Annotated in this window: 26 protein-coding genes and 1 pseudogene (1 of these 27 running past the window's edge); 13 read left to right on the top strand and 14 right to left on the bottom strand. The window is 65.2% G+C overall.

The features are described 5' to 3' along the window. Positions 1 to 8,146, bottom strand: partial view of a type I polyketide synthase gene (locus GF068_RS38705; RefSeq protein WP_170319936.1) — the 5' portion only. 4,979 nt of this gene lie to the left of the window's left edge; 8,146 of the gene's 13,125 nt are visible here — the first part of the coding sequence; the start codon lies at positions 8,144 to 8,146; its stop codon lies off the left edge, out of view. A 163-nt stretch (positions 8,147 to 8,309) separates the two neighbouring features. Here GF068_RS38705 and GF068_RS38700 point away from each other — a divergent pair, with 163 nt between their 5' ends. Continuing rightward, positions 8,310 to 9,422: a zinc-binding dehydrogenase gene (locus tag GF068_RS38700; protein WP_170319935.1), complete on the top strand. Its 1,113-nt coding sequence runs from the start codon at positions 8,310 to 8,312 to the stop codon at positions 9,420 to 9,422. On the opposite strand, the gene GF068_RS38695 is transcribed toward GF068_RS38700, so the two are convergent. The 3 genes from GF068_RS38695 to GF068_RS47275 all read right to left on the bottom strand — a co-directional run bounded on the left by GF068_RS38695 (position 9,417) and on the right by GF068_RS47275 (position 10,957). After that, the gene (locus GF068_RS38695) at positions 9,417 to 9,581 is read right to left on the bottom strand and encodes a hypothetical protein (RefSeq protein ID WP_153824582.1); all 165 of its coding nucleotides are present in this window, start codon (positions 9,579 to 9,581) and stop codon (positions 9,417 to 9,419) included. The two genes, GF068_RS38700 and GF068_RS38695, sit on opposite strands and share 6 nt — an antisense overlap. Positions 9,582 to 9,692: 111 nt before the next feature. Beyond that, positions 9,693 to 9,917: an acyl carrier protein gene (locus GF068_RS38690; protein WP_153824581.1), complete on the bottom strand. Its 225-nt coding sequence runs from the start codon at positions 9,915 to 9,917 to the stop codon at positions 9,693 to 9,695. After that, the gene (locus GF068_RS47275; RefSeq protein WP_153824580.1) at positions 9,917 to 10,957 is read right to left on the bottom strand and encodes a 3-oxoacyl-[acyl-carrier-protein] synthase III C-terminal domain-containing protein; all 1,041 of its coding nucleotides are present in this window, start codon (positions 10,955 to 10,957) and stop codon (positions 9,917 to 9,919) included. Before GF068_RS47275 ends, GF068_RS38690 begins: the two co-directional genes overlap by 1 nt. A 413-nt stretch (positions 10,958 to 11,370) precedes the next feature. Here GF068_RS47275 and GF068_RS38680 point away from each other — a divergent pair, with 413 nt between their 5' ends. The 6 genes from GF068_RS38680 to GF068_RS38655 all read left to right on the top strand — a co-directional run bounded on the left by GF068_RS38680 (position 11,371) and on the right by GF068_RS38655 (position 17,543). Beyond that, positions 11,371 to 11,694 carry a DUF6312 domain-containing protein gene (locus tag GF068_RS38680; protein ID WP_153824579.1) on the top strand — a complete coding sequence of 108 codons (324 nt, stop codon included), beginning with the start codon at positions 11,371 to 11,373 and terminating at the stop codon, positions 11,692 to 11,694. 59 nt (positions 11,695 to 11,753) lie between these two features. Then, positions 11,754 to 12,038 carry a DUF6200 domain-containing protein gene (locus GF068_RS38675; protein WP_153824578.1) on the top strand — a complete coding sequence of 95 codons (285 nt, stop codon included), beginning with the start codon at positions 11,754 to 11,756 and terminating at the stop codon, positions 12,036 to 12,038. A 100-nt stretch (positions 12,039 to 12,138) separates the two neighbouring features. Beyond that, on the top strand, positions 12,139 to 13,194 hold the full coding sequence (locus GF068_RS43935) for an AarF/UbiB family protein (RefSeq protein WP_153824577.1): 1,056 nt from the start codon (positions 12,139 to 12,141) through the stop codon (positions 13,192 to 13,194). Between the two features lie 571 nt (positions 13,195 to 13,765). Beyond that, the gene (locus tag GF068_RS38665; protein WP_170319933.1) at positions 13,766 to 15,115 is read left to right on the top strand and encodes an FAD-dependent oxidoreductase; all 1,350 of its coding nucleotides are present in this window, start codon (positions 13,766 to 13,768) and stop codon (positions 15,113 to 15,115) included. Positions 15,116 to 15,123: 8 nt separating this feature from the next. Next, positions 15,124 to 15,996: a 50S ribosomal protein L11 methyltransferase gene (locus tag GF068_RS38660; RefSeq protein WP_153824575.1), complete on the top strand. Its 873-nt coding sequence runs from the start codon at positions 15,124 to 15,126 to the stop codon at positions 15,994 to 15,996. Positions 15,997 to 16,025: 29 nt separating this feature from the next. Beyond that, a complete protein-coding gene (locus GF068_RS38655) occupies positions 16,026 to 17,543 on the top strand; it encodes a type 2 periplasmic-binding domain-containing protein (RefSeq protein ID WP_153824574.1) in 1,518 nt (505 codons plus the stop codon). A 27-nt stretch (positions 17,544 to 17,570) separates the two neighbouring features. On the opposite strand, the gene GF068_RS38650 is transcribed toward GF068_RS38655, so the two are convergent. From GF068_RS38650 to GF068_RS43930, 8 genes and pseudogenes are all read right to left on the bottom strand, one after another. Further along, positions 17,571 to 18,593, bottom strand: coding sequence for a prohibitin family protein (locus GF068_RS38650; RefSeq protein ID WP_153824573.1), 1,023 nt, complete (start codon positions 18,591 to 18,593; stop codon positions 17,571 to 17,573). Positions 18,594 to 18,883: 290 nt separating this feature from the next. After that, entirely contained in the window at positions 18,884 to 19,495 is a 612-nt protein-coding gene (locus GF068_RS38645) for a YcjF family protein (RefSeq protein WP_153824572.1), read from the bottom strand. Between the two features lie 54 nt (positions 19,496 to 19,549). After that, positions 19,550 to 21,244 (bottom strand): cyclic peptide export ABC transporter, encoded by a 1,695-nt coding sequence (locus GF068_RS38640; RefSeq protein ID WP_170319932.1) that lies wholly within the window; start codon positions 21,242 to 21,244, stop codon positions 19,550 to 19,552. Positions 21,245 to 21,248: 4 nt separating this feature from the next. Next, on the bottom strand, positions 21,249 to 23,027 hold the full coding sequence (locus GF068_RS38635) for a carbamoyltransferase family protein (protein WP_153824570.1): 1,779 nt from the start codon (positions 23,025 to 23,027) through the stop codon (positions 21,249 to 21,251). Positions 23,028 to 23,040: 13 nt separating this feature from the next. Next, entirely contained in the window at positions 23,041 to 23,751 is a 711-nt protein-coding gene (locus tag GF068_RS38630; protein WP_153824569.1) for an aspartate/glutamate racemase family protein, read from the bottom strand. Then, on the bottom strand, positions 23,748 to 37,172 hold the full coding sequence (locus GF068_RS38625) for a non-ribosomal peptide synthetase (RefSeq protein WP_153824568.1): 13,425 nt from the start codon (positions 37,170 to 37,172) through the stop codon (positions 23,748 to 23,750). Before GF068_RS38625 ends, GF068_RS38630 begins: the two co-directional genes overlap by 4 nt. Further along, positions 37,172 to 47,080, bottom strand: a complete 9,909-nt coding sequence (locus tag GF068_RS38620; protein ID WP_153824567.1) for a non-ribosomal peptide synthetase — start codon at positions 47,078 to 47,080, stop codon at positions 37,172 to 37,174. Before GF068_RS38620 ends, GF068_RS38625 begins: the two co-directional genes overlap by 1 nt. A gap of 169 nt (positions 47,081 to 47,249) precedes the next feature. After that, a pseudogene (locus GF068_RS43930) lies at positions 47,250 to 47,618 on the bottom strand (transposase); the annotation flags it as partial. 506 nt (positions 47,619 to 48,124) lie between these two features. On the opposite strand from GF068_RS43930, the gene GF068_RS38610 reads away from it, so the two are divergent. The 3 genes from GF068_RS38610 to GF068_RS38600 all read left to right on the top strand — a co-directional run bounded on the left by GF068_RS38610 (position 48,125) and on the right by GF068_RS38600 (position 52,404). Then, a complete protein-coding gene (locus GF068_RS38610; RefSeq protein WP_240808060.1) occupies positions 48,125 to 49,264 on the top strand; it encodes an ATP-binding protein in 1,140 nt (379 codons plus the stop codon). Positions 49,265 to 49,785: 521 nt separating this feature from the next. Then, the gene (locus GF068_RS38605) at positions 49,786 to 50,802 is read left to right on the top strand and encodes a cytoplasmic protein (protein WP_153824565.1); all 1,017 of its coding nucleotides are present in this window, start codon (positions 49,786 to 49,788) and stop codon (positions 50,800 to 50,802) included. 57 nt (positions 50,803 to 50,859) lie between these two features. Beyond that, positions 50,860 to 52,404: a tyrosine-type recombinase/integrase gene (locus tag GF068_RS38600; RefSeq protein ID WP_153824564.1), complete on the top strand. Its 1,545-nt coding sequence runs from the start codon at positions 50,860 to 50,862 to the stop codon at positions 52,402 to 52,404. A gap of 146 nt (positions 52,405 to 52,550) precedes the next feature. Here GF068_RS38600 and GF068_RS38595 read toward each other — a convergent pair whose 3' ends face one another. Both GF068_RS38595 and GF068_RS38590 read right to left on the bottom strand, forming a co-directional pair. Continuing rightward, on the bottom strand, positions 52,551 to 53,720 hold the full coding sequence (locus tag GF068_RS38595; RefSeq protein WP_170319930.1) for a tyrosine-type recombinase/integrase: 1,170 nt from the start codon (positions 53,718 to 53,720) through the stop codon (positions 52,551 to 52,553). A gap of 67 nt (positions 53,721 to 53,787) precedes the next feature. Beyond that, the gene (locus GF068_RS38590; RefSeq protein ID WP_153824562.1) at positions 53,788 to 54,015 is read right to left on the bottom strand and encodes a hypothetical protein; all 228 of its coding nucleotides are present in this window, start codon (positions 54,013 to 54,015) and stop codon (positions 53,788 to 53,790) included. 1,160 nt (positions 54,016 to 55,175) lie between these two features. Here GF068_RS38590 and GF068_RS38585 point away from each other — a divergent pair. From GF068_RS38585 to GF068_RS38575, 3 genes are all read left to right on the top strand, one after another. Next, on the top strand, positions 55,176 to 55,691 hold the full coding sequence (locus tag GF068_RS38585) for a hypothetical protein (RefSeq protein WP_153824561.1): 516 nt from the start codon (positions 55,176 to 55,178) through the stop codon (positions 55,689 to 55,691). Between the two features lie 428 nt (positions 55,692 to 56,119). After that, positions 56,120 to 57,226, top strand: a complete 1,107-nt coding sequence (locus GF068_RS44610; RefSeq protein WP_206079647.1) for a hypothetical protein — start codon at positions 56,120 to 56,122, stop codon at positions 57,224 to 57,226. After that, positions 57,223 to 57,671 (top strand): transglutaminase-like domain-containing protein (locus GF068_RS38575; protein ID WP_170319929.1); only part of this gene is annotated, 449 nt, incomplete at its 3' end. The genes GF068_RS44610 and GF068_RS38575, both read left to right, overlap by 4 nt.

Raw genomic sequence — 57,671 nt, 5'->3', positions numbered from 1 at the left:
CCCCCTTCGATGCCCCCACCACAGCGGCGCGATGCTCGTGATGCGTGCGACGTACACTCGTGGCGTATGCGATGTCGCTCAACGATATCTGCCCGCTGCGCGCTTCGTCCTTCAACCAGTCACGGTACGCCGTCGCGAGCGCCCGCAGCGCGGGCTGGCTCTTCGCCGAGAGCGGCAGGAGGTAACTCGATCGGGCGGGCACCTCTCTCGCGGGCTCGGCGGGCGCTTCTTCCACGACGATGTGCGCGTTCGTCCCGCTGATCCCGAACGCGCTGACGCCCGCGCGCCGCGGCTCGACTCGACGCTGCCAAGGGGTGTTTTCGGTCGGAATGACGAACGGCGTCCCGTCCAGCGACATCCGCGGGTTGAGCGTCTCGAAGTTCAGGTTCTTCGGGACAACCCCACGTCCGAGGCAGAGGATTGCTTTGATCAAACCGCCGATCCCCGCCGCCGCCTCCATGTGGCCAACGTTCGTCTTCAAAGCCCCGAGCATGCAGAGCGAGCCGTCCCGGCGGGGCACGCCGAGCACCGCCCGTAGCGCCTCGAATTCGATGGGATCCCCGAGCGACGTTCCCGTCCCGTGCGTCTCGACGTACCCGATGTCCTCCGCCGAGACGCGCGCGCTCTCGAGCGCCGTCCGCAAGAGCGCCTGTTGCGAGAGCACGTTCGGCGCCGTGAGGCCCGTCGAGCGGCCATCCTGGTTCACCGCCGAGCCGCGGATCACCGCGAGAATTCGATCGCCGTCCCGCTTTGCGTCCGAGAGCCGCTTGAGCAAGACAGTCCCCGCGCCCTCGGCGCGCACGAAGCCGTTCGCGCGGGCGTCGAACGTCTTGCACCTCCCGTCCGGTGCGAGCGCCTGCGTCTCGCCCACCAGGGTCATGAACGTCGGATCGAGGATGAGCCCGACGCCCCCCGCCACGGCGAGATCGCTCTCCCTTTGACGAAGGCTCTGGCAAGCGAGGTGCACGGATACGAGCGACGACGAGCACGCGGTATCCACCACGACGCTCGGCCCCTCGAAACCGAACGCGTACGAGATCCGTCCCGCGGCCGTGCTGAACACGGTCCCCATCGCGGCGTACATGTCGAGCTCCGTCCCCTCGCGGACGATATGCGCGTAATCCGCGCTGTACATGCCGACGAAGACGCCGGTCTTGCTGCCGAGGAGCGCCTCGACGTTCTGACCGCCGTGCTCGAGCGCCTCCCACGTCACCTCGAGCAGCAGCCTCTGCTGCGGATCGAGGCACATCGCCTCGCGGGGCGAGATCCCGAAGAACGCGGCGTCGAAGCCGTCGACCGCGCCGATCAAGCCCGCCCATTGGAGCTCGGGCCGGTCGCGGGGGATCGCCTCGGAAGGCCATCGCTCGCGCGGGATACGCGCCACCCCGTCGACGCCCCCGAGCAGGGCTTCGAAGAACGCATCCGGACCATCGCCCCCGCCGGGGAACCGGCAACCGATGCCGATCACCGCGATCGGCTCGAACGGCTCGGCGTCCTGCACGATGACCGCGGGCGCGACGGGACGATTTTTCTGAATCGCAGCGGCCTGCTCTTGCGGGCTCGGCTCGGCGACGGGCGCCGGCTCCACTATCGGCAGCAGGTACCGGGCGAGCGCGGCCACGTTGGGGTAGGTGAACGTGACCGTCGCAGAAAGCCGCACGCCGAGGCTCGACTCGAGCCGATTGCGCAGCTCCAGGGTCATCAAGGAATCCATGCCGAGGCTCGTCAGCGCCGTGCTCCGGTCGATCCGCGCCGGGTCGAGATGCAGCACCAGCGCGACCTGCTCCAAGACATGCTTCTCCAGCAGCGCCGGCCGCTCGTTCGCAGGCGCGGCCTCGAGCAAACGCCGCGCGCTCTCCGTCCCCCTCGCGCGGCGGCCTCCCGCGTGCTTCGTAATCTCCGCGAAGAAGGGCAGGCCCGCGGCGCTCGGGTGGAACTCCACCCATTGCCGGACGTCGAAGCGGACCACGCCCACCGCGACGCGCGACGCACACAAAACCCGTTCGAGCGCGAGCAACCCTTCGTCGACGGTGAAGCTGCCGATCCCCCGGTGCGCGAGCCGCTTGCCGCGGTTCGCCTCGGCCGCCGCGAGGCCTACGTCGGCGAACCCGCCCCACTGGATGCTCGTCGTGCGAAGGCCCCGGCGCTGGCGCTCCTCCGCGAGCGCATCGAGCAGCGCATTCGCCGCGGTATAATTGCCCTGCCCCGGCGAGCCGACGAGCGCCGCGACCGATGAATACAGCAGGAAAAAATCGAGGTCCCGGTCCCCGAGCGCCGCGTGCAGGTTCAAAGCGCCGAGGGCCTTGGGGGCGAAGACGTTGCGGAAGCTCTCCTCGGTCAGCTCGAGCAGCGTATGGTCGTCGAGGACGGCGGCGGTGTGCGCGACGCCCGCGAGCGCGGGCATACTCTCCGCGAGGCGCGCGAGGAGCGCATCGACCTCCTCGCGCCGCGACACGTCCACCGAGGCGACGAGGATCTCGGCGCCCACCTCACGCATCGCCGCGATGGCGCGCGTCGCCTCCTCGCCGGGGCTGCGACGCCCAACCAGCGCGAGGTGGCGCGCCCCCTTGTCCACCATCCACCGCGCGAGCGAGAGCCCGAGACCGCCGAGGCCGCCGGTGATCAAGTACGTACGGTCCGCGCGGAGCTCGATCGCGCGAGCCTCGTCGCCCTCACGCGCGAACGAGCCGCGAACCAGCCGGGCCGCATGACGATCGGCGCCCCGGAGGGCGATCTGATCCTCGTGGCTCCTCGAAGCAAGCTCACGCGCGACGCGTTCTGCCTCGCCTGCGGGCTCGCTCGGATCGAGATCGAGCCTCGCGCATCGCAACGTGGGGTGCTCCAGGGCGGTGGTCTTTCCGAGCCCCCAGAGCGGCGCCTGGAGGACCGAGACGGGATCGCCCGAATGCACGGCCTGCGCCCCTCGCGTGACCAGGAAGAGGCGAGGCGTGTCTCGGAACCCATGACGCACGAGGGCCTGCGCGAGGAACGTCGCGCTCACGGTGCCCTCCACGAGGCTCTCCCCCGCGGCCCGTTCGAGCGGCGCGGCGTCCAGAGCCAGGAGGTGGGCCGCGCCTACGCAGCGCCCTTCCTGCCCGAATGCCTCGTCGAGTACCTGTCGATAATCCTCCGGTCTGCGGAGATCGATCCGGTAGTGATCCGGCTCGAGACGCTCGTACGACGCGCCAGCGTAAACGCACACGCACCGTTGCCCCTGCGTGGTGAGTTGCGCCCGCAAAGCGGCGCCCGCGCCGCCACGATCCATGACGATCAGCCACGCGCCTCCGCTCGGCCACTTCACCTCCTTCAATGGCTCGACGCGGCGCCAGACGACCTCGTGCACGCACCCGTCGAGCGGATCCTTCGCGCCCGCGAGTGAGGGGAGTTGTCGCAACTGAAGCCGCTCGACCTCACAAAACACCCGCCCCTCGTCATCCACGATTCGAAGGTCGAACGCCTGCACCTCCGCCTCGCCTTCGCGTGGCTCGCAGCGCTCGGCCACGACCCAAGCACCTCGGCGAAGCCCCGGCCGAGCGACGAGGCGATCGAGCCCGACAGGCGCCATCGTCGCCGTGGGGGCCTCCAATGAGACCAGCGTCATCGCGATTTGAAAGCAGGCGTCGAGCAGCGGAGGCGCGAGCATGTACCCGGCATCGTCCACTGTCGCAGGCAAATGCACCTGGCCGAGCGCCGTCCCCCCGCCGGCCCATAACCCCGTCAAACCCTGGAAGGCCGGACCATACGCGAGCTCTCGCGCGCGCATTTTCTCGTAATGATCCGCCGCGGCCATCTCCTCGAGGCGTCCCTTCAGCGCCGCCGGCTTCTCGACGGCTCGCGCGGCTGGCCCGCCCGCATCCGCGAGGCTGACGTGACCCCTCGCGTGGGTCGTCCATGTTTGTCCGTCTTCGCCCTGGCTCGCGATCTCCAGCGCGAAGGCCCCCTCGCCCTCGTTCGTCAAGACGACCTGCGAGACCCGCTCGCCGCCCTCGTCGAGCGAGAGCATCCGCTCGAACGAGATGCCCGAGAGGACGAGTGCCGAGTCGCCGAGCAGCTTCGTGCCCGCCGCGAGCGCCATTTCCACGAAGCCGGCGCCGGGAAACACGATCTCGCCCTGGACGACGTGGTCGCGGAGCCAAGGCGTCGACCGCACGCTCTGCGTCTGCTCCCAGAGGTGCTCGTCGGCGTGCTTCGAGCTCACGAACCTCGAGCCGAGGAGGGGGTGCTCGACGTTCCCGGCGCGAATCCGGCGCGACGCGGAGACGTAGGGGGCGGCCGCCTCGAGCCAATGACGCTCCCTCTGCCACGGGTATGCGGGCAACTTCGCCAAGCGCCCTCCCTCGGGATGGAGGTGCTCGAAACTGAGGGGATGACCGAGCACGTAGAGCTTGCCGAGTGACTCGAGCAAGCTCGCGCGTTCGTCGGCTTGCCGCCGGAGCGATCCGAGGGCCGCGCCCTCCGCGCCTGTCTCGCGGATATTCTCCTCGATCGAAGGCAGCAGGATCGCGTGAGGGCTCAGCTCGAGGAAGACCGTGAACCCCTCGGCCGCGATCCGCTGCGTCACCTGGGCGAAGAGCACCGGCTTGCGTAGGTTGTTGGACCAATACTGGGCGCTGAGCTCGCCGCCCGAGATCCACTCCCCCGTCACGGTCGAGCACATGGGCACCGCCGATTTCGCGGGCGAGAGCCCCGCGAGAGCCCGCGCAAGATCCGGCAGCAGGGAGTCCATCTGGGGGCTATGCGACGCGACATCGACCTTCACCCTGCGGCAAAAGATCTCCTTTGCGGCGAGCGCGGCGAGCACCTCGTCGAGCGCCGCCGGATCACCGGCGATCACCGTCGACCGCGGGCCGTTGCTCGTCGCGACGCTCAATCGGTCCTCGTACCCTGCGAGGGCGCGCTCCGCCTCGGCCTTCGGCAAATCGACGAGGGCCATCGCGCCCCGGCCGCTCACGCGTCGGAGGAGCCGGCTTCGGCGGCAGATCACGGAAGCCGCGTCCTCGAGCGAGAGCGCCCCGGCCACGTACGCCGCCGCGACCTCCCCCATGCTGTGTCCCACGACCGCCGACGGCTGGACGCCCCACGAGCGCCACAACGCGGCCAGCCCGACTTCGATCGCGAAAAGCACGGGCTGCACGACGTCGATCTCCGCGAGCCTCGAGCTCGGCTCTTCGGCATCGAGCTCGGCGCATACCGAGAACCCAGCCTCCTTCTGGATCGCTGCGTCGCAAGCCGCGATCGCCTCGCGAAACGTGGGCTCTCGGGCGAACAGCTGCCGCCCCATCCCGAGCCATTGCGAGCCCTGTCCGGGGAAGACGAAAACCACCTTGGGCGTCGACGCCGCGACTACGCCTTGCGCGATCGATGCGGACGGTTCGCCGCGGCCAAACGCCTCGAGGGCCGAGGCGATCTCGCCCTTCGAGGCGCCTACGACGGCGAGCCGATGCGGATGATGGCTCCGATGAACGCTCGCCGTGTAGGCGATCGACCGAAGATCCGAGGGATCTTCGGTCTGGGTCGCCAGCCGCGCTCGATATCCCTCTGCGAGCGAGCGCAGGGCCGCGTGGCTCTTTGCCGAGAGCGGCAAGAGGTGCGCCTGCGGGGCGGGTGCAGCCTTCGCGCCGCCGACGAGGGGGCGGAGCACCGCGAGGGTATCGGCGAGCGTCTTTCTCTCTTCACCCCGGATCACGGAGGGCAATACGAGGCCCGCAGCGCCGACGCGCCGGAGGTTCTTCGTCACCGAGAGCTTCGTGATGGGGTGAGGTCCGACGTCGACGAAGACCCGATGTCCCTCGTCGATCAACGCGTCGATCGCCCTGGAGAACCGCGCGGGATCGCCGAAATTGCGCACCCAGTGCGCCGGGTCGAGCGATTCACCTCTCGTCTCGGCGCCCGTCACCTCCGAGATCAACGGAATCTTCGAGGAGCGTGGGCGAACTCCGCGGAGCGCCTCGCCGAGCTCGTCGCGCACGCCGTCGACCAGCGGGCAATGCGGGGCGACGTTCATGCTGACGCGGCGACAAACCACGCCCGCGGCTTCGAGCTTCTTCAAAGCGGCGTCGAGGGCCGCAGGCTCGCCGGCCAGGACCGTCGTCTCCGCGCTGTCCTCGATGGCAGTGAAAACTCGCCCGTCGACCCCCTCGAGCGCCCGCGCCGCGGCGTCCCAGCCGAGCTCGACGAGCGCCATGGCGCCCTGACCGGAGAAGCGCGCGATGAGCCGGCCGTACGCGCAGATGATGCGCATCGCGTCCTCGAGATCGAGCGCGCCCGCGACGTGCGCGGCGGCGATTTCGCCTGTACTATGACCCACGACCGCGGCGGGCTCGACGCCGAGCGAGCGCCACAATGCGGCGACTCCGATGTCGAACGCGATGATCGCCGGCAGACTCACGTCGATGCAGTCGAGCCTCGAATCTTCGCGCCTCGTGAGCAGCTCGTCGATGAGTGAAAACCCCGCGAATCGCTTCACGAACACGTCACAACGGTCGAGCGTGGCGCGAAAGACGGGCTCGGCCTGAAGGAGCCAACGCGCCATGCCGTGCCATTGAGATCCTTGGCCCGGAAAAACGAACACGACACCCTTCGACGCGTCGACCTGCGCGGCCTCGGCCTCCACGGCCGGCTGGGCGTCGAGCGGCTGCGGCCACTCTTCGATGACCGCGTGCGCATTCGTCCCTCCCAATCCGAACGAGCTCACGCCTGCGAGCAGGCGGCGCTCCGGAGTGGGGAAGGGGCGGAGGGACGTGGGGACCTCGAGCCCGAGCTCGTCGAACGGGATCAATGGGTTCGGCGTCGAGAAATGGAGGCTCGGCGGGATTCTTCGGTTCTGGAGCGCGAGGGTCGCCTTGATCAGCCCGACGACGCCCGCAGCACCTTCGAGGTGCCCTATGTTCGTTTTGGCGGAGCCCACGAGCAGCGGGCGGGAGGGGTCTCGACCCGCGCCCAGGATCGCACCCAGCGCCTTGGCCTCGATCGGATCGCCGAGCGGCGTGCCTGTGCCGTGGGCCTCGATGTATTGCACGTCTCGAGGATCGACGCCCGCTGCGCGATATGCCTCCTGCAAGAGCGCCCGCTGGGCCGCGGGGTTCGGCGCCGTCATCCCATTGCTGGCACCGTCGTTGTTGACGGCACTGCCTCGGATGACGGCGTAGACGGGGTTCGCATCGCGGATCGCGTCGGTGAGCCGCTTGAGGACGACGACGCCGCCGCCCTCGCCGCGGACGTAGCCATTCGCGCCCGCATCGAACGTGCGGCAGCGGCCATCCTCGGACAGCGCGCCGAAGCGCGCGACCCCGATCGCGCTGTCGCGCAGCACGTTCAGATTGACGGCTGGGCACAATGCCAGGGTCGACTCGCCCCGGCGCAGGCTCTCACAAGCGAGGTGGACGGTGACGAGCCCCGAGGAGCACGCCGCGTCGAGCGTGAAGCTCGGCCCGTTCAGGCCGAAGAGGTACGAGACGCGATTGGCGATGATGCTATGATGCCATCCTGTGACCGTATATTGGTCGAAATGCTCGACGCCGAGCCGGTCGTGCAGGATGGCGTAATCGGCCCAGATGGCCGCGGCAAACACGCTCGTGCGCGTGCCCCGCAAGACCTCCGGTCTCAGGCCGGCGTCCTCGAGCGCCTCCCAGCAGAGCTCGAGGACGAGGCGCTGCTGGGGATCGATGGATCTCGCTTCGCGCGGAGAGATGCCGAAGAAGAGCGGGTCGAAGCCGTCGATGGCCTGCAGAAATGCGCCGAGGCGGGTCGCCGGGGGCGCGCCCTCGCTTTGGGCCCACCGCTCGCGAGGCGCTTCGGTGACCGCGTGGCGGCCTTCGCAGAGCAAGCTCCAGAAAGCGGCGACGTCGGGGGCGCCGGGGAAGCGGCAGGCCATTCCGACGATCGCGATAGGCTCGTCGTCGCCGCGTGAGATTCGCTCGGGCGACGCAGATGCAGCCTGTTCGCCTTCGAACAGGTAGCGCACCAGCGCCTCGATGGTCGGATGTTCCCACGCGAGCGTCGGTGCGAGCGGGCGCCCGAGCGCCGCCGAGAGCTCCTGGAGCATGCGCGTCGTCGAGAGCGAATCAAGGCCGTAATGAATGAACGTCTCGCGGACGTCGACCGTCCCCGGGGGGAGCCCTCGTGCAGCCTCGACCCGCCCGCTCAACCATGCCTCGATCTCATGCCTTGTCATTTTCAACCCTGCGAATATTGAGCGGGCATGCTGCACGAAATGCCCACGACGCGCAACCAGAAACATCGGCTCGGGGCGCGAAGCGCCCGTGGTTTCCGCTTGCGCTGCCGCTCGATTCTCTGATAAGCGCGAGGTCATGCAGGTCATCTCGACGGAGGCATGGGTCCTTCATCGCGGCGAGAGCGCAGGCGTTCCAGGGAAGCTCGTCCGCGAGACGTTCACCTTCGACGACATCGGGCCCGATGAGGTGCTCGCCCGTCCGCTTCGTGGCTGCTGGGAGGGCAACATGGACCACTCGATCCGCCGATCGCCCATCGATATCTGCGAGCTGCGCGGCGAGAGCAAGGTGGTCATCGGCAACGCGGGCGTCGTCGAAATTCTGCGTACGGGCAGCGCGGTCGACACGGTGAGGGAGGGCGACGTCTGCATCGTCTTTTGCGCCGGGAAGACCGACGAGCACGGGTATCCGGAGACGATCTTCGGTTATGACGCCAAGGGGACGATAGGCTGCCTCGCGAAGACGACGAAGCTGCACCAGCGGCAGGTCGTCCCCGTCCCTGCGGGCAGCCGGTTCTCGCTCGAGCAATGGGCAGCATTTTCATTGCGCTACATCACGGCCTGGGCGAATTGGAACGTCGCTTGGGGCTGTTTTCGTGCGCAGCTCCCCGAAGTCCCGGCCGAGGATGTCTTCGTCTGCGGCTGGGGCGGCGGCGTCGCCCTCGCCGAGCTCGAGCTGGCGAAGCTCGCGGGCTGCCGCGTCGCGATGATCACCTCCCAGAAGAGTCGGCTCGCCCAGCTCGCGGAAATTGGCATCGATGGCATCGACCGCGGCGCTTTCGGCGAAAAGACGTTCGAGGAGGATTTCCTGGCGGCGCTCCGCGAACGGACCGGAGGGCGTGGCGTGTCGATTTTCATCGACAATATCGGCGCCAATTACCGGAGCACGCTCAAGGCGCTCGCGCGCGAGGGCGTCCTGTGCACGACCGGGTGGAAGCGCGTCATGACGTACCCGACGGTGCGCTCCATGGAGTGCATCGCCCGGCACATCCACGTCTTCACGCATTACGCGCGTTATGTGGAGGGGCTCGCCGCGGTTGCGTTCGCGGAGGCGCGCGGCTGGATGGCGCCGCGCGAGGGGCGGACGTACGCGTGGGACGAGATTCCCCAGCTCGCCGACGATTATGCGGCGGGCATCATCGAGAGTTATTTCCCGATCTACGCCGTCAACCCGCCCACGACGAAATCATAACCAGGCGCCCCAGAGCTTCTTCAGCATCTTCCTGGGCTTCCACTTCAGCTTGTGCTTGTGCTTGAGGCAGACCTCGATGGGGGGAGCGGCCCTGCCGGTGTCGTCGTCGCGCGAGAGTCTCCCCATTTTGTCCAGCTTGATGACGCGATACACCTTCATGCCCTCGACCTCCGGCCGAGGGTGCAATGGAGCGGGCGTCACGCTGCGAGCATCAGGAGGGGGCCGTATCGCAGGCTCGGGTCGGGCACGAGCCTATCGATGGACTGCCGTTCACGAGTTCAAGAACGTGACGATGTCGGCGACGGTCCGAAGCCGCGAAGCCTGCTCGGGGCGGATCGCCTTGTTGTATTTCGCTTCGAGCGCGAGCATCACCGTCGCCATGTCCAGGGAGTCGAGCCCCTGCGAGATGAGCGGTATGTCCAGCTTCAGATCTGCGACGGGCGTAGAAACATCCGCCCCCTCGAGCGTGTGCAGGACGTCCTCATGCGTGACCATCAATGCTTCTCCTCATCGTTTTGCAATTGCAAAATGCATGTTCCCCACGAAAAACCCACGCCGAAGCCGCTGAGCATCAGAAGGTCGTGCTTTTTCCGGCTGACGTGCTGCTGGAGCACGAGCGGGATGGATGATGAGACCGTATTGCCGACCTCGGCGATCTCGAACGGCACCTTGGCGTCGTCGAGCTGCAGACTCTTCCTGATGAGATCGACGACCCGCTTCGAGCCCGGGTGCAAGAGGACGAGGCCGACGTCGTCGAGGGTTTTCCCGTTCTTCGCGAGCAGCGAGCGGACGCTGGCCGGCACCTCATGGGTCGCGTGGAAGAGCACCGAGGCGCCGTCCATCTTCAGCGCGCCGTCGCGCGTGTGGAGGCACTCCGTGGTGCCGGGCTCGGTGCCGAAGGTCGCATCGACGAGCCGGTACCCTGCGCCGCTCGTGGACAGGAGCGATACCGACGCGGCATCGCCGAAGATGAGCGCCGTGCCTTTGTCGTTCGGGTCGACGATTTTCGAATACGGATCCGAGGTGAAGACGAGCGCGTTCTTCAGCCCGAACCGTTCCATCATGGCACTCGCGAGCGCGAGGGCGTGGACATACCCTGCGCAGCCCTGGGAGATGTCGAAGGTCATGCAGCCCTTCGAGAGGCCGAGTTTGTGGTGGACGATGGCCGCGGTGTGGGGAACTTTCTGATCGGGGTTCTGGGTGACGACGCAGCAGAGCTCGATCTCCGAGCGGGAGAACTTCGCGCGCCGCTCGATATCGGCGAACGCCGCCACGCACAGGTCGCTCGTATCCTCGGCGGGCTCCTTTTCTGCTCGCATCGCAATGCCGAGTTTTTTGCGCAGAAATTCCGCATCGAACCCGAACTCTGCCAGCCTGTCCTCGTTCGACACGCGCCGCGTGGGGACATAGGTCCCGACATGAGTGATGCGGATACGGGGGTCTTGCATGGCTACCTCGCGGCGCTCCGGAGTGCCGGTACGGGTGGATACGGACATAATTCTAACCACCAGACCCGGAAGCATGTCAAGCGTCACTCCGTCCCAGACACGCTCAACATCCGCAACAGCAGCGCTCGCTCCCCCTGCATTTTTCTCACATGCAACACAAAGTACACACGGACAGCATTTTCCGACTTGACAGTTGAGGAACGTTCATCTGCTGGTACCCGTGACGGGGTGGTCAGCAAACATTCCACAGACCGTCAAGAGTGAAGCATGACAGCGTACAAAGTACTTTCGTCTCTGCGCGGGGTGCGGCACGCTCGGGGCGACGAGGGGCCCCAGGGTAAGGGTGGCAAATGAAGCAGAATGATTGTAGACGCGGCGCGAAGTAGCCGTTACAGTCTGGTGGTTTTTCGTTGGAGGCGCCCACGGATGCGCGCTTCGATGACATCGAGGCCACGCCCCCGGATCTCTCGGCGAGAGGGCACCCTCCTTGGGAGGCATCAATGGAAGTCAGGCAAATTAGAATCAAAGGCGTCAAGCGGATCGTGATTCCGCGGAGCACGCAGCTCGCGGCCGGCAACGGCACCGTGATCGAGATCAAGGGCAAGAAGCGCAAGCAGAAGAAGCAGTCGAAGAGCGTCAAGCTCCTCGAGAAGATCGCCCGCCGCAGCGCCCGTTCCGGCGGCTCGATCTACGGCGAGTACCTCAAGAGGCACCGGCGCTCGAACCGAAAGAAGAAGGACGGCTGGCTCAAGGACCTGTCGAAGAACACGTTCAGCGCGGTGCGCAAGGGCCGCAAGCGCTTCAAGCTGAGCAGCCTCTTCTGACGAGTTCCACCCTGACGGTGCCTCGAGCTCCGCTCATCGAGAAAGTGATGGGATGACAAATGGCTAACGAAACCGCACAGAACAGCAAGCTCGCCGCCCCCGCGGCGGCAGCCCTCGCGCCCGAGCGGCGCGAGCCGATCATCATCGACCTCGGCAAGAAGAAGCGCCGTCAGGTCAAGAAGCTCCGCAAGGGCCACCCCGGCGCGCTCATGGACCGCATCACGGACGTCCTGGAAGAAGGGATCGCGGCCAAGGCCATCCCATCCGACGCGCAGACCGTCGTCGTGGTCGTCCGCGAGAAGAAGAAGAAGCGCAAGTACGGCAAGATGTGGGGCCTCGGCTGAGCCGAGCGCCTCGGTCTTTCTCGGCCGCGGCACAGAGCTCCCGTCGCCCCCCGCTTCTACACATCCGCCGTGCTCCCCAGGGCGCGCCGCCCCCTGAGCGATGTTGAGAGCGAAGGACATTCCTACCCCGCTTTCGATCCCGACAAGCGATACGAACCTTCCTCCCCCGCAAGTACGTATCCCTCGCTGGCTCTTCGTTGCCTGGCTGCTCCTACGAATCTCCTGGCACTTGTGCTGGATGCGGCTCGGGCGGCCGGGCACGAAGAGTACGCCGCTCTACCTCGGGCAGCTCGTCCGGGGAGAGCTGGAGCGCCTCGGCGGCTTATGGATCAAAGTCGGCCAGCGCGTCGCCACACACAGAAGCGCCTTCTCGAATGCATTTTGCGAGGAACTCTGCCAAATCCATGACTGGGCGTTCGCATTCCATGCCGATGCCGTCGTGCGCATCATCGAGCAAGAACTTGCGCGACCCGTGAAGGAAGCCTTTCGCGAGTTCGACGTCGTACCCATCGCCGTCACCTCGATCGGTCAGGTCCACGTGGCGTGGCTCGTGGACCGCGACGTGAAGATTGCTGTCAAAGTTCAAAGACCCGGCGTCGATGCCGCATTCACGCGCGACGCGGCGCTCATCGAGGCGGCATTGCGATTCTGTCGATGTTTTCGCATCGTCACCCGCGCCCAGGCCTCCGATATTCATTCGATGCTCGTGAGCACGCTCGAGGGCGAGCTCGATTACCGCGTCGAGGCCGCCGCGATACGAGCGACGCGGCGCGCGCTCCCGACCCGTAGGGCGTATGTGCCCAAGGTTTTCTCTCGATACTGTTCCCGGCGCGTCCTCGTGATGGAGTTCGTCGACGGCGTGCTTTTGTCGGATTATGCCCGCACGAGCGCGCTCGACCCGAAGCGAGCCAAGCGATGGCGCAAAGAAAATCGCGTCCACCTGAAGAAGCTCTGTCGCCGGCTCACCCAGGGCGAGATCGCGCCACTCCTCCGAGGCCAGGCGTCGCGGGGCAAGCTCGTCCCGGGGGAGATCATGTTGCTCCGCAAGAACCGGATCGCGCTCCTCGATTTCGGCGCGATCGGTGCGCTCGACAAAGGGCTCACTCCCGTCTCCCAGGCGAGGCGGCCATTCTCCATTGAGCGGCGCCCTCCTTGATGTCGCTCACGTCCCTGGAGAGCGCTCGCTCGGCGCGGTTGCCCGCGGAAAAAGGCGAGTCGGCTTGCGTAGATGTGCATGTCAAGGTGAAACCTCGCGCGTGCGGAGCCAATGCCGAGAGTTTGGGTGAGATGGGGCTCGGCGCGGGTGGCTTTCCCCATTCACATGATTTTCGTTTCCTCGTTTCCCCGGCCGGCGTCGCCGAGACTTCCCCCTTGCGCACGCGGGACGGAGCGTGTTACAGAGCTCAGGGTCCTTGCTCCATGAGGCTCCGAAAAGGTGAGAGTCACCGCTGCCGACCAGCCGGTCTTACTTCCATCATGAATGGGGCAACCGGCCTCGAAGCCGGCGCGATCCCCGTTTCTCGAGGCCAAGGGGACGGGGGCGAGCCCGTGCGTTCGATGGGAAAGCGAGGCGTGACGTGCAGCGGCGCATGAGATTACGTCCACCCTTCACGCGAAGGTCCTTCCTCCGTGGCGCGGCGAGTCTTGGAGGCGGCCTTCTCCTCGGCTGCGGACGCGGTGGTTGCGCTCGGTCCGCCCCGCTGGAGAGGAGGACGGCGGGCGTCGTCGTGGTCGGCGCTGGTTTGTCAGGGCTCGTCGCCGCGCGGGAGCTACGGAAGGCGGGCGTCGGCTCCGTCGTCGTGGTCGAAGCTCGAAACCGGGTCGGAGGTTTGACCATCAGCCAGGAGGTCAGCCAAGGCGTGATGGTCGACGGCGGAGGGGCCTGGGTGAGCCCGAAGCACACGCGCATCCTGGCGCTCGCGGAGGAGCTCGGCGTCGGCACCGTGGACGCGGCGGAGTCCAAGGGAAACCCGGTGTTCCTCTTCGACGGCGTCCGCGTGGCCGGGACGGGCCGGCTCTTCTCGCGCGCCGAGGCGCGGGAGCTCAGGCAGCTGAGGGACAAACTCGAGGGGATGGCGGCCGAGCTCCCGGTGGGCGCGCCGTGGGACGCGCCGCGTGCGGCCGAGTACGATGAAGTCTCGATGGCCCACTGGCTCGCGGACAACTCGTCGACCGTCTGGGGCCGGCGCGACATCGATCTCGCCATCGACTTCACGTTCGGCTGCCAGCCGTACGACATCTCGCTTTTGCGGTTCGTCGCTGCCGTCAAATCCGTCGGCGGGCTCGAGCGTTTGATGGCCATCTCGGACAGCCAAGATGTCTCGTTCAGCGGCGGCTCGCAGATGCTCTCGGTGAAGATGGCGGAGGCGCTCGGGGACCAGGTGTTGCTCGCTTCCCCCGTGACGCGCATCGTGGATGATCCGGCGGGCCCGGTGCGCGTCGAAACCGAGCGTCTGTCGATCGAGTGCGGTCATGTAATCGTGGCGATGATGCCCGCGGACGCTCGACGCATCGAGTTCGAGCCCGAGCTGCCCGAGCTCAAGGCGGGGCTCATCTCAAACTGGACGGGCTCGCCGGATTACAAGGCGCACATCGTGTACAAGACGCCATTTTGGCGCAACAACAGGCTCAACGGCACGGCGGTCGGAGATGGCGTCGTGGTGGACTTCATCTTCGACAGCACGCCAGCGGCCGGCACACCAGGTGTCCTCGTGGCCTTCGGTGCAGGTGAAGAGCTACCCGCCACCGTGGACGACCGCAAGGAGGTCGTCACCCAGTCCCTCGTGAGTTTCTTCGGAGAAGAGGCCCTCGACGCCATCAACTTCGTGGAGATGGATTGGCTCACCGAAGAATGGTCGACCGGGTGCGCGTCGCCGCTCGCGCCTGGCGTCCTCAGCAAATATGGTCCCGCCCTGCGCCAGCCCGTTGGTCGCATTCATTGGGGCGGCTCGGAGACATCCGCCGAGTTCGATGGATTCATGGAAGGCGCCGTTCGCGCCGGAGAGCGAGTCGCCTCCGAGGTAGCGGCGATCCTGCGCGAGAGCGGCGCCATCCCCGCACCCGCGAAATCGGGTTGATTTCCAGCATGAACGGGCTCGAATCCAGCCTGCGTGTGGCGCTCGCCGACAAACGCCTGAATCGGATTGACGGCCTCTACGTCGTCACGGACAGACTCGACTATCCGGCCATCGATCAGGTCTTTCCCCTCTTCGCCGAACAGCAATTTTTCCTCGACGAACTCGCGCATGACCGAATTCGAGGCGCCGAGGTGCTCGAGATCGGCATCGGCTCGGGCGTGCTCTCGATCGGCGCGGCGCGCGCTGGCGCGAGGTACGTGACGGCCCTCGAGATCAACCCGCGGGCGAAGATCTTCGCTGGTTTCAATGCGATGCTGAACGGCGTCGCGGACAGAATCGCCATCGTCGACGGCAATGATCAGCTCTTTCTGCCCCTCGCAGGCAGGCGCTTCGATTACGTCATGTCGAACCCGCCGTTCGAGCCAACGCCGCCGGGTATGCAATACTTCCATCACTCTGCGGCCGGACCGTACGGTCTCGACTTCCTGGAGAAGCTCTTCGTGGGCCTCGACGCGCACCTCACGGACGAGGGCCACGCGCAGATCGTGACGGCGGCGCCCGGCGACGCGAAGTCCCCGACGTTTCTCATCGATCTCGTCCAGAAACACCTGCGCGGATCGACGCGCATCGTCCAGAACCCCTTCACGATGACCTTCGACGCGATCATGGATCGCCTGGCCGGCAAGAACATGGGCACCGTCGAGCAGGTCGATGGCTTGCGCGAGATGGCCCGCCGCACCGGCGCAACGCACGTGCATCTGTGCATGATCCACTACCACCTGGGTCAGAAGAGCCTGAAGGTCGAAACGTCGAAAAAGACCTACGCAGATTACTGGGACCTTCCCGCTGAAGAAATCATGCTTCGAGCAAGTGGACCGTGACGAAGACCCCCGGTAGACCCGAAGAATCCGTGAACAGAGGGCCTGGTCTGTGGAAGGAGCTGGGCGGCCTCGCGCTCGCGGTATGGATCCTCGGCAACATTGCGTATGGGTTCATACGGGACCAACGTCGAATGGTCCACGCCGAGACGGCGCTCATCGTCGACGTCAAGACCACCACGAACACGCAGACCGATCTCTGCGGCCCACCCACGAAGGACGGGCGCCCGGTGGTCATCAGCATGCTCTATGGCGACGACAAGCGGGCGTGGGTAGAGCAAGCAGCCAATCGCTTTGCGAAACTCTGCCCGACCATCCAGGTGAAGCTGTCAGCCATGGGCGATATCGAGTCGGCCGACGCGATCCTCGGCGGAAAGGCAACGCCGACGTTGTGGGCGCCCGCCGACGATCTCGTCTTGCGCTACCTGGACAACCGCTGGAAGACGGTACATCCGCAGCGCAAACCTCTCTTCGACATCGAGGAGCAGATCTCGTTGGTCCAATCCCCTCTGGTCTTGCTCATCTGGGATGATCGTCGCCAGGTCGTGGAGGCCGTCATGGCAAAGGTTTCGCACGAGCATGGACAATGGGCCGAGCTCATGTGCGCGGCCGTCCCGACGCAGCAGGACCTGTCGGGGATGCCCATCGAGGACATGGTGCCAGGCTCGTGGATTGACTGGTACAAGCCGCTTCTCCCTGCGCCGAAGAAACTGCCCCCGCCCGCGCCCAGGGCCGCGACGACCCCGGACGTCACGAACCCGCCGTCCGCTTCACCCTTCCCCACCGTGGACCAGATGGAGTCCTGGGGGCGCGTCAAGTTCGGTCACACGTCCCCGACCCGAGCAGCATCCGGGTTCGAGACACTTTACCTGATGGCCTACGATTACGTGTTGCCCCCGAAGGTTCGTCTGGGCGATACGAACATTTCCAAGCACGGTACGGGCTCCAAGCTCCCGAAAGCCATTCGTCCCGTCTCGAACGAGGTGACCCCGGAGGACTTCCTGCGCGCCCTGCGCGAGCAACGGTCGGCGTTCCGCAGCTGGCTCAGGCGGTGCGAAGGCGGACTCGACGCGCCGCCGGACTCCACGGAGCTCCTCACCGATTCGTTCTTCAACGTGGGTTCGTCGCGCTACGACGCCGTCGCGACGTACGAGCACCTCGCCTTCGACACCCTCGCTCGGATCGACGAGTTCGCCAGCGTCCTCTCCGACGTCCGGGTCCTCTATCCGCAGCCGACGTTTATGAACCAGCATCCAGTCGTATTCCTCGACTTCGGCCAGGAGATCACCGACGCGCAGAGGCTCGTCGCCGGCAAGTGGATCGCCTTCCTGCGCAGCGACGAGATGCAGAAAAAGGCCATCGAACACGGCTTCCGCCCTGCGGATGCCGCGCTCTCCATCCGCGGCTACGATAGCGTGCAGAACCCTTTCCTACGCTTCCGGCGGTACGGCGTGACGTTCGAGGCCCCGATCCTCGAACCGCCGCGCCTCGACGGCGAGGTGGTGCACGATCTCCTCCGGACCTGGGAAGACGCGACCGGCCGAAACTGATGAATGTTCGAGCCTGAACGCCGCGCGTCAAGGCTTTTGGGGCGCAGCGGTTCCCGGGGGCGCGGGCGCAGCGGATGCGGCCGGGGCTGTCGCCATCGATGGCTCGACGTTCATGAGCAAATGCGCGCCCTGCCCTCCGCCGAGGACGACGACCTTCGAGCTGGGCGCCTTCGCCAGCTCGAGCGTCGCCTCGATGCTCCGCCAGCGCAGCACGTCCGGGTTCAGCTTGCTCGCGATGATGTTGTAATCCCGGATTCCGGCCGCCTCCGTACGTTTTCGCTCGGCCTCTTTCTCCTCGCGCTCGAGCCTGTATCGGTACTCGAGCATGAGCTGTTCCTGCTTGTACTTGTCCGCGATCGCGCTCTCGACGATGGCCGGCAGCTCGATATCGATGAGCTTGAGCTCCTGAATGATGACGTACGGACGCGAGGAGAGGTGGTCGTCGCTCTCCTCGAGCCTGCCGAGGACGGGGATCTGGCCGAGCTCCTGGAGGACGTCTCGCGAGCTCGCGTAAATCTCGTACGCCGGCCTGTTTCCGAATGTACGCCGGACATGGGCTTCGACCTCGGGCTTGATGAGACGCTTGAAATACTCCGTGCCGATGTCCTGGTGCAGGAACCCGAGCATTTCCTTGTTCGGCCGATACCGTATCGAGACCTCGACCCCCAGGTTGAGCCCCTCCTCGCTGAGGACGTCGAACTTCAGCGATTCCTGCTGCAGTCGCGTCTCGTAAACGGTCAGCGAGTCCCACGGCGGAATGATGTTCACACCTTCGCCCCAGACGCGGTTCGTCACCGTCCCTCCCGCGAAAAATCGGTACATGACCGCGTGGCTCCCGGACGGGACGACGATGAAGATGCGCGGCCACAAAAAGCCGAGCGCCAGAAGCACGAAGACCAGCGTTGCGTATGCGGTGAACTGGACGTTGCGAAGCCAGACTCGGAATCGATGCCGCGCGATGGCGGTCGTCCGCTCGAGGATCTGGGGGCTCTCTACAGTGGAATCCGCGAGCTCGAGGGGCTCTTGCATCTGCGGCTCTTGGTCGGACATGGTCGTTTCTGGTATTGCCTAGGAGGTCATCGCCAGAAGCGGAACAATCGCCTCTTCGTCGTGGCTGGCGCATTCGGCTTGGCCCGTGGCCCGAGGTCGAGAGGAATGGGCCTGGGCCCCGAAGCCAGAGCTACGATGAAACCGCCGATCGGCGTCAAGAGCACCGAAAGAACGACCGCCCAGCGAAAGCCAATGCGACGTGTCCCTCCGACGAGGCCCACCGCGAGCACGGTCAGCGCTGGCAGCAAGAAGCGAAAGATGGGGGTGAGGTCCATGAATGAGCCGGTCGTTCAGGCGCGTTCGTCCGACTTCGCCTCCTCGCGCACCTCCGCCACCGTCTCCTTCGCCCTCTCGAACTCTTGCTTGAAGTACGAGCGCATCGCGACTGGATCGAAATTGAGCAGGGTGCCGCCCGACTCGAAGTGCATCATGAACACCTTGCCCGTCGCGAGCGTGAAAGCGCCCGCAAAGATCGGGATGGTGACGATACCGAGCGCCGTGCCCACGCCCGGAATGAGCTTCGCCACGCTCGATCCGATCGAGGCGCCGAGGGTCAGCCCTCCCAGGCTCGAGAGTAACGATGTCACGAGCTTCTGAGCGATATCCTTGGTGAACTCGACCTCGTAGAGCTCGGAGAGCTCGGAGAGCATCTTCATCTGAACGCCCGTCACGGCGATCGCGTCGAGAAGCGGAATGGGCACTGCGCCGGCGCCGAGCGACCACAGGACATTGCGCCGGATGATCGCCTCCGCGCGCCCGACGCGCGACGGCTCCGCCGAGCGCTCCGGACGGGAGGGCGGTTCGGGCTTGGCTCCCGCTTTCGGTTCAGACTCCACCCCGATCGTGGGCTCGTCCTTGCCCTGCTTTGCGGGCTGCCTCGGCTGCGTATTCTCGGTCGTCATGAGGTCCTGCTCAGTCTCGCATATTTCTTGGCGGCCCGGAAGAGAAAAGCTTTGTCAGGATGGGAGTGACTGCTCCGTGCTCTCGGTGCTGGGGCGAGCTGGAGCGCGGTGGCCGGGCTCGATGGATAGCAGCTTCCCGTACTCCATCGTGAAGACGCGGTCCGCACAATGGAAATATCGATCGTCGTGACTGACGGCGATGACCGTCTTGCCCCGCGCCTTGAGTGCAGGAAGCAGCTCCTCGTAGAAGTACTTGCGGAACGCGGGATCCTGATCTGCGGCCCACTCGTCGAAGACATGGATGGGTCGATCCTCGAGCAGCGAGACGACCATCGCGAGGCGCTTCCGCTGGCCCGTGGAGAGATCACGCCGCGTGAATCGATCGTCCTTGAATCCGGTCTTTCCCTCGAGCTGCATCTGGGCGAGCAGGCGGGTGACGGCGTCACCGTCGACGTCGAGCAGGCCGTAGGCCCGCGAGAAGAGGTGAAAATCCGAAAAGATCGCAGAGATCATCTCCCGATACGCTGGCGCGTTTTGTGGTCGCACGGCCTCGCCCCCCGACGAGAGCGTCCCCAGGGTGGGGGTGTAAAGGCCGGTCAGGACCTTGAGGAGTGTCGATTTCCCGCTGCCGTTGCCGCCGACGATGAAGATGATCTCCCCTGGATCGATGGTGAAATGGACGGGTCCGATACGGAATGTCTCGTCGCCGTTCGTCCGCGCATACTCGTATTCGACCCCCTGCGCGACGATCGCGCCGGGCTTGCCCTTCCAAGGGTCGGAGAGAGCGCCTTCCGACACCTTCGCGGCGGCGGCTGCGTCGAGCTTCCGTTCGAGGGTCTCGATCTCCCTGAGCGCCTGGTTCGAGCGAACGTATGCGGGATACCCGCTCACAGCGCCCTGTAAGGGACCCCACAGAAACATGACACCCGAGACGAGCTTCGTCAGCGTGGCCGGCTCCATGTGCACGTGCCGCGGCAATACGAAGACGAGAGCGCCGAGCAGCACGAAGAGGTTGCAACTCGCGAGGATGAAATTGTCGTCGAAGAGGTGATTGGCTTTTCGCGTGGTGTCGCGGAGGTCCGCCGAGGTCCTCATGACGTCGTCGCGGATCTGCTGGCCGCGCCTTCGGCTGAACCTGACTTCCTTGAAGCCACGCAGAAGATCCGTGAGCACATCGAAGAACGCAACCCGGGTCTTCGCGAGGTGCTGGAGAAACCCAACCATCACCTCGCTCCGCGTCCAATACAGCGCGAGCCCGGCGGCGGTGAGAATGCCGAGCAGAACGAACGCCGGGAGCGACATCCACGCGATGTAGACGATCGCGAACAAGAAGATGAGCAGTTGTTGCAGAACGTTGGTCACGAGCCCGACAGCGCCCGAGATCACCGTCGCGTTCTCGGTGATGCGGTCGTAGATCTCCGAGGTCCCGAGCCGCTCGAGCGCCGCGAAATCGGCGCGCAGGATCTTCTCCACGATCCTGCCTTTGATGCGGTGCAGGATCTCTTCGACGATATCGATCGTACGATGAAACAGGTACCTCGCGCCGAGGATGTACGCTAGCATCAGAACGGCGAAGAGGAAGAACGCCCGCCCATCCACGGCGTCCGGCTCCTGCGCGGCCGCGTTGATGAAGACGAGCACGAGCGTGTTGCCGACGCCCGCCGCCGTCGATGCGAGCAACAGCCGCCATCGGTCCGGGCCGGCTTCCTTGTAGATGAGCTCGACGATGTTCATCGGCGTCTTGGTCACCTTATCAGACCCGCGGAGCGGGTGCTCGGAAAGAGAAACTCGAGGCGGTCGGCGCCGGTGTGTGAGTGACTTCGGCATCGCTCCTCGGCTGCCGTGCGGCCTCGACGAGATGATGGCCAATGGCAAGCACGTCGATACCCGCGCTCCGGAACGTTTCGATCGCGTGCTCCGGCGTGCAGACGATCGGCTCGCTGTCGTTGAACGACGTGTTGAGGACCATGGGTACACCTGTTCGCGCGTGGAATGCCTTGATGAGCTTATGGTACCTCGGATTCGTCTCGGCGCGGACGGTCTGGACGCGGCTCGTCCCGTCGACATGAACGACGCCGGGAATTTGGGCCACGCGCTCGGGCCTGACGGGATAGGCGAGGAGCATGAAGTCCGACGTCATCGTGCTCTTCTCGATGACGAACCAGCGCTCCGCCTCCTCCGCGAGGACGCTCGGCGCGAAGGGACGGAAGCTCGCGCGGTGCTTGATGCGGTCGTTCAGGATACGCTTCATCTCCAGGGAGCGTGGATCGGCGAGCAAGCTGCGATTGCCGAGCGCGCGGGGGCCGAACTCCATGGCCCCCTGGAACCAACCGACGATCTTGCCTGCCGCGAGGAGTTCGGCAACCTTCTCCTCGATGTTCGACTCGCGCTGGCATACGAGGCCAGCCTTCGAGAGAGCGTGCTCGATCGCCGAATCGTCGAAGCACGGCCCCGTGTACGGATGGAGCATGGGCGAGCGCTCCGAATGGCCGAGCATCTCGTGCCAGACGTGCAATGCGGCTCCGAGCGCCGTGCCCGCGTCGTGCGCAGCCGGCTGCACGAAGAGCCCCTCGAACGTGCTCGCCTCGAACACGATCCGATTGGAGACGCAATTGAGCGCGACGCCTCCCGCCATGCAAAGGTTCTTCGAGCCGGTCCGCGCAGCGAGGTGCCGAGCCAGGTGCAAGAGCGTGTGGTTGGTGATCTCCTGAAGCGCAGCGGCGATGTCCTCGTGCGCCGCGAGGATCGGCTCGCCTCCCTTGCGCAGGGGTACGTCGAACAGGGCCTCGATGGGCGCGTAGTCCTCGACACGAAATCGCAAGGCATCGCCGTCGAGCGCGAAGCGCCCTTCGGGCTCGAGCGAAACGAGACGCTCGAACGACGCGCGAAATCGACGCGGGTCCCCATAGGAGGCGAGCCCCATGACCTGACAGGCGTCGTACTCGGAGAAGCCGAGGAACTTGGATAGTTTCTCCCACAGGAACCCGATGGAGGAGGGATACCTAATTTCGTCGAAAGGCTCGATCCTCGACCCGCGTCCGGATGCGAAGAGCGTCGAGCCGACCTCTCCGATCCCGTCGACGCAAAGGATGGCCGCTTCGTGAAACGGTGAGGGGTGGAACGCCGAAGCAGCGTGCGCGAGATGGTGGGCGACCCACTTGAACTCGCCGGTCATGCCCAAGCGCCTGAGTTCCGCAGGCACGCGCAGGGCGAGGTCGAGGAAGCGCCTCTCCCCCGCCGGGCTTCCCCAGCCGCCGGTGACGACCCGCTCGATGATCTCCTGGTTTCGAAGCCGGTCGTATGGTTCGAGCGAATACCCCACCCACGCCACGTCCCCGAGCGTGACTCCTGCGGCGTCCAGGCAATACTGAATTGCGAGCCGCGGCAGCTCGTGGCCACTGTCGAGGTCCGCCGACTTACCGTGTTTCCTGCGCGAAAGGCGCTCTTCCTCGATCGCGGCCACGATCGCGCCATCCTTCAGCAAGCAGGCGGCCGACTCATGGTATGCGGCATTGATGCCCAACACGTACATGATGACCTCGAATCTACGTCCCGGGGCGGACGATGTCGTAGAAATCACGGGCGACGATGCAGAACGCATCGATCGCGCGAATCGAGCTACTCTTGCGAGCGTCGAGGATCTTGGCCACGAGGTGGAACTCCGTGCACCCCGAAATGAACGTCCGCGTCCCGTACTTGTCGAGCAAGCGTTCGATTGTCGGCAACGCCATGTACGGCTCCTTGCCCTTCTTGAGGACATCGAAGATGAGCGCCATGATGACCTCCCGATCCGTGCGGTCGGGTTCGACGATCCGGTCGGCGTTCCTACATCCCTCCCGAAACAGGGCCTTGTCATAGGTGCCCAAGGTGGCGAGGAGCAGCGCGGGCTCGTCGATCTTCTCGAGCTCGCGATCGACGATGCTCATGATCGGAAGTACCTTCCTTCTGGCCTCCGAGGTGATGCTCAGAAGCGAATAATGCGCCGTGCAGCAGCCGATCAGTATGCGATCGCAGAGAGGATCTAGGCGCCGGAGCTGGGTCTCCATGAACACGCGGAGACGCCCCTCGTTCTTCGTGTAGATGCTTTCATTGCGATCAGGCGCCGAGGGGAGTGAGAAGAGGATGACCTGTGGAGCAGCCTGCTCCGCGGGCTTCGGGTTGTATTCATAGATGGTCCGGACGAACTCGGCGGAGACGACAGGGCCCATGCCTCCGAGGATGCCGAGCGTGGGGGACGGCTGATCTGCGACGTTCATGCTTCCTCCGAGGAATCGAGCTCGGCGAGCTGCCTGGCGATGACGCGCGCGATCGCCTGGACGTGGGGCTCTTCGAGCATGCTCATGTGCATGCCCGGAACACGGATCGGCTCCACGGTGGCGAGCGCCGACCAGCCTTCCACCTTCCTTCGACCGAGCTCTTCGCCGTCGCCTTCTGCCACGAAGAACACGAACGGCGTGGGTACGAGGTCCCGCGGAACATATGGCATGCCTCTATTGGCTTGAAAAACATTCAGCAACCCGCGCACGTGCATGAGGCTCGCTCCAGGCGCGAGGACCCCTACCTTCTCGAGGCAGCCCCGCAGGACGGCAAAGCGCTCGTCCGAGGCGAGCGGTTCGAGCTCGTCGAGCGTGACGGAGAAGACCTCACCGAACGTCGTCTCGACGCCTGCAATGAAGTCCACGATGACTTGCTCCTCTTTCAGATCAGTTCTCTTGAGTTTCACCATGTCGGGCGAGCTCGAGTCGAAGACCCATAGGTTCGCCTTTTCACCGGCCCGGACGAGCTCCTGCGCCATCGCGAAAGCCACCCTTCCGCCCCAGGAATGGCCACAAATGCGATACGGTCCTCGAGGAGACACAGCGCGGATCTCGGTTATGTAGCGGTCGACCACGTCATCGATCGTCGAATAGGGCCTCGTCACACCGTCCAGACCAACCGTCTGGAGGCCATGGACGGGCTGCTCGGGTCCGAGGTGCTTCGCCAGACCATGAAACCCGACGACGTTGCCGCCGAGGCCAGGGACGCAGAAGAGTGGGCGCCGCTTGCCTTGAGGCTGGATGGGCACGAGCGGAGCCCAGGCGTAACTCTCGTCGGTGCTCGTGAGGAGGTGCGTCATTGCCTCCACCGTGGGGTGCTGGAAAATCGCGCCCAGGGGTAGGCGCTTGCCGAAGGCGTCCTCGACCTTCGCCATGAGCCGCACCGCGAGGAGTGAGTGACCGCCGAGCTCGAAGAAATCGTCGCGAACGCCAATGGACCCGACATCGAGGACCGACGACCAGATCTCGAGGAGTCTCTGCTCGTGGAAGTTACGTGGCGGGACGTACTTCTGCCGCTGCGCGGGCTCCAGGTTGGGTCGCGGCAACGCTCGGCGATCGACCTTCCCGCTCGTGTTGAGCGGCAATTCGTCGAGCGCAACGAACACGGAGGGTATCATGTACTCGGGCACCAGGTCTCGCAGGAAATGGCGCAAGGCGACGGTCGTGGGCACGGCGGAGAGCGCGCGCCCTTCCCCTCGACGCCCGACGAGGTATGCGATGATTTGCTTCTGCATTCCCTCGCCGAAAGTCGTGACTGCGACACGCTCTACGTCCGGGTGCTGCGAGAGAGCCACCTCGACGGCGCGAAGCTCGACGCGGACGCCGCGAATCTTGACCTGCTCGTCGCGGCGCCCGAAGATAGAGATGGATCCATCGGGCCGATAGCGGCCCACGTCGCCGGTGAAGTAGAGCAGATCCTGGGGATCGTCCCGATATGGGTTCGGTGAGAATCGCTGCCGATCCGCCTCCGAGCCATTGATGTAGCCACGCGTGCGGAACGGCGTCCGGATGACGATCTCGCCTGCCTCTCCGACGCCGCAGAGACGGCCGTCACGAAGTACGAGCCCCTGGGTCTCTGGCATTGGATGGCCGATCGGCTGTACGCCTGCGACGGGGGGATCGGGGACCTCGTAGTAGAACTTCGTCATGGTCGTTTCCGTGGCCCCATAAAAGTTCATGATCGTTGCCCTGGGGAACGCCCTTCGTAGGCGGTGGACCCATACGTCGCGCAGAGGCTCGCCTGCGAGTACGACGCAGCGAAGGCTCTCGTTCGCGCGCCCCTCCGCAATGTCCGAGAGCCACGTCTCCGCCAGGGAGGGCACGGTATGGATGAGCGTGATGCGATCGCGCTCGAGCCACTCGATGAGCCGGCGCCCATCGACCAAACCGTCATCGGGGTGTAGCGACAGCGAGCCTCCGCTCGTGAGGGGAAGAAAAACGTCGCGCAAGATGGCGTCGAAGGAGAGCGCGATGAGCATCGCAACGCGGTCGCCTCGACCAACACCGAGCTGCCTCCTCTCCCATTGCAAGAAATGCGAGAGCCCCTTGTGAACGCCCAGCACGCCCTTGGGAACGCCTGTGGTACCTGAGGTGAAGAAGATGTACGCGGGCCCGTTCGGCGATATCGCGCGCGCGCCGAGGGGCGCCGGAAGCGCGCTTCGGTTTGCGAGGCCCTGGTGGGGATCCACCCGGATCTCCCGGAGGGTACGGTGCGAGAGGCTGTTGACCTCGTTGTCGTCGGGAGTGAGCGAAACTGCGTACTTCGCGCCCGACGCGTCCAGCATGGCGGCGAGCCGTGGCCGAGGCAAGCTCGGATCGAGAAGCAAAAAACCTCCCCCAGCGTCGAGAACGCCGAGCATGCTCGCAACGAGACCGAAGCTCTTGCCCCCATGAATGGCAACAATGTCACCGTGCTGAACCCCGAGCTCCACGAGTGCATTCGAGATGGCGGTAGCGTTCTGCGCGAGGTCACGGTATGTCCAAGCCTCCTTGCCGCGCACGAGCGCGATGGCATCGGGTGCACGCTCGACCCATTCCGAGAACATACTCGGCACGGACGCGGAGTCCGGCTCGAGGAGCACCGCCCGTGGATCCGGTAGGAGCGCACGCGCGCGCTCCGTGACCAGCGAATACTCGTCGACCGGCCTCGTCGGATCGTCGCAGATTTGGTGGAGCAGGTGTTCGTACTGATCGAGCAGATGCTGGATGCGGTCCGCAGTGAAAAGCGCGGCATCGTACACCGCGCGGAGCTCGATCGCACCCTCGAGGTCCACGGCATACAGCGTAAGATCGAACTTCGCCTCCACGCTCCACCGCGCCGTCTCCTCCACGACTCGAAGACCGGGTAGTTCGAGCGCAGCGGTTTCCGCAGGCACCATATTGAACACCACCTGAAAGATGGGGTGATGGTTCACGTGGCGCGCAGGAGAGAGCGCAGCGACAAGCTTCTCGAATGGCACGTCCTGGTTTGCAAGCACATCCTGCACCACACGCCGCACGTTCCGGAGCAGCTCCGCGAAGGGAGGATTGCCGGAGACGTCGATGCGCAGTGCGCTCATGTTCAGGAAGAGCCCGATGAGCGGCTCGAGCTCGACATGGCTGCGTCCGGCGATGGGCGTGCCGATGACGAGGTCCTCCTCCCCGGACCACCGCGAAAGCTCGAGTCCGAAGACCGTGAGGAGCACGGTGAAGAGCGTGGTATCGTTTCGCCTCGCGAGCGACTTGGCGGAACGGGAGAGTACGGGACTGAGCGAGCGCGAGACGGATCCACCCGCGGAAGACTTGTGTGCGGGGCGCGGGAAGTCCTGGGGCAATGAAAGCATCGGCGACGCCCCTTCGAGTGCATGCACCAAGGACGTGACTTTGCCCTGCATGGCCTCGCTCGAGAGGTGCGCTCGTTGCCATGCCGCGAAATCAGTGTACTGGTTCGAAAGCTCGGGCAGCGGCGAAGGTTTGCCTTCCCTGAACGCGGTATAGAGCGCCCTGAGCTCGCCGAGGAGCACGCCTGTCGACAAGCCATCCGAAGCGATATGATGTATGTCGATCGATAAGACGTGCTCCCCCTCCGAGACTCGATGGAGATGCGCCCGCAAAGGCGGCTCCTCGTCGAGCCGGAAAGGCCGCGCCGCCCCGTGCGCGGCGACATCGACAACCGGAAGAACGAGCGCCGTCGGGAGGATGACCTGTCGCGGCTCGCCGTCCATGATGACGAACTTCGTGCGCAGAACCTCATGTCGGCGGACGATCTCGCGCAAACTCTTTTGGAGCGCTCCGGCGTCGAGATCACCGAGGAGCCGGAGGCGCAACGGCATGTTGTATGCCGCGCTGTCCTCAGCGAGCCTGCTCAGAAACCAGATTCGCTCCTGGGCTTGCGACAGTGGTAACGGGCCATCGCGGTGCGCCTTCGGAATGATCCGCTCGATCCCTGGCTTGCTTGCACGTAGCTCGTCGATACGCGCTGCCTGTGCGGCGACGGTCGTGTTCTGGAGAAGGACGTGCAAGGGCGGATCGATGCCGAGCGTCCTTCTTATCCGCGCCGCCACCTTCACGACGAGCAGGGAATGTCCCCCGAGACCAAAGAAATCGTCGGATGCGTCTACGCGAGGAACCCCTAGCACGTCACGCCAGACCTGGGCCACGACCTCCTCCGTGGACGAACGGGGAGCTGCGTCATCGTCGCGCATGTCGACACGAGGCGCATGATCGTCGAGAGACGACCCGACAGCGACAGATTCGCGCGCTCTCGGCAAAGACAGCTCCGAAATCCGCTTGTTCGGGGCTCCGATCGCATCGATGAGCATGGCGTGGAGGTCGTCCCACAACTCGATGACCGGGGCACGGTCGACGCGGGACGTGTCGAAGGCGAGGGTCACGCCGGTACGCTCAGCGTCGTGATGGATTGCGACGGAGAGCGCATTCTTCGCATTCATGACGGTCGCGGGCACGTCGAGAGAGTACGGCGACCATCCACTCGGCATGCTCTCTGCGCCCGTGACTTCGAACAAGGTCACGTCGAAAAGCGGTGATTGACCCTTGCGGCGCGCCATTCCCTGGTCGCCCACGACGACATCAAAAGGAAGCGCCTGGTGGCGGTAGGCCTCGATCGCCGTCTCCCGCGCCCGGGAGATCCAGGCGCGGAAACTGGGGTCGCCGTCGAGAACCACCCGGAGCGCGATCGTGTTCGTGAAAAATCCCAGGATCCCCTCGGTGTCCAGGGCCTCACGGTTCGCGACGACGGTCCCGATGACGAAATCAGTTTGTCCTGAAAGTCGAGCGAGAAACGCCGAGACCACGGCATACCACACCATGAACGGCGTGCAGCCGATCGCACGAGCAAGCGCTCCGAGGGGGCGGGTCGTCTCGGCCCCGAGGCGGAACGACACATGTGCCACGGGGCCGGGCCCGCCTTGACGCGGGGCACGCAGGATGGGTAAAACGAGCCTCGGCGCCCCGGTGAGCAGCGTCTTCCAGTATTCGCGCGATGACTCGAACTGGCCTCCTTCGAGCGCGTCCCGTTCTGCGCGCGCATAATCGGAGAACTGGAAGCGCGACGAGGCGATCGCGGCGGCCTCCCCCCGGCGGTACACGTCGTAGAGCGCGGCCCACTCGCGCACCAGGATACCGGTAGACCACTCATCGGTGATGATATGATGTTGATGGAGCAACACGAAGTGCTCCTCCGCGGAGACGCGAGCCACGAGCACCCGCGTGAGCGGGCCACGCTCGAGATCGAACGGCGTCGCGACCTCCTTCACGAAGAGATCGCGGAGCGTCGCTTCGCGCGCGGCCTCGAGGAGCACGGAGAGATCCTCGACCTGGAAGCCAATGGCTGCCCGATCCCGTATCACGCGGGTGGGCGCGCCAGAGTCCTCCGGATAAACCGTACGCAGGATCTCGTGTCTCTCGCCCAACGCGAAGAGGCTCTGGCGGAGCGCCTCTGGCTCCAGTACACCTACGATCCGGAACGAACGTGGTACCTGGTACGCTCGAGCATCCGGATGAAGGCGCTCGAGAAACCAGATGCGGCGCTCCGTGCTGGAAAGGTCGAAATACGGCGGAGCGCCGCTTTCTCGCGGCCGGAGCGACACACCAGCGGCGAGCTTTGGCCGTGCCTCCGTCTCATCGATGAGCGCCGCAATGGCCTCGATCGTCGGTCGCTGGAAGAATGTGGCCATGGAAGGCGCATACCCGAGGGCCGACTTCATCGCCGAGAGCAGACGAACGACGAGCAGGGAATGGCCGCCGAGAGCGAAGAAGTCGTCGGTCGGCCCGACGCTCTTCACGCCGAGGATTTCTTGCCACAATCCCATGAGAACGCCCTCGGTACGCGAACGCGGCGCTCTTCGAGCAGAGCCCGGGTCGTACACGGCGGGCGCCGGGAGCGCTCTGCGATCGATTTTCCCGTTGGGTGTGCTCGGTAAAGCGTCGAGCATCACGAATGCAGATGGAACCATGTGCTCGGGCAACATCGCCCGCAGGTGATCGCGCAGCTCGCTCGGTGCGACCCCACCCTTCGATGGGGTGACGTAGGCGACGAGCCGCCTGTTCCCCGGCGCCTCGTCGCGAGCGAGGACGGCGCATGCCCGAACGGCGGGATGCGTGGAGAGGACCGACTCGATTTCGCCGAGCTCGATACGAAATCCTCGGATCTTGACCTGGTCGTCGATGCGCCCGATGAACTCGAGGTTGCCATCGGCGCGCCATCGGACGAGATCGCCGGTGCGATACATTCGCGCTCCAGGCTCGGACGAAAACGGGTCGTGGACGAAGCGCTCCCCCGTCAGCTCGGGTCGATTCAAGTATCCTCGCGCGACGCCGGCCCCGCCGACGTAAAGCTCGCCTGGCGCGCCGACCGGCAAAGGCTCGCGCCGGGCGTCGAGCACATAGACGCGCACGTTGGCGAGCGGACGACCCAGCACCGGGACCGAGGATGCGTGGATCCTCGTCGCGGTGACATCGACCGTACACTCGGTTGGACCATAGACGTTGAATGCCTCCAGAGGCTCCGCGCGCGAGAGGCGCGACCAGGTCGTGCCATCGATGGCTTCCCCTCCAACGAGAATGCAGTTCGGCGCTCCCTCGCCGCTCCTGCACAGACCCGCGTCGAGGAGCAGCGCGACCTGCATCGGGGTGCAATCCAGCACGTCAATCGCTCGCGTCCTCAGGAACTCGACGAAACGCTCGGCGTCGAGCCGAGTCTCCTGCGGCACGACGACGATGGTGTCACCGAACAAGAGCCGGAGCCATTGCTTGACCGACGCGTCGAAGGAGAGCGACGCGCTCAGCGCGACGCGCAGCGGCGACCGGCGTCCGGCATGAACCGCGCGATCCAGGGCAAAGGCGAGGTTCAAGGCGGACGGGTGCTCGACGACGACCCCTTTGGGCCTGCCCGTGGAGCCCGATGTGTAGATCGCATAGATTGCATGGCGTGGGCGAACCCCCGTCGCCGGAGGTACATCGGACAACGTCGACCACGGGCAAGGTGCCTCATCGAGGCACACGACACGCGCCCTGAATTCAGCCGTCCGTGCCTCGAGATGGGTTTGCGTCAGGAGCACGGGCGCTCGGGTATCCTCCAGGACGAACCTCACGCGCTCCGCTGGCCACGAGGGCTCGATGGGCACGTACGCGCCGCCGGCTTTGAGGGTTCCGAGCAGGCCCACCATCATCGCGAGCGATCGATCCACGCACAGCCCTACGAACACCTCCGGCCCTACACCGAGGGAGCGCAGGTGATGCGCCAACCGATTCGCTCGGGCGTCGAGCTCTCCATAACTCATCCGCTGCCCTTCGTACTCCAACGCGATCGCATCGGGAGCCCTCCTTGCCTGCTCCTCGAAATGCTCGTGAATGCATCGGTCGAACGGATACGTCACCCGCGTATCGTTCCATTCTACGAGGAGGCGTCGCCGCTCGGAAGTCGCCAGCAGCCGTAGCCGCCCAATGCGTTCTTCCGGGTGGGCCACGATCTCGGCGAGCAATGTATCGAAATGATCGACCCAGCGTCGGATGGTCGATTCATCGAACAGGTCCGTGTTGTAAAGCCAATGCCCAGCGAGCCCGCCCACACGCTCGGTCACGTGCAGCGTCATGTCGGTCCGGGTCGTGCGTATGCCGAGCTCGAGCGGGGAGACACGAAGACCTGGCAGCGACGGCTCGACATCCGGCACGTTTTGCAGAGCAAACATCACCTGTACGAGCGGGCTGCGACTCGCGTGCCGCGCCGGCGAGAGTTCCTCGATCAGGCGCTCGAACGGCAGGTCCTGATGGTCGAACGCCTCCTCCGTCGTCCTCCGCACCTGCGCCAGGAGCTCGATGAACGTGGGATCCCCCGCGAGGTTCGTCCGAAGCACCAGGGTATTCACAAAGAACCCGATAAGGGGCTCGATTTCCTGACGATTTCGGCCGGCGATGGGCGCGCCAACCACCACGTCCTCCGCACCGGAGAGACGCGAGAGGAGAACATCGAAGGCCGCGAGCATGACCATGAAGAGGGTCGCCCCGGTCCTCCGGCCCAGCTTCGAGAGTTCCGAGGTGACCTTCGCGTCGATGCAGAACGACACCAGGGCGCCACGATGCGTTTGCACAGGTGGACGGGGGCGATCCGCGGGGAGCTGTAGAAATTCGGGCGCCCCCTTGAGCTTTTCCATCCAGTACACGAGCAGCGGAGAATGCTCCTCCCCTTCGAGCCGCCGGCGTTGCCAGACGGCGTAGTCCGCATACTGGATCGGCAGCGGAAGTAGCACCGGCTCTTCGCCGCGCGCGAAAGCCGTATAAAGCGCGGTGAGCTCTCGCCAGAGGACTCCTATCGACCACCCATCAGCAGTGATGTGGTGCATGTGAAGGAGAAGGACGTGCTCGTCGGCAGCCAGTCGCAGCAGACGAACGCGCAGCATGGAGTCGTTCGCGAGGTCGAACGGTTTTCCCGACTCGATCTCCGCCATCCGCTCGACCTCGATGTCGCGCGCCTCGGCGGGCATGTATCCGATGTCCACGACCTGCAATGTGAACCCGACATCAGGGTGGATGAGCTGACGTAGCTCGGTGCCCTCCAGCGTGAACGTCGTGCGGAGGACCTCGTGGCGACGTACGATGTCGCGCAGCGCGCGCTCGAGGGCTCGGACATCGAGATTGCCGATCACCCGCAGTGCCCCGAAGACGTTGTACGCCACTCCGGCGCCCCATCGATCCAGAAACCAGAGCCGCTCTTGCGCGAACGACGCGGGTATCGGCCCCTGCCGGGACGCCGGCGTGATGGCGTATCCCGACCATTTCGTCTCCTTCCGCGCGGCAGCGTCCAGGCGTTCGGCGAGCGCAGCGATCGTGGGTTTGGCGAAGAATTCCTGGAGCGGAACCTCTCGCGTGAACGAGCTCCGTAGGCGCGACACGACCTGCGTCGCCAGCAAGGAATGTCCGCCTAGCTCGAAGAAGTTGTCATGGATCCCGATGGGATTCATGCGAAGGACATCGGACCATATATGAGCGACGGCACTCTCCGTCTCGGTGCGGGGCGCCACGAAGGTTTGGCGCGAAGCAGACTGCTGTGGCAGGGGCGCGGGGAGCGCCTTCCGATCAACTTTGCCATTCGGCAAGAGGGGCAGCTCGTCCAGCGTCACCCAGGCTGCAGGGAGCATGAACTCCGGCAGCTTCGCCGACAGCTCGGCGCGAAGGAGCGGAGCGAGGCGGCGGTGCTGCTTTCCAAGGAGGGGGTTGTTTGCGTATGCCCTCCAGGGCAGTGGCCGCGGCCATGATGCCCCCGTCGTCACGTCTCCGTGCGCTGCTTCACTCCCGCGCCTGAAGAAGGTGACATCCATCGTCCCGATGTCGCCACTGGAAGACCAGGAGACGTCGACATCATAAGGCAACTCGTCGCTCAGCGCGAAGAGATCCTCCGGATCCACACCTTTCGGTGCCTCTGCAATGGCTCTGCGGAGGTCGGAAATGCGAGCGTCATGCGACTGTGCGAGCCACACGAGCGTCCGAGACTCCGCGACGAGCCGCGCATTCGGCACGTTCGTGATGCGGACACGATCGGGCCGAGCCGAGGCGAGCCACTCCTTCAGGGACGCCAGGGTCCACGACGAGCGCGTGAACTCGTCGTAGCGCCCGGGCCTCGTTCGCGCGACACACGCCGCGCCAGCGTCCGAAAGGCGCAAGACGACCTGATAACGGAACCGCGTGAGCTCGTTGTGGATGCGGCCCCGTTTCATACGTAGCCCGACACGGTCGATCTGCGACCACATCGATCGGAGCGCAGAGAAGAACTGCGGATCGAAGAGCAGTTCCTCCTCGTCGAGGATTCTTTGCTCCACGAGCGCCGCGAGCTCGGACCGCCGCATCTCCTCTGGAGCCCGATGCAGCTGCACCGAGGCGTGATACGCCTCGAGGAGCTTGAAGCTCCGCACATCACCGATGTACACGGCCCCGCCCGGCGACACCGCCCGCATCGCGCCTTCGACGACGCGGAGCATATAATCGACGCTCGGAAAGTACTGAACGACCGAATTCAAGATCACGACGTCGAAGAAACCCTCGGGGATACCGGAGAAGTCGTCCGCCATTCGCTGAAGCAGCTCGACGTGCTCGAGGCCATCGAGATGGCGCCTCATTCGCTCGACATGCGCGAGTGCCTTGGTGGCTTGGTCCGTGCCCCAGTACGTCTCGCAATCCGGCGCGATGCGGGCCAGGAGCAAGCCCGACCCACAGCCGATCTCGAGCACACGCCGCGGGCAGAGTGAGCGAATCTCCCGCACGGTGACTTCAATCCACTCGGCCATTTCAGCGGCAGGAATGGGCCGCCCCGTATAACTCGAGTTCCAGCCGATGGTATTGAAGGCCGCATCACCGTTATCAGACACTTCGGCGTAGGTCTCTTCATAGAGCCGCCGCCATTGATCGACGCGCTCGTCTTGCATCGCGTCTTCGCCCGGTTCTGGTACGACGTACGCCACGAGCCGCGCCTCGCCCTTCGTATCCTCGCGGAGCAGGACCGCCGCCTCTCGAACGGCAGGATGCTCGGAGATGGCGGCCTCGATCTCCCCCGGCTCGACGCGATATCCCCGGACTTTGATCTGCTCATCGGTGCGCCCCAAAAACTCGAAATCACCGTCTGGGCGCAGCCGGGCGAGATCCCCCGTCCGGTAGAGCATGCCGTCGCCAAAGGGGCTCTCGACGAAGCGCGAAGCCGTGAGCTCGGGCCTGTTCAGGTAACCACGCGCCACACCCGCCCCGCCGATGTAGAGCTCTCCCGGGACGTTGATGGGCGCGAGAGCCCCCCGCGGCTCGAGCACATATGCCCGCGTGTTGTCGATTGGGCGCCCTATCGGCGGGGCCTCGTGTGAATCTACGCAGCGCGTTGCCAGGGACCAGATCGTCGCTTCGGTCGGGCCGTACAGATTGAAAAGACGGCGACCGTGGCCCCAGAGCCGCACGAGCTCTGCTGGACACACTTCACCTGCGACGTTGATCGTGTGCAGGTGCGGGAGCGGCGCGGAGGAGAGAAGCGAAAGCACCGAGGGCGTGAGTGTGGCGACGGTGACGCGGTGGCGCGCAAGGAATGCTTCCAGCGGTCCGCCGGGCAGCAGGGCCTCGCGCACGCCCATGCAGAGCGTGGCGCCGACCGAGAGCGCCATCCAGATCTCGAACGTGGCGGCGTCGAAGGATATCGAGGCGAACTGGAGCACGCGGTCACTCGGCCCGAGCTCGAAGATGCGCCTCCCGGACTCGACGACGTCGAAAAGGCCCTGGTGCTCGACGAGCACGCCCTTGGGTTTTCCCGTGGTGCCCGAGGTATAGATGACGTACGCGATGTTCGTTGGACTGGCGTCGCGCGGAGCAACCTCGGGGGACGACGATGCAATGGCTGCAGCATCAGCCTCTGCGTCCAGGCACAACACCGCGACGCCATGCCCGAGTCGATTTGCAGTCCCGACCGTGGTGACCACCAACAGGGGCCGCGCGTCCTCGAGCATGAGCGCGAGGCGCGCCTCGGGGTAGTCTGGATCGAGCGGCAGATATGCACTACCGGCCTTGAGGATGGCGAGGAGCGCGACGATGAGCTCGATGCCACGCGGCAGGCAGATGCCGATGATCGTCTCCGGGCCGACACCTCGTGACTGGAGGTACTTTGCGAGTCGGTTCGCGCGAACGTCGAGCTCGCGATACGAGAGCGTCATCGTTCGGGCCCCATCGTCGAACATCAACGCCGCGGCATCGGGCGTCTGCTCGACCTGCGCCTCGAAGACGCGCTGGATGCCACCCTCACGCGTGCACATCGCTGTGGGCCCGCTGCTTTTCGCCAGGATGAATGCCCGCTCGGCGGGGTCGAGCATGGGCAGAGAGCTGATCCTCACTTTCGGCTGAGCCACGACGCCGGCAAGCAGCGTCTGGTAACGGGCGATCATTCGCTCGATGGTGCTGGATTCGAAGAGCGTGATGTCGTAGACCCAATGGCCGGTGAGCGCGCCATCCCGCTCCGTGAGATGTACCTCGAGATCGAGCCGCGCGTACTGTGCCTCATCGGGGATTCGATCGACCACGAGCCCCGGCAGCGAGATTTCTCCCTCTGGCGTATTGTGAAGCGCCAGCGCGACCTGGACCAGGGGATTGAAGCCCGGATCGCGCTCGGGTGCGAGCTCCTCGACGAGGCGCTCGAATGGGAGTTCCTGATGCGCATATGCATTTCGAGCTGTTCTCCGCACACGCGAGAGCAGCTCGAGGAAGGCCGGGTCGTCCGAGAGATCGGCACGGAGCACGAGAGTGTTGACGAAAAACCCGATGAGCGGCTCGAGCTCCGCCCGGCCGCGACTGGCAATCGGTGCGCCCACCAAGACATCATCTTCGCGGCAACAGCGGCCGAGGAGCACCTGGAATGCCGCGAGCAACGTCATGAACAGGGTTGCGCCTGTAGAGAGCCCCAGAGTCGCGAGTTCTCGCGTGAGCGTTGCGGGGATTCGAAACGGGATCGATGCGCCGCGGAACGCCGCTGCACGGGGGCGTGGGTGGTCCGTGGGGAGCCCGAGCAAGGCCGGCGCGCGCGCCAACGCCTTCCTCCAATACGAAAGGAGCTCGGTGAGAGCGTCACCCGCGAGGCTCCGCCGCTGCCATGCCGCGTAGTCGGCATACTGTATCGGGACGTCGGGCAGTGGCGATGGTCGCCCGTCGGCGAACGCGCCATAGAGGGCCTCGAGTTCGTGCACGAGCACGCCCATCGACCAGCCGTCCGCGGCAATGTGATGAAGCGTCAGGCAGAGGACGTGATCGCGGCTCTCCTCATCGTCTGTCCCACACGCGAAGACTCTCGCGCGCAGCATCCGATCCTGTGTCAAATCGAAGGGGCGCCGCGCCTCCTCGCGGGCGAGACGTCGCAGCTCCGCTTCCTGCTCCTCCGGAGCAAAATGACGGAGGTCGACGATGGGAAGCGCCATCGGCTCGTGTGCATGGACGACCTGACAGGGCTCCCCGTCGCGCTCCGAGAACGTGGTTCGCAGGCTCTCGTGGCGACGCATAATTTCATCAATGCTTCGTCGGAGCGCGTCGAAGTCGAGCGAGCCACGGAGGCGCAGCACAATGGGCATGTTGTACGCCCCCGCGCTGCCCATACGATCCAGAAACCAAAGACGCTGCTGCGCAAAGGAGAGAGGGAGCACCCCGCCGCGCGGCACAGGCTCGATGGGCGACTCCTCGTCTTCCACCACGACCTGCCGGAGAAATGCGATGATGTCGTCCCTGCGGCGCGAAATCTCCTCGCGCAGCGCATCCGTGAGGACGCCGCGCGGCGCCTTGAAACGAAGGCGGTCCCCCTCGACCCAGAGCTTCACGCCGCGCGCGCGAGCGTCCTCGAGCAACTGTTCGATGGTCATCACAGCTCGCCCTCTTCTTCCTCCATGCCTCCTTCGTCCGACGTGCGCGCCGCCCTCGCGCTGCTCGCTACGAATTCACGCGACAGTGTCGCGTTATCAATGAACAAAGCGAGTGCAGCAACGGTGGGCAGCTCGAAGATGCGCTGGAGTGGTAATCGGACGGAGAAGGCACGGTTGAGTCGGGCAATCACCTGTGTCGCCATGATAGAATGGCCGCCAAGCTCGAAGAAATCGTCGTGTACACCGACGCTCCCCCGACCGAGGATGTCCTGCCAGATGGCAGAGATCGTCGCCTCGGTCCTCGTGCGTGCCGCCACCGAGGAATCCTCGGATCTCGTCGGTTGGGGCATCGGCAAGGCGGCTCGATCGACCTTCCCGCTCGTCGTGATACGGGGGATCTCTGGAAGGACAACGATTCGTAGTGGGATCATGTGCTCCGGCAGTGTCGCCCGCAACGCGTCGAGGACCTCCTCCTCGATCCTCCCGCCGCGCCCCTCGGCGGAGACGACGTAGCCGACGAGCGCTCGCTGGTTGCCGATCTCCTGCACGACCACCGCTGCGTCCCGCACCGCAGAGAGCTTTCGGATGTTCGCCTCGACCTCCTCGGGCTCGACGCGATACCCACGAACCTTGACCTGGTTGTCGATCCGCCCCAGGAAATCAAGCGTTCCATCGGGCAACCACCGGACCATATCCCCGGTCCTGTAGAGCCGGCGAGGGCGCGCTTCGCCGTTCGGCCCCGGCGGCGGCGGTGGTAGGGTATCGATCACGATGAACTTCTCCTGCGTGAGCGCGGGCTGCCCCAGATAGCCTCGCGCAGGGCCGATCCCGCCGATGTAGAGCTCACCCGGGACGCCCACAGCGACCGGCTTCTGATGACGATCGAGCACGTAGGCGGCGCGATGCGCGAGCGGCTTGCCGACGGGGATGCGGGGGCCTTTCGCATCGAAGTCACGCGGCACCTCGTATACGGCGGCGGCGACCGTGGCCTCGGTCGGACCATAACAATTGAAGAGACGGACGTGCTCGGCGAGTTGCGTTCGGCGCCATGGCTCGAGCACATCGGCGGGCATGACGTCCCCTCCGATAATCAGGTTGCGCAAGCGATGGCCCGAGAGCAGCGCAGGGTTCTCGAGCCACTCCATCGTAAGTCCACGCCAATGCGCGCCCGACGTATCGAGAACGGATACGCAGAGCTCGATCAGCTTTCGTGTGAACGCACGCGGTTCGAGGTCCCAGCTCGGGAGGACGGCCGTAGCACCGGCAAGAAGCGCAGGGAAGAGCTGCTCGACCGAGGCATCGAAGTGGTACGACGCAAGGACGAGTACGCGGTCGACCGGAGACAGGGAGTAAAACCGTGTATAATGCACGCAATGCGTGACGAGCGACCGATGCTCGACTTGCACGCCCTTGGGCTGCCCGCCCGACCCGGACGTGTATATGACGTACGCGAGGTCGCCGAGCGCGACGCGGCTCTCGGGTGCCTTCATGGGACGCGCCAAAGAAGCCGCCCCCCCGTCGCGCGGCAGGACGACGATACGCGCATCGCAAGGTGGCAATGTCGATGCGAATGCCGGCTGGGTGAGGAGGAATGGCGCGCCGGTGTCCTCTAGAATGAACGCCACACGATCCCGAGGGCTCTTGGGATCGATCGGTACGTAGGCGCCGCCGGCCTTCAGCACGGCGAGCATTCCCACCACCATCTCGGTCGAGGCCTCGACGAGCATCGCGACGAGCGTCTCGCGGGACACGCCGAGCTCGCGGAGATCGTGCGCGAGACGATTCGAGCGCTCGTCGAGATCGCGGTACGTCAGGCAGCGAGAACCTGCCCCCATCTCGTCGAACACGATCGCCACAGCGTCCGGCGTTCGTGCACATTGCTCCTCGATGAGGTGATGAATGCATTTATCGGGGGGCGCCTCGCTGGCCGTGTCATTCCATTCGATCAGGATCTGTCGTCTCTCCTCGGGCGTGAACATCTCGAGGTCGCGCACGCTACGCCATGGGTCAGCGACGATGGAAGCAAGCAACGTCCTGAAATGGCAGGTCATCCGTGCGGCCGTCGCCGCGTCGAGGCGCTCCTCATCGTAAACCCATACACACGTCAGGCCACCTTCGCCCTCGACGATGTCGACCTCGAGATCCATCCGCGCACGCGTCTGCTCGAGCGGGAACGGCGCAACCGAGATCCCCGACAGCTCGAGCGAGGCAGTCGGAGCGTTCTGTACGGTAAACAGGACCTGGACGAGCGGATTGCGGCCCGGGACGCGCTCGACGGCGAGCGCGTCCACGATCCGCTCGAAGGGCAACTCTTTGCGGTCGAACACCCAAAGTGCCTCCGCCCTCGTGCGACCGAGGAATTCCATGAACGTCGGGTTCCCCGTGAGATCGGCGCGCAGTACAACGGTGTTGACGAAGTAGCCGATCAGCGGCGCGAGGGACGCTGGTTCACGATCGGCGACGGGGGTTCCCACGAGCAGATCGTCCACTCCCGTATGACGCGACAGAAGCACCTGGAAGGCGGCGAGCGTGACCATGAAGAGGGTAGCGCCGCTCTGCCGGCCAATGCGCCGTAGCCCCTCCGCGATTTCCTGGTCGAGCCGGAACGTCACGCTCCCCGCGCGCCTTTCGCCATGCCGTGACGGCGCAACGGTGTCCGTCATGCTCGGCAGGTCGAGCAGCGTCGGCGCACCGCGGAGCCTCTCGCAGGCAAGACCGAGCTCACGCTCGAAGACCTCCCCCCGGAGCAACTCCCGTTGCCTGACCGCGTAATCGGCGTACTGGACCGATAGCTCCGGCAAAGACGAAGGCTTCCCGCGCGAGAATGCAGAATAGAGCTCCGAAAGTTCGCGAGAGAGAACGCCGATGGACCAGCCATCGGAGGCAATGTGATGCATCGTCAATAGCAGCACGAATCGATCTTCGCCAAGCCGAAGAAGCCGGCCGCGCAGCATGGGACCTCGCTCAAGATCGATACGCTCGTCTCCGTCGGTCGCGATCCACGACCGGAAGGCGTCGTCTCTCGACCGAGGAGCGAGACCCGAGAGGTCCACGATACGGAGGGAGAACGCTGGCGGGGATCGAATGATCTGCCAAACCTCACCCCTCTCCCCGAGGAAGCTCGTCCGCAGGACCTCGTGGCGCCGCACGATCTCCTGGAGTGATCGCTCGAGCGCGGGAACATCCAGCGGACCTTCGAGGGTCACGGCGAATTGACTGTGGTACGCGCGGCCCAGGCCGAGCTGGTCGAGCAACCATAACTGCTGCTGAGCAAAGGAGGCGGGCAACGCGCCGTCGCGCGGAGCCTTCTGAATGCTCGCCGGAGCGGCGACGCTCCCCTCGGCGAGGCTCAACGCATCGACGTGCTCCGCAAGAGCTTCGATGGTCGGCCGCTCGAAGAGGGCGCGCAAGGGGACGCGCACGCCGAACGCGTCGCGCATCCTGCTGATGATCTGCGTCGCCATCAGCGAATGCCCGCCGAGGTCGAAAAAATTGTCGCGGATGCCCACTGCCTCTGTGCCGAGCGCATCTTGCCATATGCGCGTGATCGTGCTCTCCGTTGCGCTCCTGGGCGAGCCGCCGCGGGCTCGTGGTGCGCTCCGTGCCTTCGTCGGCGGGGGCAGGGCCGCGCGATCGACCTTGCCATTGGCTGTCAAAGGAATAGCGTTCAGCACGATGAACGCCGAAGGTACCATGTAGTCGGGCAGGCACGCCGAGAGGTCTTGCCGTAGCGCGAGCGGGAGCGTGCGCCGCAGCTTACCGAGCATGGGGTCGTTGGCATAGGCAGAAAGCGGTTTCAGCGTCTCGACGCGACGACGAATGCCAGGGGCGGTCGCGCCCTCCCGCAGGAAGGTCGCTTCAATGGTCGCGCCGGTGGGATCCTCCGCGCAGCCAAGCTCGACGCGGTAGGCGTGCTCCTGACCGAGCGCCCACAGGTCCTCCGGATCGACACCGAGCGGTTCCCCCGAGCACGCGTCTCGAAGCGCGTCGACGGTCTCCTCGTGATCGCCGCCCAACCACTTCAGCGCGCGGAGCTCGCGCGATAGGCGAGCATTAGGGATATTGCGTAGTAGAAGGGCGGGCGCCTCCGAAGCTTGGAGCTGCCTTCCGAGATCGACGAGGGCGAGGCCCTCGCGCTGGAAATCACGCCATTCGGATGTGCTCTCGCTTCCGCCCGCGAGATCGTGATCCTCCCGCGTAGGCCCTACGCGGAAGATCACATGATATCGGAACTGATTGAGCTCGTTGTGAACGCGCCCGCGCAGGAGCCGTATGCGTACATCTTCGATGCCCGGCAAGATTCGAGGCAGCGAGAGGAAAAAGCCAGGGGCGAGCAGGAGCTCTTCCTCATCCTCCGCCTGCTGCGCGAGGCGCGCGGCGAGAGCGCTGCGCACCATATCGCTGGGAGCCGTATGGAGCGCGATCGACGCGTGAAGCGCCGGGAGAAGGGCGAGGTTCCGCAAATCTCCGAGGAAAACGTGGCCGCCTGGCCTCGTCGCGCGCAGGGCGCCTCGAAGGACCCGGAGCAAATAGTCTGTGCTCGGGAAATACTGCACGACCGAGTTCATTACAACGAGGTCGAACGATTGATCGGCGAGCCCATCAAAATCGTCGGCCATGCGTTGCAAGAGGCGGACGGAGCGGAGGTCGTCGTTCTCGTGCACCAGCCGATGCGCCCACGCAATCGCCTGAGGAGAGCAATCCGTACCCAGGTAGGTATCGCATCGAGCTGCGATTCGGGAGAGGACCAGTCCGGACCCGCATCCGATATCGAGCACACGCGTGGGTTGCAGGGCTCGCAACTCCGCGACCGTCCCTTCGAGCCATTCGTTCATCTCGGTCGCTGGGATGGACTCGCCCGTGTAGCTGGAGACCCACCCGGTAAAGTCAAACGCATCGGCGCTCGCCGTCGATGCTCCGTAAACATCTTCGTAAAGGCTTTGCCATTCCTTCACGTGCTGGATTTCTACGGACTCGCGATCGCGGGTCGGGACGACGTAGGCAACGAGCCGTTTCTCCCCCATTTCGTCCTCGAACGCTTGGACGGTAGCGTCCTTCACGCAGGAAGCCTCGCGAAGAGCCGCTTCGATTTCTCCAAGCTCGATCCGGATTCCGCGCGCCTTGACCTGGTGATCGATTCGCCCGAGGAGCTCCAGCTTGCCATCAGCGCGAAGCCGCCCGAGATCTCCCGTCCGGTAGACACGCCCCTTGACGAATGGGTCGTCGATGAACCTTTCACGCGTGAGCTCGGGGCGATTCAGATACCCTCGCCCCACCCCGGATCCGCCGATCCAGATCTCACCGGCGACGCCGAGAGGCGAGAGGTCCCCGTGGCGGTCGACGACGTAGATGCGAGCGTTGGGAACCGGACGTCCCAGCGGGAGCGGCTGCGCAGGGACATCGCAAACCACTGCCGCCGACAGCAAAGACGCCTCGGTCGCGCCGTACACATGGACGAAGCGACGCCCCCTCCGCCACCGCTCGACGAGAGCAGGCGGGCACGCCTCGCCCCCGACGTGTACCATGCGCAAGTCGGGCAGGTCCGCCGGTGGTAGCGTCGATAACGTCGAGGGAGTCACAGCCATCACCGTGATACGGTGACGCGATAGGAAATCGAGCAGCGTTTGTCCTGACGCGAGCTCGTCCACGCAGGCCGTGTGAAGCGACGCGCCGACGCGAAGGGCCATCCAAATTTCGTAAGCAGAAACGTCGAAGCTGGGGGAGGCGAACTGGAGGACGCGATCGTCGCTCGTCAAACCGAACGTTCGGACCTGCGCCTCGGTGGCATTGACGAGCCCTCGATGATCGAGGAGCGCTCCCTTCGGTGTACCCGTGGAGCCGGATGTATAGATGACGTACGCCAGGTTCTCGGGACCGACGCCGCTGTCCGGGTTCTCCTCGCCGCGCGATGCCATGGCAACGTCATCGCCGTCCATACGGACGAGGCGCGCGTGCGAGGGCGGGAGGCGCCCCACGGATCGCGCATCCGTGACCACGACAGGCGGCCTCGCGTCCGACAGCATGAAATCGAGGCGGGCGCTCGGGTAGCCCGGATCCAGCGGCAGATAAGCGCCGCCAGCCTTGAGGATGCCGAGCATACCGATGACCATGTTCGCCGAGCGCGGGAGGCAAAGCCCGACGACGGTCTCCGGACCGACGCCAACGCTCCGTAAATGGTGCGCCAGGCGGTTCGCCTGCGTGTTGAGCTCGTGGTATGTGAGGCGTTTCTCGGTTTGCCCGTCGTTGGAGACGAGCGCGACGTTCTCGGGGGTGCGCCGGCATTGCTCCTCGAAAAGCTGGTGGGCGCAGCGGGCCTCGCGAAAATCGACGTCTGTATCGTTCCATTGATCGACGATCCAGCGCCGCTCGGCGGCGGTGAGCAGGGGTAGCTCGGAGACCCTGGCGTCCGGACGCTCGGCGGCTGCGCGGAGGACCGTCCGGAAATGGCCGATCATGCGTTCGATCGTGCCACGGTCGAAAAGATCGGCGTCGTAGAGCCAGTATCCCGTCACCTCGTCGCCTCGCTCGAAGAGGTGAACCTCGATGTCTGCGCGAACGATGTGCACGTCGATGGCGAGCTCGCGAACATCGAGCCCCGGCAGGACGAGGTCAGCCATCGACGCAGGTTGCAGCGCAAAAATGACCTGGACCAAGGGGTTGTGGCTCAGGGCGCGTTCCGGTTTCAGCTCCTCCACGAGCCATTCAAATGGGAGTAACTGATTCGCATGAGCCTCCTGGCCGGCCTTCTTGGTTTGCGCCAGCAGTTCGAGGAACGTGGGGTCCCCCGTGAGGTCGACGCGGACGGGGAGCGTATTGGCGAAGAAACCAATGAGCGGCTCGAGCTCTTGTCGAAACCGGTTCGCGATGGGCACGCCCACGCAGAGATCATCCTGACCGCTATGGCGCCCAAGGATCACCTCGAACCCCGCGAGCAGCGTCATGAAGAGGGTTGTGTCCGTCCTCCGGCCAAGGTCGCGGAGACATCGGGTGATCTCCGCGTCGATGAGGCACTCTGCCCTGCCTCCCCGGAATCGCTGTATGGGGGGGCGCGGCCGGTCGGTGGGGAGTTCGAGAAGCGGCGGCGTGTGTTCGAGCCGCATCTTCCAGTATCGCGCTTCCGCGTCAAGGGCACCGCAGCTCATCCATCGACGTTGCCATGCAGCAAAATCCGCATATTGCACGGACAGCGCAGGGAGAGGCGGCGGTGTTTCTCTCCGGAGGAACGACGTGTAGAGCACGTGGACGTCATGAACGAGGACCCCATACGACCAACCGTCCGATGCGATGTGATGCATCGTGAGCAACAAGACGTGGTCGAGAGGTGTGTCCCCAGGGGCACCGAGGCGGAGCAGGCGCGCACGCAACAAGAGGTCGACGCCGAGATCGAAGGGTTGTGAGGCCTCCGTTTGAGCTCCCCTTTCTATCTCGCGCTCCTGCTCCTCGATGGGCAAGTGACGCAGATCCACGAGAGGAACCGAGACCGGAATGGGATCGCTCACGCGTTGGCACGGAAGCCCATTCTCGACGTGGAACGTGGTGCGCAGGCTCTCGTGGCGACGCACGAGCTCAGAAAGCGCCCAGGACAACGCCGCGACGTCGAGCTCCCCCATCATTCTCACTGCCGAGAAGTTGTTGTATGACGACGCGGTCCCGAGCTGATCCAGGAACCAGATGCGCTGCTGCGCGAATGAGAGCGGGATCGGGCGCGTTCGACCGTGCGGCTCGATCACGAGGAGGCCATCGCCCTTGTCCCTCCCCATGGCGAGGTCCCGCGCCGCGTAGCGAAGCGACTCGATATGGGTGGCAAGACGTCCGGCGGTCCTGTGCTCGAACACGACGTCGAGGTTCAGCGACGCGCCGACCTCGCGCTGGAGCCTGTTGAGCACCATGACCGCGCGGAGCGAATTTCCCCCGAGCATGAAGAAGTCGTCGTGGATGCCGACGCGCTCGACCCCCAGCGCGTCGACGAAGAGCTCGAGGATCCGCCCCTCGAGCTCTGTGCGAGCGAAATCGAATTGCGGTGCGGGACGTGCCCCATGATTTCGACGGCGTATCGCCGCTAGAATATCCTCGACCGAGGAAAGGTCGCGAGCGATCCGCTCGAACACGCGGGCGCTCGGGCCAGCACCTCTCTTCGCGACAGGTGAGGGCTCTTCGTCACGCTTGGCGGGCTCTTCCTTGCGTTCGTCCGGGTGGAACTCGAGCATGGCCATCGCGGAGGCCTGGCAGCGCACCGTCCACCCGCCGTCGCCGTCGTCGTGTACCTCGCCGACGAGGGCGCGCACGAACTCACATGCAGGGCGGTTTCTCGCATGGGGCCTCACGGGCACGTCGATCCAGGTGATTCCACGCTCGACCGCTATTGAGCCGAGATGACGCATCACGCGATGCTCGACACCACGTCCGAGCACGCGGCAGCTCAGGAGAAGTGTGTCGGCGACGAGCGTATCGCTCCGCGTCTCGAAGAGGAGCAAGCCGACGAACCCGTAGGCCCCGAAGCGATCGGAGACGGTAATGGACATGCATTCGATTGCACCGGAGCGGCAGAGGTCGGAGAGCTCGACCTCGCTGCGCCTGCGTAGCGTCGTATTGAACTGGTTCGTGCGCTGGGTGAGCTGCGCGGCTCGGGGCAAGCGTGCGAGGTCGAGCGGTGCGATCTCGACCTCGAGACCAAGCCCGGCGATGAACTCGGCGAAATTCAGGGTTGTTCGCTGATAGCTCGATCGCTGCGTATTCTGCTGATAGAGCTCCGTTCGGCTCCGGTCTTCCTCCGTGACCGCGAGCTGATCGAACGCCCATACGTGCGCGAGGAGCGATTGGATCCGGCTCGCGTCCCCGGGAAGCTCGAGTGTGAGGACCTCAGGACAGCGGTCCCTCATCTCCGCGCATTCGATGGGGCTGTCGTCGATGAAGATGAAGCTGTCCAGGCCGACGCCGAGCTCCCGCGCCAGGTCGCGCACATTCTCCGGCTTGGGGCACCAGTTGATGCGACTCGCCACGAAATGCCTACGTTCGAGGGGCATGCCGCGTCGCGCGTCGAGAACGGCCCAAACGTCGTCTTCCTCGTTTTTACTGCAAATGCAAAGGAGCTTGCCTTTGGCTTGCTCGGCGAGGACGAACTCCTGCAGGGCCCAACGGGGCGCGTCGACGATCACGCCCTGGGGCCCGTCTTCGGCCGCGACGCCACGCCACATAGTTTGATCACAATCCAGCACGATCACTTTATGAGGCGGTCGGAGGAGTGCGGAGACCTTACGAGCAATGAGGGTCCCCAGCGCACAATAGAAATGAATCGTGTAGGGTATGTACCCACGCGTCTCTCCGATCGGGTCGTACCATTCGGGGGTTTGGTACACCTTGGCGAGTGCGTCGCTGGTCACGACGTGCACGCCGTCGATCATGTTGGCGGCTCGGGCGAGCTTCTGCTCTGCATCCGAGAGCAATACGCGCCTCTCGGCGTCAGCGGCGGGATTGCCTGGACAGATGAAAACGAAGTATGGACGTCGACGCGGCGCAGCGCAGAGCGAGCGGACGAGGTCGTCCACGGCCCGAGCGAGCTGTTCTCCGGGGAGGCCCGGGGAACTTCCTTCGGTAAGCCAATCCTCAAGGCGGACGAGGACCACATTCGCACCAGAACCGCTGCGAGCGAACTCGCTCGCAGGATCGAGGAGCTGCTGGAAGACCTGATTGTAGGGCGCGAACAGGATCTCTGCGAAAATTTCGAGTTCGGCTATCCAGAACGCCAGCGTGTCGCTCAGGGGCTCGCTCGAGAACGTCGCGGCAATGACAACGGTGGTGCGTGCCTGCGTAAGCAGCTCGGAATCAAGCTTAACCGCAACTGTGTCTGCCATAAACTCATTCAAGCAAGCATGGGCTTCACGGGTTCGCTGGCGCGACGACGCGGGCATGAATCATGCTCACAATTTGTAGCGTAACTGTCGTCACAACGATGGGCTGGTGATAGGCGGGTCACATGCGCTGGGTGTCTTAACCAGTCTCCCAACGTGAAAGATATAGCATGGACACTTTTTTGTGACCTCGAAATTTTCAGCCGAGTATCAGTCATCGGACCGTTGCTCGAAGCGCCTGGCGCGTTGCTCGTGGGTGCTTCCTGCGGGCTCGCTGGTACACGCCGTCCCGCTTCCCGAGGATGCCCGCATCGCGCCCTGCGTGCCGGTCCTCCGGCGTCACGAACCGCAATGCGCTGTGCAGGTGCTCGAAATTGTACCAGCGCACGAAACCCTCCACCCACGCCCTGGCCTCGCCGAGGCTCTGGAATGGCCTCCGCGGATACTCCGGCCGATACTTCAGCGTCCGGAACATCGCCTCGGCGTAGGGGTTGTCGTCGCTCACGCGCGGCCGGCTGAACGACGGCACCACGCCGAGCCGCTGCAACGTCGCCAGCATCGTCGAGCCCTTCATCGGCCCGCCGTTATCGGCGTGCAGATGAATGTCAACGCTCGCCGAAAACCGCGCAAAAGTGGACCGGCCGCCGAGGTGGCACCTGGTCGCTCCTTTGGTCGGCGGATGCAGGCGTAAGTTTGTCCACGAGGGCATGACCGGGGCAGGATCCGCGCCACGGCAGCAAAAAAGAAGGGCCCGGAGACGCAACCTCCAGGCCCTCGGGTCGGTCGCGGGCACCGCGTCTCGACGGCGCATCCTTCGCACGAGTCCCCGCCGCCCGTCCAGTTTTGTGCTGGCCGACTTGGGCCATGGACTCAGCGCGGATCGTTCAGTGCGGAAATCCCCAATGTAACCGGGTAGTTGCCTTCTGCCCTCGATGCGATCGGGGGCAATCGTACTGCGAGCCGCGCGGCGCGCGAGAGGTGCACTTCCGCCGCTCGATGTCGTGTTACCGGACGACCCGCGGGTGCGCGGGCTGCGGGTAACGCCGCACTCGCTTGCGAATTACGACGCGCTGACGCGGCGCGAGGGCCCGGAGGCAAATGGTCATGAGTGACCTGAAAGGACGCCTCAAACACCTCGGCCTGCGCGCCGCGGCCGAGGGAATCGACGACCTCTGCGCTCGCGCGATCAAGGCGCGGTCGAGTCCGGTGGAGCTGCTCGAGCACGTCGTGGAAATGGAGGAGAAAGAGCGCGCCAAGAACAGCCTCGAACGGCGACTCTCCCGCAGCCATATCGGCCACTTCAAGCCCATGGCAGACTTCGACTGGGATTGGCCGACGAAGATCGACCGTGAGCTCGTGGAGTCTGCGCTGCGCCTGGAATTCCTCGCCCAGCCGAGGAACGTCGTGCTCGTCGCTTCCCACGGCCTGGGCAAGTCGATGATCGCGCGCAACATCGCGCACGAGGCCGTCATCGCCGGCAACTCGGTCATCTTCACGACCGCGGCCCAGCTCCTGCTCGACCTCGGCGCGCGGGAATCATCGCGGTCGCTCGCAAAGCGATTGAAGCATTACGCCAAGGCGAGCTTGCTGGTCCTCGACGGGCTAGGCTACCTGTCTTTCGATGCGCGAAACGCCGACCTGCTCTTCCAGCTCGTGAATCTACGCTACGAGAAGAAGAGCATCGTGCTGACGACAAACCTCGCCTTCAGCGACTGGCCCACGATCTTCCCGAACGCCACGTGCGCCACAGCCCTCATCGATCGCGTCGTCCACCACGCCCATCAGCATCGAGGGCGAAAGCTACAGGCTCCGGGAAGCCAAGGAGGTCGCTGGGCGCCGCAGCAGCGCGGCCGCCGCCAGGAAGAAGCGGTAGCTGCTTCGTCCCCGCTCGCAGGCCGGCCGGCACCCCGTCGGCGAACATCGGCCGGTCTATCCAAATTTCTGCGGATTTTGATGAGCGGCGACAACGAGGGCGAGCTTTGCGACGTGGTTGGAGGAGGCAGGGGTGTCGGAGCAGGTGCGCAAGCGGTTGATGGGGCATGCGGTGCGGGATGTGACGGAGAGGCACTATACGGCGCGGGAGGTGGAGCAGCTTGCGAGGGCAGTGGCTGCGATCCCAATCGAGCACGCGTCATTGCTTTGGGAGGAGACTCGGCGGCACCCGTGCGTCGCATCGGAAGCGGTGCCCGCCGTGGCCATCCGGTAGGATGCTCCACTCGCCGACGGCGCGGGGGTCCTCGCTGAACTTCTCGCGACGTCGCGCACTGAGCGCCGCGCACGCCTCCTTCATGCCCTGCGGTGCGATGGGATCACGGAGGAGAGCCTGCACAAGCGCGAGGTGCTCCGGAATGCCACGCCGAAGTCGAGGATGGTCTCGGAAATCTTTCGGTCAGGGATGACGGCGCCGTGGGTAGCCGTCTTGCGCTTCCTCTTGGTCATGTGTCTCCACGCCGTTTACCCCACCCGCAGCCCGAACACCAGGGCTTCGAGAACCTGAGCGTTTGTCCACGGGCGTGGCTTGACGCACACCCGTTTGCCCCCGGGATCGTACGAGCCAAATTTCCCTTGACAAGCTGTACCGGAAGGTAAAACCTTCGTGGCCAAGGGCGGTCCCGACGCCCGCGCCCGACTGCCTCCCCTCGCGAGGCACCCACGAGGGCCGAAGGGGAGTCGACTCCTCCGGGAGTATCGGTTCGTCCATCTTTCGATCCGTACGGCGCGAGCGGCGAGGGCCTCGCATGCCGGATGGAAGCGAGGGTGTGACCGTGACCGTGAAGAAGGATCTGAAGCGCGTCATCCGGGCCCGCATGGAGGAGAGCGGCGAAACCTACATGTCCGCCCGCAATCAGGTGCTGCGTGATCGAGAGGAAATCCTGGCGGCCGGGCTCACCGCATCGACGGCCCTGTTTTCCGTGCCGCGTTCCTCCGCAGCGTCCAAAGCTACAGAGCAAGAGGGGCTGTTCGATGCCGCCATTCTGAAGTTGAACCGGCAGTCGGCACGCGTGCGCCTGCTGGGGACCGGCGAACAGGTGACGTTGCGCTCCTCCGACATCATCGAGTACGTGCCTGGACAGATCGTGGCAATTGACATCGAGAGGCGCTGGTCGCATCGAGGATACGCCTACGTGAAGGGTGAGGTCGTTGAGGCTCGGATCGATATCCCCGCGCTCCAATTGCCGCCCCTCGGTCTGGAGGAGCACGGCGTCATGAATTGTCGCGAGGTGTACGAGCCGGAGCGCTCACCGGGGCTCGTGGGCGCGCTCTGGCGGAAGGCCACTGCCAAACCACGCCGGTATTTCGAGCTGGAACAGGTGCTTCCAGGCGTTGACTACGAATCTATGGACTTCGACGATCCCATCGTCGAGGCAAGCGAGGTCAATGAGGCGGGCGCTTTCCTCGAAGCGGAGGAGGTGCTCATGGATCTCCTGCTCCAGGACCTACGTTGCCTCGATGCCCACGCGCACCTCGGAGACTTTGCATTCGATCGATATCCGGAGCATGCACGACTCCATTACGAGGTAGGTGTGCGGATTGGAGAGCATGCGCTCGACGCCGGATTCACGGGTATGCTGCCATGGGCCTGCATCGACAATCGGCCCTTCATGCGGTGCCTGCACGGTTACGGTCTGACGCTCTGGCGACTCGGGCAGATGAAGGATGCGGAGCACGTCTTCGAGCGGATGATTTGGCTGAATCCGAACGACAACCAGGGGGCACGGTTCTGTTGGCTGGACGTCAAGGAAGGTCGACCGTGGAGGAGAGACGAGGAGGGGACGCGCTGAACGATCCTTGCGGGCCGCGCCCAATGGCGTAGGAAAGGGATCCGAGGCAGAGCCGCCATGCCGCTCCCCAAAGGGACCTCCCTCTTCTACCGCCCCTCCAAGAAACGCTGGGTTCTCAGCTACGCCGACCCCGTCCGGGGCCAGCCGCAGAAGGTCCTCCCCAAGGAGATCACACGCCAGCGCGACGCCGAGGCCTGGGCGGCCGAGTGGCTCCGCTCCGAGAACCTGCGCCCCGACCTCGCCCTCACGCAGCGCCGCGAGGAGGGTCTCACGGTCGCCGCCTGCGCCGAGAAATGGCTCAGCCTGCGCGCCGGTGATGAGCGCGTCTCCCCCGCAACCCTGAGCGGCAACCGGGGAGCCCTGCACAACTGGATCCTGCCGCGGTTTGGTACGAAGCCCATAGCCTCGCTGGAAGTCCCGGAACTGCGCGCATTCATCCGGGATATCCGTGGGAAGCGCGCAGCCTCGACGGTGCGAAACGTTTATTACACGTTCTGCACGCTCTTCGCCGATGCCATGGCCGAGGGCTGGGTGACCAGTCCGGCCAATATACTCCAGCATCCGGGCGTCCAGCGTGAGGTGCCTGAGTTGGAGGCGCGCGGGGCCCTTCGCATTCCGCTCGAATGGGCCGCGGCGCTCGTGAGTTCTCCGCAGGTTCCGCTCGATTGGCGCGCACGCTACGCGCTCGCATTCACGAGCGGCGCGCGCGATGGCGAGATCGCCGGATTGCGCTGGTCGGATGTCGACCTCGACGGCGTGACGCCGATGTTCCGGATCGAGCAGGCCGTTGCGCTCATCGGGAAGAAGGTCGGGGTCAGCTTCGCGCAGCCGAAAGATCCGAAAACCAAGCAGAGCAAGCGAACGATGCCGCTTCATCCCGCTGCCCGGGAGGCACTGCTTGAATGGCAGGCGCACTGGGCCGAACTCGTCGGTCGATCTCCAACGCCGAAAGACTTCGTCTTCCCAGGCCCTAACGGTGAGGCCACGCGGCCACGCAGCGCCGAGCAGATTCGCGAACACCTCGCCTCGCTCGGACTTCCCATCGAGCTCCGCGGCCAAGCGATCGACTTCAAGGCGACCCGCGCCAGCTTCGCATCGTGGCTGTCCGACGCTGATGTCCCCGAGCAGGTCCGCAAGCGCCTCATGGGCCACGCGCTCCGCGACGTGACCGAGAAGCACTACACGGCGCGCGACCTCGAGCAGCTCGCCCGAGCGGTCGCGAAGATCGAGCTCCGGTGGGAGACGGTGACCACCACGACCCCTACGATGCCCAGCCCGACAGCTTCAGAGGTGCCCCGCGCCCCCGTCTTCACATCGAAAGCCGGCACAAGGCCGGCACCGAAAAGGCCTCACTTCCGCAAACCGCTGGCGACGCAGAAACCGTTGTCCGATTGTGCTTCCACCGCTTCCTACGCACACAAAAGCGACATCCAGGCACAACCAGTTCTCGAGCGGGCGCGAATTCCTAAACCGAAGGTCGCAGGTCCGATTCCTGCCGGGGGTGCCAATGATTCCGAGGGGTTACGAGCCATCCCCCCTCGCTCCCTCCCCGCCGACAAAAGCTGTGGCCTCACTGTGGCCTCAACCGAGAACGGCGGTTGAGCCCAGCCGAGGACGTGTCCTCTCCGGGCCCTGCTCGACTGTCTGGAGGTGTTCTTGGGATGCGGGCGGCGGTGCGGTGACCTCGCCTACCATGGTCCGGTCGACCCTTGCCCCCGGCGTTGCACCGAGGGCCGCGTGGCCGGGCGTCAGTTCTTCTCCCCGTCGCCGTTCCCGCCACGACGGCGGACCGGCAACCGACGAGCGGCCTCCTCGAGGTCTTCCTTGAGGAAGTGCACGTAGCGCTGCGTGGTCGACAGGTTCGTGTGACCTGCCATCCGCTGCACGACATGCACGGGAATGCCTGCGCGGAGCCAAGCCGTGATCGCGAAGTGGCGCAGGCAGTACACCGACCACCCTTCGACCCCGGCCCGCTTGCTCGTTCGCGCGAACGCCTGCTTGAGCCCGGACTGGCCCCATGGCTCCCCGGTGTCGCTCAGCGCCACGTACGCCTCGCGCGCTGCGCTTTTGACAACCGGGGCGAGGACCCGCGCGAGCTCGCGCGAGATGGGGATCTCGCGCTGGCCAGTCTTCGGCGTGTGCATCTCGCCGTGTGACCGACCCTCACGCACGGTGAGGAACCCGCCGACGGCCTCGCCGTTCTCCCACCGGAGCTGCACGTCCTTGCATCGGAGCGCGCGGACTTCGTTGGGACGAAGCCCGGCGTCCGACATGAGCGTGAAGCCCAGGCGGTGCGTATCGCAGGCGACCCCGAGAATCTGCTCGACCTGATCGTCGCTCGGAATCTCCAGGACGCGCTGCCCGACCTGCTTCAAACGCGGCAGATTCGCCGGCCGGTCCTCGATGTATCCGCGGCTCTTCGCGAACCGCAGAACCGATCGAAGCACGACCTGCGTATTGTTCCGCGTCGAGCGGCTCAACTTGCGCTTCGAAAGCGCGAGGTCAAGATCCGCGGCTGCCTTCCCGTCGACTTTGTCGAGGGTCAACTTGCCGAGCTTCGGAAGCAACGAGGCCCGAAGGACCGATTCGTACCCCTTCCGGCTGGTGACTTTGAGCTCCGCGACCATGAAGGTCTCTCGGAACTCGCCGACCACCTCGGCGAAGGTCTTCTTCGGCTTCGGCGCGGCATTCGATCCGGACGAATCGCCCGAATCGACTGCCGGCGCAGTCCCCGGCTCGAACGGCTCGCCATGGTTGGCGATGTTGAGCAGGTACCGCTTCTCCTCCGCACGGGCCGCGGTCCACGTTTGGACCTCGGCATCCTTGCGGAAACGAGCCCGCGTGCCGTCCCGCTTCTTGTACTGGATGTCAATCAACAGACGGGTTTCCCCGTATCGCTCTACCTTGCGGACTGCCATGGTCAGATTCCTTTCCGACCATCCCAGCCACCTTTGCGAGGCTGGGACTGTAGCACGAGGACCGTCCTCACGGGACACCCCAAGCCTCGGAGAACCGGACCCGCCAGATCCGGCCGAACTTGCGCGCCCGCACGCCATCGACGCTGGCCTCGGTCACCCCGTCCGCGGCCCGCACGGCGCGCCGCTCCAGCGTCTTTCGCAGCGCGCCCACATTCATGCCGAGGTGCGCCGCTGCGCGGTCGATGGGCACCCAGCCCCCGACCGCTTGATGGGCTTCTCCCTGCTTTGCCGACATGCCGGGACCTCCCTTCCTTACCGCCCATGTCCACCTCCCCGACGCGCGCGAGGGCTCCGCGGCGCCACGTGAATCGACGACCAGGCGAGGGGGCTCGAGCTCACGGCGAGCGACCCCTCCCAAGCGTCGGTCCACCGGAATGTACGGCACGTCAGCGACGACTTTCAAGCCATTTCGCGAATAAAATCGTCGCGTTACGGCCGACGATCGAATCTCCGAACTTTGATAGGGGATCCTGAACGCCCCCCCTTGTTTCGCCGCGTGTCGATCCGAGGACCGCCGAGAAATCGATCCACATTTCGCATGCTCGTCGAGGCCCCTCTCGCGGAAGTGCCGCGTTCACTCGCGCTCGACGCCTGGCGATGTGCAAATCCTCGGCTGATTTCTCGGAAACCATCGGACTGGACCCCTGGAAATCCAGGCTCGTCGACGAGCACTTCTCGAAATCACCTTTTCTTTCTCGGAAAACGTATCTCGGGGACCGCGCTCGAAGGCCGCTCGAGCGTCCGCCATTGTACGAATTCGCACTCGCGGGGACGCCTCCAACGGCGTGCATCTCACGACGTCGGGCACGAGCTCGTCATCGTGATCGGACCCGAGGCCGGGCCCGAGGCGCAAGGCCCCGGCCCTTCCAAGGGAAACGTCTCGGCGCTGCCGGGGCCGGCCTCGGGGAACGCTCGGGAATTCTCGGCCTTTCGCGGCGCACACGGGGGCCACCAAGCGGGCTCCCATTCTGTTCGGCGTGTACCACCCGGAAGCGGAGATTCCGCTGCGAACGGCTCTTGTACAGCGAACACCTTAAACTTTCGTCGTTCGACGCCTGATGTCCGTCAGGCGGGGGTTCGTCTCCCCGCATGTCGTTCAGCCATGGCCAGCCTCCGCTGTTTCAATGGCCGAACGCTGAACAGCGGAGTTCACTGCCGGAAGCAGCGCGCGTGATGCGCGCACGTGGTGCCACAACGAACTCATCGAGGTCGTCCAACGCAGTTGCGTGCGCCATTTGCCTTGTTTCATGCCGCCACAGCACACCCGTACGTCCGCACGAACACCCTCTTGGGCGACAGGCAAACCGTGCCCCGCACGATTTCCCGCACGGATCGACATCGTCCGGGCGGTCGCCACGTTCGACGCTCCCGTAGGGAGGCAGCGTTGATCGCGGCATGACGCAATTTCGTGCTGTTTGCGCGCACGACGACCTTCGGAGGGGCGCGGATCTGCCGCCGATCGGCGCCCGAGACACCCCGCAGCAGCCGCACCTCATCATGCAAATTCCCCGGCAGTTTCTCGGGAGTACCGCCCTGCGCGCGACATTTAGTTTGTTCTCAAACTATGCGTTCGGCCGCATCACTCGACGACGGGTCGCCTGCCGAACATTTTTGGTGTTGCAATGCTCGATTGAATCGTCACATCATCGCCCCAGCACCATGAACGACGCAGAGCCCACTGCGCTCGACGGGCAGTCGTGTGCCGTCGAGCCCGATCCGCGCACCGAACCCAAAGCGCCTGCGGTCGAGCTGCGGAGCTGGCAGCAGATCATCGACCTGTACGGGGGCGGGTATCAGCTCACCGCGCTATGCGGCAAGACCTTTCGCCATGCCCCCAAGTCCGAGCGGCTCTACTTGTCGGGCCCGGGCCCGGCGCGAAAGCCCCGCGGGAAGAGGAGGTCCAAGCCATGACCCACGCCGAACCCAGCGCGCCCTCGGACGAGCCCGTCGAGCTCGGCGGCCATCCCCTGTTTCCTCGGCCGGAGTCAGAGACTGGCCCCGATCCGCGGAGATTTGATCTCATTCAGATCGTCCGCATCCTTCCGGACAAGACGCGGGAGGTCTGCCCGAGGTTGTGGAAGGGATCCGAACTGCGAAGTTGGGAGCAGGTCGTCGAGATGTACGGTGGCGAGTGCTCCTATTATGCCAACGCGCAGTGTGGGCAGACGTATCGGTATACGGCCAGGTCTGAGACGTATTACTTCGCTGGTCCCGCACGGAAGCCATTCGTCCAGGAGCCGCCGGCTCCGCGACCCACGCCGGCAGCGCCTCCCGCGACCCCGGTGCCGCCCTACTACTACCCCGCGCCTGCGCCCGCACCGACACCGGCTCCGGCTCCGATGATGGGGGCGGAGTTCCTCACGCTGCTCCGGGTCATCCTCGAAACGAGCGCGAATACGCAGGCCGCGCTCATGCGCTCGATCGTCGAAACGTCGAAGCAGCCGCAGTCCAACCCGGCGCTGGAAGTCGTGCGCGACATGATCGTGCCGCTCCTCGACCGGCAGCAGCCGCAATCCAACTCGACGCTGGAAGTCGTGCGCGAGATCGTGCCGCTGCTGCGCGGAAACGACGCGGGCAAGCCGAGCGGCGGGGCCGGGTACGAACGAGGGATGGAGCGCGGGATCGAGATCGCGAAGAACCTCGGTGGTGGCAATGGCGGCGGGGGAGACGAGTTCGGCGAGATCGCCAAGCTCCTCACCCTCGTAAAGACCGCGACCGCTGCGAATACGCCGCCGCCGCCGCCGCCGCCGCCTCCCCCCCCGAATTCGTGGCCGACGGCGCCCGTTTCTTGGGAGGGCTGGGAGATGATCCAGACTCCGATGGGGATGGTCTTGCGGCAGACCGCTGCGCCCGTGCAGGCCGCGCCCGTGCAGGCCGCGCCCGCGCCGGCCCCCTCGCATGCCGCGCCCGTGCAGGCCGCGCCCGCGCCGGCCGCGCCCGCGCCGGCCCCGCTCGTGCAGGCCGCGCCCGCGCCGGCCCCCGCGCCCGTCGAGCTCCCGCAGCTCGACCCCGTGACGCCTGTTCGCGTGCAGCCCGCGGTGCCTGTGCAGTGCACGGACAGCCCGCTGAACGTCGCGCCGCCGCCGAGGCCCCCGCCGCCGCCTCCGCCGCCGCCGGAGCCTCCTTTCGTGGCCGCGCCGCTTCCGCCGCCTGTTCCGCCGCCGCCGCCTCCTCCTCCGCCGCCGCCGCCCGCGAGCGCACGGCCCGAGTCGCGGACGCACAAACCGACCAATCTCGCGCCGCACCTCACGGCCGCGGGTCTCGTTCCCGCGCCTCCGGACCCCTCGATCCCCGCCAATCCTCTCGCCAGTGCCGCAATGCAGGGCATCCAACTTCTCGACAACAATCCCGACTTCTTTGCGAAACTTGAGGAATTCGCCACGACCGGATCGCCCGCAGTCTTCGGCGAGGCGCTGTCCATGGCCGTAAAGAGCGGTGTCAAATGATCCGGCCGCGTATCGTCCACTTCCCTTCGAACCTCGCGAAAGCGCGGTACATGGCCGAGGGCAGCAAGCGTGATCTCCTGCTTCCCGAGGTCCAGCGCTGGGCTGCGGTGTTCCGGCGATTGCCGATGCACGAGCGCGCCGCGGCGATCCTGAAGTTCTGCCAGTACGCGATCGACTACGTGCGCGACCCGAAGCGCGAAGTCCTCGAAGATTCAGCCGTGACGCTCTTCCGTGGCTTCGGCGACTGCGACGCGAAAACGCGTGTCTTCGTGGCCCTCTGCCGCGCATGCGGCATTCCGGCCCGCGAGAAGCCCGTCCGTCCTGAGCAGGACTTTCCGCATATCCTCGCGGAGGTCTTCGTGAATGGGCGATGGCAACCCGCGGACCCAACGATCCTGAACTCGACGATCGGGCGTATCCCGCCCGCCTGGCTCGCGAGAACGAA

The sequence above is a fragment of the Polyangium spumosum genome, from assembly GCF_009649845.1.
Classification (GTDB): domain Bacteria; phylum Myxococcota_A; class Polyangia; order Polyangiales; family Polyangiaceae; genus Polyangium; species Polyangium spumosum.
Note: the sequence above shows the minus strand (reverse complement) of the source record. Positions and strands in the feature narration are given on the sequence as shown.

What these genes read in the sequence shown, in the direction of transcription:
- GF068_RS38635 (WP_153824570.1), bottom strand. Translation starts at nt 23,027, where the DNA reads ATGTACGTGTTGGGCATCAATGCCGCATACCATGAGTCGGCCGCCTGC.
- GF068_RS38690 (WP_153824581.1), bottom strand. Translation starts at nt 9,917, where the DNA reads ATGGTCACGCATGAGGACGTCCTGCACACGCTCGAGGGGGCGGATGTT.
- GF068_RS38680 (WP_153824579.1), top strand. Translation starts at nt 11,371, where the DNA reads ATGGAAGTCAGGCAAATTAGAATCAAAGGCGTCAAGCGGATCGTGATT.
- GF068_RS44610 (WP_206079647.1), top strand. Translation starts at nt 56,120, where the DNA reads ATGATGGGGGCGGAGTTCCTCACGCTGCTCCGGGTCATCCTCGAAACG.
- GF068_RS38585 (WP_153824561.1), top strand. Translation starts at nt 55,176, where the DNA reads ATGACGCAATTTCGTGCTGTTTGCGCGCACGACGACCTTCGGAGGGGC.
- GF068_RS38660 (WP_153824575.1), top strand. Translation starts at nt 15,124, where the DNA reads ATGAACGGGCTCGAATCCAGCCTGCGTGTGGCGCTCGCCGACAAACGC.
- GF068_RS38610 (WP_240808060.1), top strand. Translation starts at nt 48,125, where the DNA reads ATGAGTGACCTGAAAGGACGCCTCAAACACCTCGGCCTGCGCGCCGCG.
- GF068_RS38650 (WP_153824573.1), bottom strand. Translation starts at nt 18,593, where the DNA reads ATGTCCGACCAAGAGCCGCAGATGCAAGAGCCCCTCGAGCTCGCGGAT.
- GF068_RS38645 (WP_153824572.1), bottom strand. Translation starts at nt 19,495, where the DNA reads ATGACGACCGAGAATACGCAGCCGAGGCAGCCCGCAAAGCAGGGCAAG.
- GF068_RS38590 (WP_153824562.1), bottom strand. Translation starts at nt 54,015, where the DNA reads ATGTCGGCAAAGCAGGGAGAAGCCCATCAAGCGGTCGGGGGCTGGGTG.
- GF068_RS38630 (WP_153824569.1), bottom strand. Translation starts at nt 23,751, where the DNA reads ATGAACGTCGCAGATCAGCCGTCCCCCACGCTCGGCATCCTCGGAGGC.
- GF068_RS38600 (WP_153824564.1), top strand. Translation starts at nt 50,860, where the DNA reads ATGCCGCTCCCCAAAGGGACCTCCCTCTTCTACCGCCCCTCCAAGAAA.
- GF068_RS43935 (WP_153824577.1), top strand. Translation starts at nt 12,139, where the DNA reads ATGTTGAGAGCGAAGGACATTCCTACCCCGCTTTCGATCCCGACAAGC.
- GF068_RS38700 (WP_170319935.1), top strand. Translation starts at nt 8,310, where the DNA reads ATGCAGGTCATCTCGACGGAGGCATGGGTCCTTCATCGCGGCGAGAGC.
- GF068_RS38620 (WP_153824567.1), bottom strand. Translation starts at nt 47,080, where the DNA reads ATGCCCGCGTCGTCGCGCCAGCGAACCCGTGAAGCCCATGCTTGCTTG.
- GF068_RS38695 (WP_153824582.1), bottom strand. Translation starts at nt 9,581, where the DNA reads ATGAAGGTGTATCGCGTCATCAAGCTGGACAAAATGGGGAGACTCTCG.
- GF068_RS38625 (WP_153824568.1), bottom strand. Translation starts at nt 37,172, where the DNA reads ATGACCATCGAACAGTTGCTCGAGGACGCTCGCGCGCGCGGCGTGAAG.
- GF068_RS38675 (WP_153824578.1), top strand. Translation starts at nt 11,754, where the DNA reads ATGGCTAACGAAACCGCACAGAACAGCAAGCTCGCCGCCCCCGCGGCG.
- GF068_RS38595 (WP_170319930.1), bottom strand. Translation starts at nt 53,720, where the DNA reads ATGGCAGTCCGCAAGGTAGAGCGATACGGGGAAACCCGTCTGTTGATT.